The following is a 57,131-nucleotide window of genomic DNA, read 5'->3' as shown; positions in this document are numbered from 1 at the left end:
GCGCCCTATCTTCCCGAAAGTGCCGAATTCGCAGTCTCCGCGCGCCTGCTTCACGCCCAGACCCAGAAAACACGTCACCCGTCCCCGAGGGACTGCATCGTCGACAGCGGTCGCCTGCCTTTCGACGACCTTTCGATGGACGTGGTGCTTGTGGTTCATGGCCTCGAATTCACACGTGTCGCGCCGGATTTCCTGCGCGCCATCTGGCGCACCCTCACCGATGACGGCGTCCTGATCCTGATCGTGCCCAACCGTTCAGGCTACTGGGCGCATACCGATGCCACCCCTTTCGGCCACGGCATTCCCTATAGCAGCCGCCAGTTGACCCGCCTGCTCGACCAGACCCTTTTCCGGATCGACCATCACTCAGGGGCGCTGATGGCGCCCCCCGCCGCTCTTTCCGCCACACATGGACGCCTCGTGGAGCGGATCGGGCACGGGCTGCGCCTGCCCTGTGGCGGCGTTCACCTCGTCACGGCCCGCAAGAATGCCTATGCCGGAACACCCCTGATCGACGACAAACTGGCCGCCCCGCTCCTCCAACAGGTCGCCAGACCCGCCTGAAGCAGAAAACCTGCCCGAAAAACGCCTTCTTTGTGGCGAATTCTTGACCCTCCCGCCGTGTGCCGTAAGAGTGCGTTCCATGTCGCTGATCCAGTCCTTCAAGCTTGTCCTGTCGCCGCCGCACCGCGCCGCGACTCCCTTCCTCCTCGCCGGTTCGTTCGTCGGGCTGCTCGGACGGGCCACGCCCTGGCGCGCCACGCGCCTGCTGGGCAATGCAGGTATCGCCTTCACGGCGTTCTGCCTGTACTTCTTCCGCGATCCCAAACGCACCCCGCCGCCGCGCGCCGATCTGGTGCTGGCATCCGCCGATGGCCGCGTCACATCCGTCGCCCTCGTCACGCCGCCGCCCGCGCTGGAAATGGGCCACACGCCGGTCTGGCGCGTCTCGACGTTCCTCTCGGTGCTGAACGTCCATATCAACCGGATGCCCGCCGCCGGTGAAGTGACAAAGATCGCCTATCACGCTGGCAAATTCCTCAATGCCAGCCTCGACAAGGCGTCGGAACACAACGAACGCAACGAACTGCGCCTGACGCTGCCGGATGGCCGCAATATCGGCGTCGTCCAGATTGCTGGCCTGATCGCACGCCGCATCCTGTGTTTCGTCGAAGAAGGGGACCGCATGGAAGCGGGCGAGCGCTTCGGCCTGATCCGCTTCGGCTCCCGCACCGACGTCTATCTGCCGCCTGGCGTCGAGCCTCTGGTTGTGGAGGGGCAGACAATGGTTGGCGGCGAAACCGTCCTGGCGACGCTCTGAGCCAGACGCCATACATGACCACGCCTCCGACGGTTGACCCCACCCGCGAACCCGCCCAGTCCGTTAGCGCCTCTGGCCGAAAGCGTCGCATCCGGCGCAGACTCCGCCGCATGGGGCGCAGCCCCCGCACGCGGGTGCGCGGGCCGTCGTTCAACCGCCTCATCCCCAACATCATGACGATGCTCGGCCTCTGCGCCGGGCTCAGCGGCATGCGGTTCGCGCTCGAACACCAGTTCGAACCCGCGGCCGTAGCACTCCTGATCGCCGCCTGCATCGACGGACTCGACGGACGCATCGCGCGCCTCCTCAAAGGCGCCACCCGCTTCGGCGCGGAATTCGACAGCCTGTCGGACTTCGTCTGCTTCGGCGTCGCGCCGTCCTTCGTCCTGCTGATGTGGTCCCTCGAACATGCCGGACGCTATTCTTTCGTCCCGTGCATCCTGTTCACGGTCTGCATGGCACTGCGTCTGGCCCGCTTCAACGCGAGCCTCGATGACGACGACAAGCCGGAATATTCCTACAGCTTCTTCACGGGTGTCCCGGCCCCTGCGGGCGCCGGGCTGGTACTGTTCCCGGTCTTCCTCGGCCTCGAAGCCGACCGCCTCCATGCCGAAGGTCTGGCCGCGTTCGCCCGCCTGCCTCTCGTCTCGGCCGTCTGCCTGATCGTCACGGGGCTGCTGCTGGTCTCGACGCTTCCGGTCTGGTCGTTCAAGAACTTCAAGGTCCCGGCGCGCTACGTCCTGCCCCTGATGCTCGGGACCGGCCTGTATGCCGCCCTTCTGGTCGCGGACCCCTGGGGCGCCCTCGCAGGTGCGGGGCTGCTCTATATCGCGATCCTGCCCTTCTCCCGCCGCTCCTACCACCGCCTGAAACTGGCGGCGGAAGAGATGTCGGAAACGGTGGAAGAAGAACCTGCCTGAGAGCAGGAAATACCAACAAAAAAGGCCGCCCGGATATCCGGGCGGCCTTTTTCATGTCCGATACGCGACAGGCTTATTCCGTCACGTCCCACAGCCATGCCGCACCACGCACACCAGAGCTGTCACCATGCTTGTTCCGCACGATCGGCGTTGTGCAGACCGGCGTAATGACATGCTTGGCCAGAAGCGGCGGCACGCGCTCATACAGCGTGTGAAGGTTGGAGACGCCACCACCGAGGACGATCACATCCGGATCAAGGAAGTTGATGACCATGGCACAGGCCCGGGCAAAACGCTCAGTATAACGACCGAGCGCTGCAATCGCCGCCTGATCACCATTGGCCGCAGCCTCTTCGATCCCGGCCGTATTGCGATGGCCCGGTCCTTTCCAGTCCGCCGCAAGTGCCGGGCCCGAAAGGTAGCGCTCCATGCAGCCCTTGTTCCCACAGAAGCACTCGCGCGCCGGCGCATCTTCTTCCGTCGGCCAGGGCAGAGGCAGATGCCCCCATTCACCAGCAATATGATGACGGCCCTCCAGAACGCGGCCGTTATTGACGATGCCCGCGCCCATGCCCGTTCCGATGATGACACCGAAAACGGTCAGCATGCCCTTGGCCGCACCATCGGCGGCCTCAGACAGCGCAAAGCAGTTGGCGTCGTTTTCCGTCCGGACCGGACGTGCCAGCGCGGCCTCCAGATCGTGCCCGAAAGGCTGGTTGTTCAGCCAGGTTGCATTGGCATTCTTGATCAGCCCGCTCTCTGGCGAGATTGATCCCGGAATCCCGATGCCCAGAGTGGAGGTGTGCTGCCCCGCCGAGACGCGGTGGCTCGGCACCGCACCCAGACGGTGATCCACATCCGCAACCAGATCCCGGATCGCCAGAACGGCCTCGTTATAAATACCGGGATTGGCAATCCGTTCCCGCAGGACGAGATCGCCCGAACGATTCAGAACCGCGATTTCGATCTTCGTGCCACCAAGATCAATTCCAAGGCGATAATCAGCCATCTCAAGCCCTGTGCTCTGTGCGGCGACCTGAACGACAGGCGGCCGGACCTCATGGAAAACGCATCCAGTGCGCCCGTCTGCTTTAACGCGAAACCGTGTCACGACAAGCCGTCCGAAGACAAAACTTCGTTGTTTCAGGCAATTTCCAGTTTCAGAATATCGCGATCAGACCCGCGCCAGCTCCTGAAGGGCCTGCAGGATCTCCTGCGGCGCGGGAGGACAGCCCGGAATCGCACGCCGCACCGGCGTCAGGGCCTGCAAGCCGCCCAGCGTCGCATAACTGGCCGGAAACGGCCCTCCATCGACCGCACAGGCCCCCACCGCAATCAGGCTTCGGCCCGGTGGCATTGCCCGCCACACCCGGTCCACCATCTCGGCACAGACGCGCGTCACCGCGCCAGTCAGCAGCAGCCAGTCCGCATCCGCCGGATCGCTCACACAAACAAAACCCGCCTGCTCCAGAGCGAAAGCACTGCCTTTCAGGGACTCGATCTCCATGAAGCAGCCCTCGCATCCCCCCGTCTCCAGCACATACAACCCGATCGGACGCTCACGCCCCACAGACACCCCCTCTGTGGAGGGACGCCAGCGCCGCGCATCCATGAAGGCGTAAAGCAGGCTCAGAGGGCCCGTCCGTCGCAGAGCGTTCACAACGCGATCCCCGCTGGAGAGAGTCCGATCGAGCCCAGAGCTGCGGGTACCCGCTCGATGGGACAACCCCGCAGCATCGCCCCCAGAACCGGTAGAACCGATACACCCGGATCGCGGACATGCAGGTTCTCGATCCGGCCGTTTTTCAGCCGTACCCAGTACCACACATCTCCGCGTGCCCCCTCGGCCACGCCAATGCCCTCATCCGTACGATCCGGCGCGGGCTCGTCATCCTCCAGACCGATGCTCCCCAGAATCCGTTCCATCAGCTTCAGCGAATCTCTGATTTCCGCAAGCCGCAATCCGTCACGCGCCCGGGCATCGCCCCGGCTCGATCCCGTCGCCCGCAGTGCCTCCAGCCGCATTCCGGCTTCCCGCCGCCGCATATCCATGCTGCGGCCGCTCGCACGCCCCGTCACGCCTCCAACGGCAAAACGCTCGGCCAGCCGCACATCCAGAACCGCAAACCCGTTCAGACGGGACGCAAAGACCCGGTGAAGCTCCTCCAGCGCCGCAAGACGTGGCTGCATCGCCGCATGAACCGCCTGCGCCAGCGGGACGATCTCCAGCCCCTCGCGAAAACCACCACAACTCACCGTATCCATCAGACGACGCGACACGCCCTGCTCCGAACAGGCCTGCGCAATGGCTTCACGCGCATGATCGCAATGTGTCGCCAGAAGCTCCGCATCCACACCCCGCGCCGTCCGGGCCATGTCAAACAGATGGAGCGACATCCGCTCGATCTCCAGCAGGATCATCCACACATCCCGAATTCCCGGCCCCGGAACCTGCCCCCGCGCCTGCGCCACAGCGCGCGCAAAGGCAAGAGGATACGCCACAAACGCACCCGCCGTCATCCGCGCCACGAGGAACATGGCCTCTTCCGGTGTCTTCCCCAAAAGACGGGACACCACCCCCCGATGCGCCCCGCCCGCGCAGACATCCACAGTCCGGACTTTCCCTTTCAGAACTTCGAAAGACAGGTCCAGAGGGCCACTCAGCCCCGTCTGCTCCGGACGCAGAAAATGACTCCCCGCGAGCGGACGCAGACCACCCGACGCCGGTCCCGGCCGGGACGACAACGGCCATGTAGACGTCCATCCGCCTTCATCCAGCGCCGGCGTTCCGTTGCCACACGCATCCATGGCCTCGACGCCATACAGATCATACGAGACGCGCTCCCCCCATTCCGCCCCGGCAAACCGCGATGAAGGCGCCAGATACCGGCGCTCTTCCACAATCGTGCTCGCCAGAAGCGGACAGTCCCCCTCCAGCAGCAGGACATAGGCGCGGGAATCATTCGCCCAGCATGAGATCAGTGGCAGCGTCGCGCCCGGAGCACAGAGCATGTCGCTCCACTGCGCAGGATCGAGATGATAATGCGACAGCGCCACACGCTCTCCACTACGGATGATCCGCCCCATGCTTTTCATGGCCGCCACCCCGTCACCGGATGCCACGCCAGCAATAGCGGACCACACAGCCCGCCCAGCAGCAGCACAGCCTGCATCACTGCGACAATCCCCCGTTCTGGCCGCCCGAACGCTGGCAGCAGGGTCATAGGACGTACGGACCACAAAGCAGGCAGCAGACACAACACCAGCAGAACAAGCTGTGCGGTTTCAAGCGACCGCCCGATCCCGACCAGCGCACAGAACACCGGCCATGGTGCGGCTCCTGCCCCGATGACCTCCGCCTCCTCGGCCTCGTGCAGATCCAGAACGGCCAGTCCGAGCGCGGACAGAAGCAGCAGGACGAGCGCCGGACCTTCGCCGGTCGCGGCCGCAACAGCACCCAGCGCCGACAGTATCGGCAGGGAAATCGTCCGTCCCGTCGAACGTGACAACACCAGCATGAGGAGGGTTCCAAAGCCCGCAACCAGCATGAGCAGATGGACCAGCGGATAGGCACTCAGGCGCAACATCAGCATCAGTGCCGCAAACCGCAGCCCCGTATCCAGAAGCGCCGCCTCCGGAGCAGGCGCGGGTGACGGTCCCAGACCCGCCACCATGCACAGCCCGACCGTCAGCAGAACCGCTCCCAGAGACGACTGCTGCATCGGCAGAAGCGACGCGCCCAGAAGCCCCAGAACCACGCCCCCGAGCCGGCTGCGCGCGATGTCCCACACAATCGCGGCCTGACGGGGGCCACGCCCCTCGCGCCACGCCAGAAGAACCGTTCCCGCGCCACACAGGATCGTCACCGCGAACGCCGAATGGACATTCAGCGCCAGCAGCGCGCATCCCGTCACCAGAAACGGCAAAATCCGTCCGGTCCGGTCCCGGGCCTGCGGGAGAAGAAGCGGAATGGCCGTCACGATGCAGGAACACGCAGCGGCCAGCGCATCCGTGCCCGGCATCAGCCACACGGCCAGCGGCGTGATGACAAGTCCGGCCACGGCAAATGTCCGACTGCTGGCGGACTGCCGGTTTTCAGGCGTCAGACACAGCAGAAACGCTGCCAGAAGCGGCCAGACGGTAACGGCAAACAGCGTACCGACGGGTGCGAGCGGATGCATCAGACGTCCTCCACCCGCCGCCATGCCAGACGCGGCAGCAGCGTAATGCCCAGTGCGGCCAGAACACCCCACAGACTCAGAGCAACGGCAAAAAGCGGCCATGAATTCAGAACGCAGGCGACAACAACCAGTCCGTCCGCAGCGCGGAGTAGTCCCGTGAACTGAACCAGCGGCGTTCCCCAGGCCGCGCCACACAATCCTGCCAGAACCGCGCCCGCACCCAGAACCGGAGCAAGTCCCAGACCCGCCCCTGACAGACCAAGCGCCAGAAGCAGGACAAGCGTGCCCACAACCGGCAGAACAGCGGCCCGATCCGGCGCTTCCGGCGCAAAGCGCCTCAGCCAGATCCACGCCAGGACGTTCAGTCCGATCAGCGCCACGGATGTCAGCAGCGCCATCAGTCCCGAGCAGACCGTCGCCCCGGCAAATGCGCAGACTGCCCCGTAAAGCGGCAGCCCCCGCCCGTCTTTTCCCAGACCCGCAAAAGCCAGCAGAAGGAGAAGTCCGAACCCAACGATCATGTGCCAAACCTCCCCGCCAGAGCCAGAAGAAGCGCCACGCCCGCAAACAGCGCCGTCAAACGTGCGCTCCGCTCCTGCGCCATCAGTCTCAACCCGACCGCCACGCCCACAGCCAGCGCCAGCCGTGCGACAAGCGCAACCAGCCCGAGCCACCAGCCCTGAACGCCTCCCTGCGCGAGCCCCACGCTCACCGGCCATGCCAGATCAGCCAGCAGCAGCAGCCATGCACAATTCAGCACATCGGCGATGCAGCGCGCCGCCTCGCGCTCCTGCCGGTCCTGCAGTCCAGACAGCATATCAGTCACGTCCTCGGAACGCAGCGGAGGACACGCAATCCCCAGAGCCAGCGCACAGGCGGCAAGCGCTCCCTCCAGACCGGGTTCGGGCTCGATATGCAACATCGCACACAGCCCCCCAAGGCCATCCGTCCCCGGAGCAGCCAGCGCGATCAGAGCCTCCGTCAGACAGAGCAGCAGAACCGCCGGCCCCAGCCGCGACGCCTCTCCCGACAGAACGCCCGCCCCCAGAAATCCACGTCCCATCAACAGCATCAGGCCCATGACGAGCGGGTCCGCAAACGGGGACAAGACTGATCCCGTAGTCACCGCAGGCAGACAGACGAGCGCCAGAACCCCCACGGTCAGCGCGGGCGCAGAACGCCCCCCCAACGGGCTGCGAAGCACGGCTTTCCAGAAACGCCCTGCACCAAAAAGGCGAAACCGCACCGCGCCCCCCGACCGGCCAGCCAGCCAGAATGGCAGACTGTCCAGACACCATCCCAGCACAGGTGCCAGAACAAGCAGCAGCCCTACCTGAAACAGGGCTTCCAGCACTGACAGCGCGATCAGTCCGGCTTCATGCGCCATCACGTCATCACTCCCAGAACCGCGAGGACGAGCCCGAGAAGAACAAGCCAGAGGCCCACCGCCCCCTGTCGCAGATCGTGCAAAACGGGCGCTTTCATCCCTTTCAGCGCCCTGAAACGAACCCGCCCCGACACGATAAAGCGCCGCAGGCTCCAGCCCAGAGATGGCGCCTCTTCAAACAGGGCATCGCCTGACGAGAGCAGCCTTGCCAGCGCCGGAGCAAGTGTGGAGGCCGCCTGAACGATCCCGCCAATACTCCGCCAAGGACGCACAAGAACGATCCAGATTACGGCTCCGACCATCACGAAGGCCATCAGCCGGAAATGGGAGCCGTCGCCCGCACCGATACTCCAGATGGGCCAGACCCATTCTCCTCCCACAACGTGCAACGCAGGGCTTGTCATCCCGAACACCAGAGCCGGCAGCAGCAGGCTTCCAGCCCCCAGCAGCAACACGGAAACCCCGGATACGGCCACCTGCACCGCAGACATCTGCCGTCCCACGGCGAGCAGATCGGACAGCGCCAGAACGCCGAGAAGCAGCGCCACCGCCACGCCAAGCACGCTCCAGCCCTCGACACCCGCGGCCAGGCCCAGCGCGGCATGAATTCCGAGCCACAGCACAACCAGTCCGGGCAGAGGCGGAAACGGCAGGCGCAATACGGCCAGCATCGGAAACCGGAGCCCCAGTGATGCCGTCAGAGCCAGCGTGACAAGATCAAGAAGCGTGGCTTCCAGCGCAATCCGGGCACAGACCGCCAGACCCTCGCCCTGCGCCGCCACCACCAGAACCATCAGCAGAACGGGACGCAAAAGCCCCAGATTTCCAGCCCGATGCGCTCCCAGAACGGACCATCCGATCAACCCGAGCATACACAGGCCCAGACCCGCAACCAGCTCGGCCGACACGACGTCTGAAGCATGCCACACCAGCGACACCCCCAGAATGCTCATAACGGCAGAACAGCCCCCGTCCCTGCGACGCACAAGCGCAGGCCAGAACAGAACAGGCAGCAGCCCCAGCAGAACAGGCGTCTGGGCAGGGAACAACACGCTCAGCAGCAGAACCGGAACGCTCCACACCGCCGGACAGGCATCCCGCTCCTGCGCCGCAATCACACCCAATGCAACGGCCAGAACAGCTGGCGAAAGCGCCAGTACTGCAGCCAGGGCCGCCAGACAGACGGTTACGGCCTGCCCGAACCGCCCCGGCTGAAGCGCCAACACACAGGCAGGCACAACCAGAACCGCGAGGCAAAGGGAAACCGGATCAGTATGGAACAGGGACGTGAAAATATGCAGGGCGCGGTCCGCAGGTTAGGGAGAACGGACCGCAACCATCACGACCGTCAGATCATGGCGAGAGATAGCTTGCGTTTCGGAGAAGGGAAAGCGCCGTCAAGCGTTTTGAGATCCGCATCCGTCAGGCTGATCTCCAGACTGGCAAGATTTCCCGCCACATGCTCCGGAGATGCGGCCTTCGGAATGGCCAGAACATTCGGCCGACGCAGCACCCAGGCCAGAGCAATCTGCGCCGGATCGGCAGGCCCGAGCGACGTCTCGTGCCGTGATGCCACCTCTCTCAGGGCCGGATGCTCCAGAAGCTCCCCACCTTGCCCGAGCGGCGAATAGGCCATCGTCACCGTTCCGGATTTCAGATCATGCTCCAGAAGATCGAACTCCGTCCCTCGGTGCTCCAGATTATACAGAACCTGATTGACCAGACAGTTCCCGGAGAGGTTTTCGACCTCTTCCATGTCATCGACATCGAAGTTCGATACGCCCCAGCCCCGGATCAGACCATCGTCCTTCAGATCCTCAAAGGCCTGGATTGTCTCGTCAAGCGGCGTCCCCCCATGCCAGTGCAGCAGATACAGATCCAGCCAGTCCGTATCCAGATGCTTCAGGGAACGCCGGCACGCCTCATGGACTCCGTCATAAGACGCATTGGACGGCACGACCTTGCTGACGAGATAAACCTCGTCGCGCACATCCGCGATGGCTTCCCCGACCAGATCTTCCGAGCGGCCGTTGCCATACATCTCGGCCGTATCCACAACCCGCAGACCAGCTTCAAGCCCTTTTCGCAGGCTCTCTATTTCGCTGCTGCGCCGTGAAGCGCTGTCGCCGATATTCCAGGTTCCCAACCCCAGTGCCGGAACCGTAACACCATTCCTGAGCGTGACTGTTTTCATGACCGTCTCCTGTCCGTATCCCCAGACCCATGTCTCTAGACAACGACAGGATCAGCCGTCTGTTCCCTCACAATTCCACTGACCTTCAGAAGGTCGCGCAGCTTTCGCACGATGGGGAAAACCTCGACGTTGTGATCCCCCCCCAGATCCCGCCAGGCACTCTGCTCCAGTTCCATGATCTCCCGGTCTTCTTCAAAGATCCGGTTCGTGAAAACGCCCAGCGCGGGCCAGATCACATCAATCAGGAATGGCGTTTTGGGGCGCAGCACCGATAGCAGACCAAACGTCTGCGTGCTCATGCCATCTGCACTGTCCGGAACATAAACACTGAACAGCTCCATGATCAGGTCGCCATCCTTGTCATGGATTTTCAGGCTCTGATACGGATAGGTCGTGCGGATACTGACGATTTCCTCAACCGGCTGCTCCCGGCCCGGATCATCGTGGTGCTTGCCGAAAATCAGCCGCTCCGCCAGAGGCTGCTGGGTGCCGCTGCGTGCGAAACTATAGCGCGCCTCAATGAAGCCCTCGCCCGCATCCTGCCCCAGAAAACGCGCCTTGATCTGCCCCATCTGGCGGCGGTGCAAGAACTGATGGTTCATGTCCATCAGGTTTTCATGCATGAACGTGTAATGGCATTTCACGACAGGGCTGAAATGCCGCGTCTTGAATGCCGGATTGTCCACCTGCGCCAGTGCCGGCAGGGGAACGCTTTCCGCTTTCGCCGCATCACCGGGAAAAATGAAAATCATGCCGCCCGCTTCACGGCAGGGATAGGTCCTCACACCGTTCGGAAGCTTGCCCTTGCCCAGATACGGCACGTCGATGCAGCGGCCCGAACGGCCATACGCCCAGCCGTGATAACAGCACTGAACAGCCTCACCGCTGACCTTGCCCAGACTGAGCGGAACCTGCCGGTGCGCGCACCGGTCTTCCAGCGCAAACACGCTGCCTTCCGAAGGCCGTACCAGCGCAATGGGATGACGTCCGAACCGACGCCCGATCGTCTTCCCGCGTTTGAGATCCTTCGACCACGCCAGCGGATACCAGAAATCAGGATTGATATCGACGCGACGCAAATCGGTTTTCAGAGGATCAGGGGAAGAATTCGTGGGGTCCGGCACAGTCAGGCGTCCTCTCCAGTGACATGAAAGACGCCCCAGATCAGACGGCCCCTTCCATCAATGGGTTCAGACACAGTTTGAAACCTTACCCTGCCTTTTTCCAGCCTCGCTCTTCCTGTTTCCAGTACACGAGACTGTGACCAGAGGATTTCATCGCAATCCAGCGGTCTCTTGCCCGCTGCACGGATTGCAGATTGCCACCATCAAACAGATCGAAAATCCGGGTGAAGGGCGCGAAATCATTCTCCCCCGCCCCATCGACCCGAAACAGGAAGCGCGCCCCATTCGGCACGTCTTCGCCTTCCGTCAGCCAGATCGGCTGCCGGGCCGCATGACCGTTCTTTGCAGTCCCATGCGGAAGCCATACCGGGTCCCGACACGCCCAGAGCGCCGTATCCAGCGCCATGACCGCCGCCGCATCCGGACAACGCACGAGCGCGCGCTCTCCCGCCTCCAGCGTCCGGCCCAGAAGGGCCGGAAGCGCCTCTTCAAGCGGCGTACGCGTCAGATGATAGAACCCGACATCCACAGCGTGATCCCGATCCTCAGGCGCTGGCTTCATGCGCCTTCACAAAACGGTCCAGCAGCCGCACGCCAAAGCCTGTCGCGCCCTTCGGTGCAATGGCGGACGCCTTGGTCTTCCAGGCCGTCCCGGCGATATCGAGATGCGCCCAGTCCGTGTCACCCACAAAGCGCTTGAGGAATTCCGCCGCAAGGATCGCGCTGCCCGGACGCCCGCCGATATTCTTCATGTCGGCAATATCGGAATCGATTTCGCGGTTATAGGCCTCGCCCATCGGCATCCGCCACAGACCTTCACCCACCTGCGTTCCGGCTTCCGAAAGCCCCTTGGCCAGCGCATCGCTGTTGCTGAACAGACCGGCATTTTCATAGCCAAGGCTGACCACGATCGCGCCCGTCAGCGTGGCGAGATTGACCATGAGCTTCGGGTTGAACCGCTTGCGCGTGTAAGACAGCACATCCGCCAGAACGAGACGCCCTTCCGCATCGGTATTGAGGACTTCGATCGTCTGCCCGTCATAGGCCCGCACGATATCGCCCGGACGCTGCGCCCCGCCGGACACCATGTTCTCAACCAGCCCGACCACACCGATCGCATTGACCGGCGCCTTGCGACGGGCCAGCGCACTCATGAGGCCAATTACGGTCGCAGCGCCGCCCATATCGGTCTTCATCTCGTCCATACCGGCCGCGGGCTTGATGGAAATGCCACCACTGTCGAACGTCACACCCTTGCCGATGAACGCCAGAGGCGCCTCGCTGCCACCGCCATTGTGACGGACAATCACCGTCCGCGGCTTGTGAACACTGCCCTGCGCCACACCCAGAAGCGCACCGAAACCAAGCTCCGTCATGGCGCTTTCGTCCAGAACCTCAACCGTCAGGCCAAGCTCACGCAGGTCTTCAATCCGCTGCGTAAAGCTCTGAGGATAAAGCACATTCGGCGGCTCGCTCACGAGATTGCGCGTCAGGATCACACCCTGCGACACCGCATCCAGAGCCGTCCAGCGTGCCTTGGCTACCACCACGTCCGACACCGCGACGGTCAGCGCCTTCAGGACCGGACGCCCCCCGGGTTTCTTGGTGCGATACAGGTCGAAATCATAGGACGCCAGACGCGCGCCCAGCCCCGCTTCCGGAGCAAACTGTTCCAGCGCCCCGGACACGACCAGGACCGCGCTTTCAACGCCATCCAGCAGCCGCACCGCCCGACCCGCAGCGTTCTCGACCGCCACGGCATCCACAGCGGCGCCACCCTTCGGCATCACCCCGGCGAGAACGATCTGCGACAGCCCCTCAGCCGGAGCCGGCAGCACCACGCTCTGTCCGGCTTCCCCCTTGAAACCTTTGAGGGCAACGGCGCGCGACACCGCACCGGCCGTCGCCTTGTCCAGCGCCGAGAACGTCTCGCCACCGACAGTCTCGCACAGCAACACAACCGCATGGGGCGCATCTGCTGAAAAAGCAGGAAGGGAATCGAAAATCACTGAAAGCATGATGGCCCTGTCGTCTGGAACATGAAATCGTCAGCTCCGTTATCGGAAACACCGCCCCGGCATACAAGCCCTCCCCCGAGAAAGACCTTCCATGCGCCGCACCGCCCTGAAGATCCTGCTCTGCTCCGCCGTCGCGCTCGGCCTCCCGAAAGGACATGCCGCTCCCACAGCGCCCCGGATCACCGAAATTACGCCCATCCTGATCGGCAAAAGCCCGGTAACCCTGCACCCGAAGGGCTTTCCCGCCATAACAGTCACGCCGTTCTGGCGCGAAAACGGAAACGCATGGGGCTATCATCTCTATGCCGTCACCACCCCCGATGCCGAACAACCCGATCAGGCCGACCTCGTGGACAGACAGGACGCGGCCCCTAACGCTCCGCTCGCCGACATGCTTGCGGACAGTCCCCATACCGGCGAAGACGCAATCCAGACCGTCCATTTCGCCACGGCCCGGGTGAACGGAAAATCCAGCCTTCTGCTGTTCATTGCAACGCGCGATATGGGCGGCCATCCCGTCCCGCAGCCCAGCCCGGCGCATGTCCGGATCTATCAGCTGACACGCGAAGACGGCGAACCCGGCACCACGGCGTTCACTTTCAGGCCCCTGTCCACAATCGCATCCCCGGTCACGACCTGCCATGCGGACATCGCCCTCCGCGCCGCGACAAAAATCCCGTTCGCAACATGGAACGGCCCTCATGAACCTGTGCCGACCTGTCCGCAGTAAAACCGCCTGTATCAGCACATGACGCAAAAGCCTTCTTGGAGTAGTCTGGACGAATGACTTCCGCTTCCCTCATTACCGTCCCCGCGAACGATGACCGCGCCCTTCTGGATCTGGCATTCCGGCTCGCCTCCGAAGCCTCGGACATCATCAACGCTATCCGCGCACGCGGTTTTCGCACGGACATCAAGGACGACGCCTCCCCCGTCACGGAAGCGGACCACGCATCCGAACATCATATCCTCTCCGGCCTGCGCGCGGCCTGTCCGTCCATTCCCGCCATCGGCGAGGAAGAAATGTCGGCCGGGATCCGCGTCATCGCAGGAGACGCCTACTGGCTGGTCGATCCGCTGGACGGCACTCGGGGTTTTGCATCGGGTGGCAGGGATTTCACGGTCAATATCGGCCTCGTCCGCCATGACCGCCCGGTTCTGGGCGTTGTGGCGCTTCCCGGTTACGGACTGATCTACAGCGGCGGTCAGGGCCTTGGCGCTCACCGGTGGGACGGCACCCACAACACCCCGATCCGGACCGCAACACCGTCTGCCGAGGGCCTGCGCGTGCTGGCCTCCAGCCATCATGGCGACCCGGAACTGCTGGAACGCTGGCTGGCGGGACGAAAAGTCGCGTCCATCGACAAACTGTCCTCTTCGGTCAAATTCATGCGCGTCGCGGAAGGATCGGCGGATTTCTATCCCCGCTTCGGCCCCACCATGGAATGGGACACCGCCGCTCCACAGGCCATTCTCGAAGCCGCAGGCGGCGCCCTTCTGGATGCGGACAGCCAGCCCCTGCGCTATGGAAAGCCGGGCCGACTGAATTCATCCTTTTACTGCACGGGAGGTGCATCTTGAGCGACACGCCGCATACCGAACGCCTGACAGCCACGCCCGAAGGTATCCGCCGCGCGGCGGAGCTTCTGAAAGCCGGAAAGCTTGTCGCCTTCGGTACCGAGACCGTCTACGGCCTTGGGGCCATCGCCTCATCCGACACCGCTGTCGCCCGAATTTTCGCCGCCAAGGGGCGCCCGCGCTTCAACCCGCTCATCAGCCACCTGCCCGATGCCGAAAGCGCCTTCGCACAGGCGTCGCTCAGCGGCAGGATGAAGGAAATCGCCCATACACTGGCCGAGCGGTTCTGGCCCGGCCCGCTGACGATGGTGCTGCCCCGCTCCCCGAACTCGACCGTCTCGGACCTCGCCGCCGCCGGGCTCTCCACCCTCGCCCTGCGTGTGCCGCGTGGAAAAACGGCACTGGCGCTCCTGCGCGAAGTGGGCGCGCCAGTTGCAGCACCATCCGCCAACGTCTCGGGCACCGTCAGCCCGTCCGACGCGTTCCACGTCCTGCGTTCGCTTGACGGCCGGATCGACGCGGTTCTGGATTCCGGCCCCTGTTCCATCGGCGTGGAAAGCACTGTGCTGGACCTGACCCGGAACGTGCCGGTTCTTCTGCGTCCGGGCGGAGTCACGCTCGAGGAACTGAACGATCTGTGCGGCCCGATCCGCCATCCGGACGATTTCGCCGAAATCGCACCCGCCTCTCCCGGCAGACTGGCTTCGCATTATGCTCCCAGCCTACCCGTCAGGCTGGACGTGACCTCCATTGCGCCCGACGAGGCCCAGCTTGCTTTCGGTCGCCCGTTTCCTGGCGCGGGCCTGACATGGAACCTGAGCGAAAGCGGCAATCTTGAAGAAGCAGCGGCCCGTCTTTTCGCCGGACTGCGTTTTCTGGATGCAGAAGGCAGCCGACGCGGCCTGAAAACCATTGCTGCACAGACGATACCCCGTCACGGGCTGGGCCTCGCGATCCGTGACCGTCTGCGCCGCGCGGCCGAACCCCGCACCGATACCCACGCAGACACCATGGCACCGTCCTGAGCATGGCCCGTGCGCCGGATCCCAAAGACATCGACCCGAGGGAAATCAAAATCCTCTCCGATATTCTGGCGCTGGTGCTGGACGAGCAGCCCGGCCATGCCGCCACGGCGCTGGAACGGATCCGCCAGATGGCCCGCCGCGACGGCGTCACGGGCGGCGCACTGAAAAACCTGTTCATCACGCGTATCGGCACCATCGCCCAGCGAGACACCGCAACGCGGGAAAGAGGCCTGCGCGAGCGCGTTCAGGATCTGGAACACCGCCTCAGCCAGAGCGAAACCGATACCCGCGCTGCCCAGCTTCGGCTCGGGCGCTGCCAGATGGACATGGGACTGCTCCAGGTGGAAGTGGCCACCTTCCGGATGCAGAAACCCTGGCGTTATATCGCCCTCGCCTTCGCGGCGGGTGCTGGCCTTCTGGTCGGTATTGCCGGAACACAACTCTATCACAGCCTGTCGGCCACAAGGGTGCCCATCGACCGGGCCGCCTATCTGCGATAGAAACTGTTTCGTTTTTTCGCCTTCCTCCCGCCACGCGCTAGGGATAGATGAAGGGCCATGGCCTCATCCTCCGGTACTTCCGGGCGGCAGATCCTGCCTCTGCTCGACCGCTACATTCTCCGTCAGCTCCTCATCGCCCTGCTGGCGCTGACCGGAGGTGCAACAGCCCTGATCTGGCTGACCCAGTCGCTGCATTTCGTCTCGATGGTGGTCCAGCACGGCCTGTCACTGCGCGTGTTCATCCAGCTCACCTCGCTGATGCTCCCGACCTTCATCGCCGTCATCCTTCCGATCACGACCTTTCTCGTGGTGCTGTTCACCTATCAGCGAATGGTCGGGGACCGGGAACTCACGGTCATGCGCGCCGCCGGGCGCTCCCCGCTGGAACTGGCCAGACCGGGACTGCTCTGCGCATTTTTCTCAGTGGCGCTGTGCTATACCCTGACCCTGTGGCTCGCCCCCGTGTCCTACCATGCGTTTCACCGCTACGAATTCCAAATCCGCAACCGCATGGCGGCCTTCCTGCTTCAAGACGGCGTCTTCACCAGCCTTTCCGGAGACATGACCGTCTATGTGCGTGGGCGGACGAGTGACGGACAGCTTCACGGCGTCTTGGTCGAAGACGACCGCAATCTCGATTCCCACACCACGATCCTCGCGGAGCGCGGCACCATGGTCGTGGTAAACGACCAGCCCCGCGTCGTCCTCTATGACGGCTCGCGTGAGGAAATCGACCGCCATACCGGACGACTGAACGTCCTGACCTTCGGACGCAACACCATCGACCTGACCTCAGGGCGCCGGAACAGTCACGAAGACAGGGACCCGGACGAGATGTCACTCCACGAACTGTTTCATCCCGACCCTCACGAAGTCTCCGAACGCGATCGCGGCAAAAACATCGTCGTGGGCTGGCGACGGCTTACCTCTCCCCTGACTGCCTTGTCCTTTGCGATGATCGGTCTGGTCACAGTGCTGCGTGGCGCGTTCTCCCGGCATGGCAATATCACCCGCCCCCTGACCGCCATCCTCACGGTCGTCGGTCTGCTGGCCCTGTCGCTCATGCTCCAGAACCTCGCCGGACGACATCTTGCGCTGGTGCCGCTCATCTGGCTTGAAGCCCTCCTGCCCGCAGTCGTCTGCGCCGTCCTGCTGTTCCTCGAACAGTGGACCGGAAGCGTGAAGCAGCCTGTCCCCCTGACTCCTTCGCCGGAGGCCTCCCGATGAGAAGCATCGCCTCTCCGCGTCTGGGCCCGTGGCTGACATCGCTGTTTCAGGTATTCAGCACCCGCGACGACCACGCCGGCTTTTCCACGACCCTGGCTATCTATATCGCCCGACAGTTCATGCTCAGCACCCTGTCCATGGTGCTCGCCCTGACCGGACTGGTCTCGCTGTTCGATTTCATTGACCTGCTGCGCCGTGCGGCCACGCGCCCCAATGTTCCGGCCAGCCTCGTCGTCAAGATCGCGGCGCTGCATGTGCCTTACTACATCATCTATGTCCTACCCTTCGGCATCCTGCTGGGCGGGATCGTCTGCTTTTCGCGCCTGACGCGCTCGTCCGAACTCATCGTCGCTCGCGCTGCCGGCATTTCTGCCTGGCAGTTCCTCGCCAGCCCGCTGGCCTGCGCGCTTCTGACAGGCCTGCTGACCACAACCGGTATTTCCGCCCTGTCGTCGAACATGTTCCGCAGCGCCGAGATGCTGGATCAGACCTATCTTCGCACCGGCGGAGGCCCCCTGACGCTGAACGGTGGCGCCCTGTGGCTCAGACAGTCCGATGACGGGCTGGTTCCTCACGGCGTTGCGATCCTGCACGCGCAAGACGTCCATCTCGTCAACGGCGCATTGAACGTTTCCGGTGTTTCAATCTTCCGCCTCGACGACCGGGACCGCCTGATCCTGCGCGTCGAATCTCCCAATGGCGCTCTGGGCGACCACCAGTGGCTGCTGCACGATACCTCCGTACTGCACCCCGATCACCTGCCCCAGAAGATCGGTGACATGACCCTCCCCTCCGACCTGACAGTCGGTCGTGTACAGGAAAGTTTCGCCTCCCCCGACACGCTTTCGGTCTTCGCGCTTCCGGGGTTCATCAACCTTCTGGAACGCTCGGGATTCCCCTCGATCCGGCACAGACTTCATTTCCAGTCGCTGCTGGCCCTTCCCATTCTGGCCGGGACCATGGCATTGGTATCTGCAGGCTTCTCGATGCGTCCGACACGGCGCGGCGGCGTAGCCCGGATGCTGGGATCGGGAATTGCCGCAGGCTTTGCGCTGTTCACCATCTCGAAAGTGGCCGAACAGTTTGGTGAATCCGGTGCGTTGCCACCGGTTCTTGCGGCATGGGCGCCGACAGGTGCGGGGCTCTGCCTCGCCGTGGCGCTTTTGCTGCACATGGAGGATGGTTGATGACGGTGCCCCTGTGGCTCCCAGCACGCGCTCGCAGACGCGCTTCGTTCGTCGGTGCCACACTGATGGCTGGAACCGCGCTCGTGGCGCCGCAGAAAATGTCTGCCAACACGATGCAGCGTGACAACTCCCATATCATCGTCGTCGGAAAACCCACCTCCCAGACTGATCCACTGACCTATCTCGCCGATAGCGAAAGCTATGCGAAGAACGGTCTGATCACATGGGACGGCAATGTGCGCGTCTGGCAGGGCGACCACGCCATGCGCGCGGACCGCGTGACCTATGACCGCAGCACCGGCATCCTTTCGGCAAAGGGTCATGTCGCGGTCGTGGAACCCGACGGCAGCACGACCTATGCCGATTATGTTGAGTTCAGCCACGGCATGCATGACGGCATCGGCAGTGGCATCTATATCCGCATGGAAGACAACGCCAAACTGGCCGGCAACGGTATGCGCCGTACGAACGGAATGCTCAATGACCTGACGCACGCCGTCTATACGGCCTGCAAAATCTGCGAGAAGAACCCCGATCTGCCGCCGTTCTGGCAGTTCCAAGCCTACGACGCGACGCAGGACGTACAACACAAGCGGCTCGAATTCGATCACGCCTGGCTCAAGATGCTCGGCCTGCCGGTCTTCTATTTCCCGTTCTTCTCCATGACCGACCCGTCCGTGAAACGCCAGAGCGGCTTCCTGATGCCGGGAATCAGCCCGCATGACCGCTATCTCGGCACCTATTTTACACTCCCCTATTTCTGGGCGATAGATGAACAGCAGGATCTGACGGTCAGGGGCCTCGTTTCCACCAAAACCGGCCCGGAACTGACCGCGCAGTACCGCAACCGTCTCAACTTCGGCTCCATCGATGTGACCGGCGGCGTCGCCTACGACACCCATGACGAAAACCGCTACACGAACACCTTCGGCAACAATGTCGGTTCGTCCAACGAATACGGCATTCAGGGTTATGTATTCGGTCGGGGCAATTTTGCCCTCAATCGCAACTGGCAGCTCGGCGCCAACATCAACGTCGCCAGTTCCGCCAACTACATGCGTGACTACCGCGTTCCCGGCTACGGTCAGGAAATGCTGAACTCCAACCTGTTCCTTGAAGGATACGGCGTCGGCTCCTACCTGCGCTTCGATGGACAGGCCTATCAGGGCCTGAACCAGGGCGTCATCCGCAACTCGGATCTGCCCTGGGCTCTGCCGCGACTGACCTATGCATTTCAGGGGCAGCCTGACATGTTCGGAGGTCGACTCAGCGTACAGACGACCGATTTCAACCTGTACCGAAAAAACGGCATCAACGATCAGCGTGGCCAGGCCGCCATCCAGTGGGACCGTCCGTTCCATAACAAATTCGGCCAGCAGTTCCTGCTGACGGCGCGGATCGATTCGATGGTCTATCACGCCACGCAGGCCTACCAGCAGCCAACCTACTACATGAATGCCGGCGGCAACCATCTCGTGGGACAGGTCCAGCCGACCATCGCCCTGCGCATGAACTGGCCGTTCCTCCGCAGCTTCGCAAAGGGACACGGCTCCCAGATTCTGGAACCCATTGCCCAGATCATCGCCGCCCCCAACACCGGCAACTCGCAGAACCGCCACCTGCCCAACGAAGACAGTCTGTCCTACGAGTTCACAGACACGACGCTGTTTTCCCTCAACCGCTATCTTGGAACCGACCGTCTTGACGGTGGCCTGCGCGCCAATGTCGGCATCCACCAGAACTGGTCTTGGAACGGCCATGCGATCGATATGCTCGTCGGCGAAAGCTTCCAGCAGCATATCGACCATAACCGCCTGCCCTATTCCGGCCTCGACCATCACCTGTCTGACCCGGTGGCCCGCCTACGTGTCAGCCCGAACCAGTATGTGGATGTGACGGCGCGAGGCCGCTTCAATCCCTGGACCCACCAGTTCGATTACGGCGAAGGCCTGATCAGCACAGGCGTTCCGATGTTCCGCCTGACGGGCGGCTACGTCTATGCTCCTGTGACACCGTACTATTATTATGCAACGAACTTTCGCGAATACGGCCCGAACGCGCCGTACATGGTCAAAACCAGCGAAGTGACAGGCGGGTTCTCAACCCACTGGCGCAATTATCATGCATCGGGTTTCTTCCGCCGCAGCCTGTCCCGGAAACAGTTCGTCGCCAACGGCGGCACAATCGGCTATTCCAATGACTGTTTCGGGCTGGATATCATGTATATCAAACAATACACCCGTATCGGCGGCGAACAGCGTAACGAGACCATCCTCTTCAACTTCACGTTCAAGACGATCGGCACCTTCGGAATCAACGGTTGAGCATGTCCAAGACCCATTGCACCGCATCCACGGCCCTGGCTGTCCTTCTGGCTTTCTCGGCCACTCTCCCGGCTATGGCCGCTCCGCACCACAAGGCGGCCACGAAACCTGCCGCCACCAAAGAGGCCGCGGCCCCGGTCAGGCCCCCGGAAGACCAGATCCTTGCCGTCATCAACGGCCAAGTTCTCACGCAGCGTGACGTGGATAACCGCGCAAAGCTCTTCGTGCTTTCAACCGGCCTGCCCATCAGCCCGGAAATCATGGGACGCATGCGCGGCCAGATCATCCATCAGCTGATCGACGAACGCCTGAAAACACAGGAAATCCTCAAGCGCCACATCAATGTGGAGCCTGATCAGATTGCAGCCGCGATCGCCAATATCGAGCAGCGCAACGGGATGCCCAAGAACGCCCTGCGCAACCGTCTTGCTTCGGACGGCGTCTCGCTTACGACACTGATTGACCAGATCCGCGTTCAGATCGGCTGGATGCAGGTGCTGCGCGAAAAGCTCGGCGAAGAAGGTCGGATTACGGCAACCCAGATCAGCCAGCGCGAACAGGCGCTCCAGGCCGAACAGGGACGTGCCCAGTATTTCATGAGTGAAATTTTCGTCCCCGTCGCCGATCCCCGCCATGACGACGCCGAACTCGCCTTCACCAAAACCATCATCTCCCAGCTCCGCGAAGGCGCACCGTTCCCGATCGTGGCGGCCCAGTTTTCGCAGGCCCAGTCTGCCCTTGATGGCGGCTCCATGGGCTGGGTGCAGGAAGACAACCTCGACCCGCAGGTCGTCAACATCGTGCGCCAGATGCCGATCGGCGCCATCTCCAATCCCATTCAGGTCGCGGGCGGCTTCGTAATCGCCACCGTTCAGGCCAAGCGCGTGGTCGGCAAGCAGATGGGCACCCAGCTTGACCTGAGACAGGCATTTTTCCCGTTCGATGCCCCTCTGAACCCGCAGAACCCAACCGAACAGCAGCGCGCAGCCCTGCAGAAAGCAACCTCTGCAGTCCAGACGGTTCATAGTTGTGACGCCATGGAAGCGCTCAACAAGTCTCTGGGTGAAAAGCGCCCCGGAAATCCCGGTTCGCAGATTCTGGAGCGTCTTATGCCCCAGATGAAGTCGGTTCTCGAATCGCTGCCTCCCAACAAGGTCAGCCGCCCGCTGGTCTCTATGGACGGTATCGCCCTGCTCATGGTCTGCAACCGGCAGGAAAAGAACCTGGCGCAGCAAAGCCCCAGCGAAATCGCAGATCAGCTTATGAACGAACATGTCGAGCAGGCCTCACGCCAGCTTCAGCGTGACCTCCAGCGCCGCGCCATCATCGAGATGCGCCCTGCCGCCAAGGCCACCAACTGACGTGTCTCTCCCCCCACTGCGCGACACCATCCAGATCCATGGTCTGGATGCCAAGAAATCCCTCGGCCAGCACTTCCTCCTTGATCCGGGCATCTGCGCCCGGATTGCAGGCCTCGGCGGCGACCTGACCGGACGCAGCGTCATTGAAATTGGCCCCGGCCCCGGCGGCCTGACCCGTGCCTTGCTGGACACGCCCGCCACCCGCGTCGATGTCGTGGAAATCGACGAACGCGCCTGGCCCCTTCTGGACGAACTGGCGACCTACTATCCGGGCCGCCTGCACGTCGTCCGCGAAGACGCCCTGAAGCTGGACGCCTCCACCCTCGCCCCCGCCCCACGCCAGATCATCGCCAACCTGCCCTATAACGTCGCAACGCCTCTCTTGGTCGGATGGCTGCGACAGGCCGTACAATGGGAACGGCTGTCGCTGATGTTTCAGCTCGAAGTCGCCGAGCGGATCTGCGCGGAACCGGGTAGCTCGGCTTACGGACGCCTCGCGGTGCTGGCCCAGTGGTGCGCCACATGCTCGGTCGCCCTGCGCATCCCGCCCGGAGCGTTCTCCCCCCCCCCAAAAGTCCACTCCGCAGTGGCCGTCATCATCCCACACGCCGAGCAGCCGTCCCCGCAATTGTTCCGCGCCATGGAACAGGTCACGGCCGCAGCTTTCGGACAACGCCGAAAGATGCTGCGCTCGTCGCTGAAATCCATTGGCGGCGAACGCCTTCTGGAAAAAGCTGGGATCGAGCCGACCCGCCGCGCCGAAACCCTCTCGGTCGCCGAATTCGCACGGCTGGCTGAACTCAATCTCGCCAGCCGCTGAGAACTCTTACCGGTTCGCGCTCTCCCGTTCACGCTCGAACATATAGTCCCGCGTGAACGGCACAGCGTCGATGGATCGCGTCAGCTGAAGCTGGAAGTTCATGTGCCCCTGCACCCGGAACGACAGTTCTGCCCCCACCAGATAGAACTCGAACATCCGGACAAACCGCTCGTCATACAGCGCCCGGATTTTTTCACGGTTGGCATCAAAGCGCTTGCGCCATTCCGCCAGCGTGCGCGCATAATGCAGACGCAGCACCTCACAGTCCGTCATCCACAGCCCCGACCGCTCAATCGCTGCCAACGTCTCGCTCAGGGCCGGTGAATACCCGCCCGGAAAAATGTATTTCTGGATCCAGGGATTGGTCGTGCCTGGCCCGTCCATCCGTCCAATGGAGTGGATCAGCGCCACGCCGTCCGGCTTCAGACAGGCCTTCACTTTCTGGAAAAAAGCCTCGAACTGCGGCGGCCCCACATGTTCGAACATGCCCACCGAAACAATCCGGTCAAACTGCTGATGCAGATTGCGGTAATCAATCAGTTCAAACCGGACCTGCCCGTCAAGCCCTGCCTCCTTCGCACGCTGCCGCGCCACACCAAGCTGCTCGCGTGACAGCGTGATACCCAGAACCCGCGCGCCGTAATCCTTCGCCAGCGTCAGAGCCATTCCGCCCCAGCCACACCCGATATCCAGCACATCAAGCCCCGGCCGATCCAGATTGAGCTTGGACGCGATATGCCGCTTCTTGGCAGCCTGCGCCTCCTCCAGCGTCATGTCCTCACGCTCGAAATATGCACAGGAATACTGCCGGTCCTCGTCCAGAAACAGATCGTACAGCGTACCGTTCAGATCATAGTGATGCGCCACATTGCTTCGGGATGTCTTCAGGGAATTCAGCGTCTTCCAGGCCCGGGTAACATAACGCAGACGATCCTCGATTTCTTCGAAGACATGACCATGACTGTTGATGTTTTCCATCAGAACCGTCAGCAGCGTTTCAAGCGTACATCCGTCGGGTACGATGCTGCCCGCCATGTACTCCTCACCGAAAGCAAGACCGGAATTGACGATCAGGGCGCGTTCGGCCTGCTTTGTCCGAAGATGCAGGCCAGCCTCAAGTCCCGGCTTTGATCCGCGATAGGTGCGGACAATACCATCGCTAAATACGACTCGCAGGCTTCCCGTCTGAATGAATTTCCGCAAGACAAAATCCAGAATCCGCTTCATTCCGATCTCCTGTTTCCAATACCGGGAAAAAGCCTCAGCGGGCCTGTAGTTGTATCCTGCCAGTCAAATGGACATAAAAAAACCCGGCTCGGGAATATTCCCGGCCGGGTTCTTCAGAACGAGATCAGCGGTAAAAGCCTCAGGCTTCTTCCGATGCCTCGCCAGCTTCGGCAGCAGCCTCTTCGGCAGCATTCTCAGCCTGCAGGTCACCAAGGATGTTTTCATCCTCATCCTGCACGCCGATTGCTTCGCCACGAGCCTGACGCTCTGCTTCTTCAGCGGAACGGGCAACGTTAACCGTCAGCGGAATGGAAACTTCCGGATGCAGCACAACGCGTGCTTCCGTCAGGCCAAGCTGCTTGATCGGGTACGCCAGAACAACCTGCTGACGCGAAATCGTCAGGCCGGCATCCGTAGCGGCAACCGCGATGTCGCGGGTGCTGACAGAACCATACAGGCTGCCACTGTCGCCAGCCTGACGGATGACAACAACGGACAGCTCGTGCATGCGCTCGGCAAGACGCTCGGCCTCTTCACGCTTCTTGAGGTTCTGGGCCTCAAGCTGGGCGCGCTCGGTCTCGAAACGCTTCTTGTTGGCAACCGTGGCGCGCATGGCCTTGGCCTGGGGCAGCAGGAAGTTACGGGCATAGCCCGGCTTCACGTGCACCAGGTCACCCATCTGGCCGAGATGCTCGACCCGCTGCAGCAGGATCAGTGCGGTCTGGGACATGATGCTCTCCTCAGTTCACAACGTAGGGGAGCAGGGCGAGGAAACGGGCGCGCTTGATCGCCTGCGCCAGCTCACGCTGCTTCTTGGCCGAAACGGCCGTGATGCGGCTCGGCACGATCTTGCCGCGCTCCGAAAGGAAGCGGCTCAGCAGACGCACGTCCTTGTAGTCGATCTTCGGGGCATTGGCACCGGAGAACGGGCAGGACTTGCGACGACGGTAGAACGGACGACGTGCGCCAACTGCCGTGCGACGGGCAGCGGGGTTCACTTCGTTTACGTCGGGAGTGATGGTGTCAGACATGATTCTTACTCCGCTCCAGCCGTCTCGCGAACATCGTCATGCTCGCCACGTGCACGATATTCCTCACGATCTTCGCTGCTGCGACGTGGACCGCCACGGCCGCTCTCGAAACGACCAGCCGGCTTGGAGCCGCCACGGAAGTTACCGCGATCGCCACGATCGTCGCTCTTGCGAGCCAGAACCGGAGAGGGGTTCTCGTCGATCTCGTCAACGCGCAGCGTGAGAACGCGCAGCACGTCTTCGTTCAGGCCGAGCTGACGCTCTACTTCGCGCAGCGTGTCGGGGGTGCAGTCAAGGCCCAGCAGGACGTAATGGCCCTTGCGGTTCTTCTTGATGCGGTATGCGAGGGAACGCAGGCCCCAGAACTCACGCTTCTGGATGGAACCGCCGTTGTCCTTGAGCAGGGTTTCGATGGTCTCGACCAGGGTTTCCACCTGAGCCTGCGACACATCATTACGTGCGATGAGCACGCTTTCATACAATGGCATGAAGACTCCCTTCGGATTGGGTCAACCCGCGACTGGTCCCGGCCCATGCCGGAAACAGGGCCCATGTTTCAGGGCACGGGTATAGCCGGTGCGATGCCACATCGCCCGGCAGGGAAAGGCGGCATTAATCACGCACAGCCCCCAAAAGCAAGCCTTAACTCAGAGTCGCTTCAGCCTTTCCGGCACATATTCGTCTGGAACGTCCCATGTTTCAGACACGATATGCCGGACGGAAAATCCCGCCCGACGATAATTCGGCAGTGCATTGGGATGGTCCAGCGTGCAGGTATTGACCCTCAGCCTCCAGCTCCCTGCCCCGAACGCCCGCGCAACGGCATGGTCCAGAAGCACCCTTCCGAGCCCGCGCCCCATCGCCTGCGGCAGAAGACCGAAATAGGCCAGATTGGCATCCCCGCCCTGCCTCAGATCCAGCTCATAGAAACCCGCCGGTTCGCCGCGGCTGTCACGTAGAACCATGAAATGAACGGCTGGATCGTGGAGGATTTCTCCCAGTTCCGCATCCGGCATCGACCGGCGCATCCACCAGCAGTAATCCTGCCCGACTGTCAGATACAGAAAGCGGTAGAGCGCGACTACCTCATCCCCCGTCATACGGGAGAGAGAAAACCCCTCCGGCAGAACCGGAGACGGCCGGGACGAACACACCTCCAGAAAAGTGACATCCACCGCAAGACGGGTGGATGCCCCTTTCGGCCTGAGCCAGTCCGGCAACACCGCCGCGCGCTCTCAGGCGGCTCAGTTGTCGTCGAGGAAGGAGCGCAGCTTGCGCGAACGGCTCGGATGCTTGAGCTTGCGCAAAGCCTTCGCTTCGATCTGACGGATACGCTCACGCGTGACGTTGAACTGCTGGCCCACTTCCTCAAGGGTGTGGTCCGTGTTCATGCCAATGCCGAAGCGCATCCGCAACACGCGCTCTTCACGCGGCGTCAGGGACGCCAGAACGCGTGTCGTGGCTTCACGCAGATTCGTCTGGATCGCAGCATCCAGCGGAATAACGGCCGTCTTGTCCTCGATGAAATCACCGAGATGGCTGTCTTCCTCGTCACCAATCGGCGTCTCAAGCGAGATCGGCTCCTTGGCGATCTTCAGCACCTTGCGGACCTTTTCAAGCGGCATGCCCAGCTTCTCGGCCAGCTCTTCCGGAGCCGGCTCGCGCCCGATTTCATGCAGCATCTGACGCGACGTGCGGACCAGCTTGTTGATCGTCTCGATCATATGGACCGGAATACGGATCGTCTTGGCCTGATCCGCGATGGAACGCGTGATCGCCTGACGGATCCACCAGGTCGCATAGGTCGAGAACTTGTAACCGCGACGGTACTCGAACTTGTCCACGGCCTTCATCAGGCCGATATTGCCTTCCTGGATCAGATCCAGGAACTGTAGACCACGGTTCGTGTATTTCTTAGCGATCGAGATCACCAGACGCAGGTTCGCCTCGATCATTTCCTTCTTGGCACGCGTGGAATCACGCTCGCCACGGGAAACGGTCGCATAGACGCGGCGGAACTCGCCAACCGGCAGGCCCGTCTCATGCGACAGCGCCGCAATCTCGCCACGTAGATTGCGCAGCTGGTCCATGTGCTTGGTCGTCAGGTTCTTCCAGCCCTTGCCTGGCAGCGCGGAAATGCTGTCCAGCCAGGTCGGATCCAGTTCGCGGCTGCGATACTTGATGAGGAAGTCATCGCGCGAAATCTTGCAGTTCTCGGCCAGACGCATCATCCGGCCTTCAACGCCGTTCAGCTTCTGGACCTGCATCTTGATCTGCGCGACCAGTTCCTCGATCCGGTTGTTGTGCAGATGCACCTGCTCAACCAGACTGACCAGCTCATGACGCAGCTTTTCATAGGTCTGCTCAGACTTGTCCGAGTGATCCTCGCCGCCCGTCAGGGCTTCAATACGCTTGATCTGGATCTTGCGCAGCTTGTGATACAGCGGCTCGATGGCTTCAAAACGGGCCAGGATTTCCGGCTTCAGCTTTTCTTCCAGCGCCGACAGGGACAGGCCACTGCCCTCCTGCTGCTCGCCGTCGCCCTCTTCGCTCTCGTCCTCGGCCTTGTCGTCCTCTTCGGACGCCTCATCACCCTCTTCACCCTCGACCGCATCCGGGTCGGGACCACCCCCCTGACTGGCCTCGAGATCCACGATGTCACGCAGGAGCATCTCGCCGTCCTTGAGGCGCTCATGCCAGGAAATGATGGCGCGAATCGTCAACGGGCTCTCGCACAGGCCGCCGATCATCTCATCGCGACCCGCCTCGATCCGCTTGGCGATCGCAATTTCGCCTTCGCGCGACAGCAGCTCGACCGAACCCATCTCACGCAGATACATCCGGACCGGATCATCCGTGCGGCTGGCAGCCTCGGCATCGACGTTGCCCCCCTGAGGGCCTTCGGCTTCCTCGGTCTCAGCTTCGGCTTCCTTTTCAGCAGGGCCCTCGGCTTCGTCCTGTTCCTCGTTCTCGATGACCTGAATGCCCATTTCCGACAGGGCCGCCATAATGTCCTCGATCTGCTCCGAAGACATCTGGTCCTGCGGCAGGACCGCATTCAGTTCATCAAAAGTGATATGCCCGCGTTCACGCCCTTTGGCGATCAGCCGCTTGACGGCAGCGGACTGCGTATCAAGGAGAGTGGTATCCCCCTCCTGTTCCTGCGCGTTCCGATCCGTTCCAGAGGCTGTTTTCGTCGCCATTCGTCTCTCCGTCAACTCCGCCGCGAGTTAGCAATCCGGCAGCGTGCAGGTGGTCGATCCTTCGCCCGAAGTCAAGATTGCGGCTCCAAAGAATGCAACCTTTCGGGAATAAAAGTCGTTCCGATTCCATTTCTTTACAACAAGCCCTGCCGCTACATCAGTCCAGTCACTCTCCGACTCTCTCTCCGCTTTTCAAAGCGTCGCGCACACGCAGCCGGGTCATAAGCGCACTGGGGAAGCGCAGTCCGCTCTGGCCATTCTCGTCCACAAAAGACTCCATGTCACCATTCACCACGGCTTTGGTCACATCTTCTTCAAGAGTGCGCTCGAAGGTCTGAAAATTGACCAAGGCATAAAAATGCCACCAACTTTCAATGACATCCACCGTCAAAACCTCGTCTCGGACCTTCCCGTCTCCCACACTTCGTGGCAACGGCCCGCTTTTCAGCGCCTCGGCCAGATCCGTCAGTCCATGTCCCTCAAGCCACGCCATGCAGCTCTCTTCCGTCAGGGCATCGCGCGCCTCTTCCTGACAGGACCAGTCCAGAAGAGCCGAGCGCAAACGATCCAGATCGGACGGAAGAGAAAGCCCCGCATAGGCCTGTTCCACTTCCGGAAGGATATCGGGATGCCGCAGCAGCATCGCCGTCATGATGTTGAGCCGCTCCACATTCCCCGACTCCACATCGCGCATCGCGCCGGGGGCCTGCGTGGACAGCTTCAGACTTTCGCCACCCTTGCGCTGGAAAGTCTTTTTTCGCCTGAAACGCTCGAAGAACATGTCCAGCAGCGTGCTGCGATATTCCGAAGCCAACGCCCTGTCCGGGATCAGCTTCGACAGCGTCACCAGCTTTTCCCGCAGCGCCGCCCGCTGATCCGGCCCCGGATCGACCAGCCCTGCAGTCAGAAGCCCGAACAGCTCCTCCGCCATGGACGTCGCCCCTGACAAGGCCTCCTGCATGGCCCGCGGTCCACGGCTGCGGATCAGACTGTCCGGATCGTCCTGCGCATCCAGCCGGCAGAAGCGGATCGTCCGCTCCGGTGAAAGCAGCGGCAGCGAAACTTCACACACACGAAGCGCCGCCCGAGCCCCTGCCGCATCGCCGTCCAGACACAGGATCGGCGACGGCGACATGCGCCACAGCAGTTCAAGCTGCTCCTCCCCCATCGCGGTGCCCAGAGGGGCGACTGCCCCCCCAAACCCGGCCTGATCCAAGGCGATCACGTCCATATACCCCTCGACCACCACGAGATCCGCTCCGCGATGCACACCCTCCCGCGCCAGATCGAGATTGAACAATGTCCGCCGCTTGGAGAACAGCGCCGTCTCCGGACCATTGAGATATTTGGGCTGCCCGTCTCCCAGCGTCCGCGCACCGAAGGACATCATCCGCCCCCGCCGGTCCCGGATCGGGAACGTCACACGGTTGAAGAACAGCTCCCCCTTCGGCGCCCCCTGCTCGTCCACCCGCATGACACCCGCACGGATCAGCATTTCGACGCTCACGCCATGCGGCCGCAGTTCGTCCAGCAGCTGCCGCCCGTCCCCTGACCAACCCAGACCAAACCGCTCGATCGTCTGATCCGTCAGGCCCCGTCCACGCAGGTAGGCCAGCCCTTCGCGTCCCTCCGGACGATACAGACGGCGGCGGTAACTTTCCTGCACCAGATTCAGAACATCGCCCAGAGACTGCGCTTCGCGCGCACGCGCCTCGGTTCGCGGATCCGCTTTCGGGACTTCAAGCCCGGCTTCCGAGGCAAGCTGTTCGACCGCTTCGGGAAAACTGCGCCCCTCGCTCTGCATCACATAAGAGATCGCATCTCCATGCACACCGCAGCCAAAGCAATGGAAATGATCGTCATAAATGTAGAAGGACGGCGTTTTTTCGCCGTGAAACGGGCAGCAGGTTTTCCAGTTCCGCCCAGACCTCACCAGCTTGTTGCGGCGCCCGATCAGCGACGGAAGCGGCGTCCTGTTCCGTAATTCATCCAGAAAGGCCGCATCAATTGCCATGGGCAGAAAGAGCCTTTCATGCACGTCAGAGAGAAGAACCATGAGCGCATACAGCGCCAGCGCTCATGTTTAAAGGAAACTTTCTTCCAGAATCCACATCCGTCACACCCCGTTTCAGATTCCTGCCCCTGCCCGGCCTGTTGTTCCGGATGCAGGGTTAAGGCATGCTTAAAGCCCTCTCTCTGCTGCCGGGTGCTCCGGCAGTTTTGAACAACAGGAAGCATTCATGAAAAAGTACCTGATGCTTGCAGCCGCAACCGGCCTGCTGGCGACGTCGCTTACGACAGCGCAGGCAGAACCGGGCGGATGCCTCAAATACGGTGCCGCCGGCGCCGTCGGCGGGCACGTCGCCAACCATCATGGCGTTCTGGGTGCCATGGGCGGCTGCGTGACCGGCATGTATGTGCGTCACCGCTACCGCAAGGAAGCCCGCGCCAAGGCAGCCCTGTACGATCAGGAGCACCCGGGCGCCAAGGGTTCTTACGAAGAAAAGGCAACGGCTTATGACGTGGAACACTCCACAAAGCCCGGCCAGATGACCGGCACGACACCTGCAACCACCGCGCCTGCCGCAACGGCTCCGGCGCAGCCCCAGTAAGCACACCACACCGGGCTTTCTTCAACGGAAGCCCGGTTAGCCCGCTTCAGATCGGAACTGGCACACCATCCCTGTGGTCCTGTGCTTCGACATACATCCGCATGACCGACGGATACCGCGCCCGCGTCACCCGCTCCAGCGCAGAAACCCCCTGCTCGACCTGCCCCGCTGTCAACGTATCCTCCCAGTCCAGCGACAGCAGAACGATGATGCTCCCCGGTCCCCGCGTTTCGGTCACGACCTCGTTCACCCCGACCACACCCGGCAGTCTCATCGCCTCTTTGCGCACATAGGCGTCAATTTCCGGATTGCTCTCCCCGACCAGCAGAGAGCGCGTCTCGTTCGTCAGCAGCACCGCCACGATCACCAGAACCACCCCGATCAGCAGCGACGCAACGCCATCCAGAACATGCCATCCCGTCACAACGGACAAAACCGTAAAGAGCAGCGCGATCATCAGACTGACCAGCGCCGCGCCGTCCTCGAACAGCACGACAAACAGCCCCGGATCGGTACTGCGCCGGATCATGGTCCACAGCGATCCCTTGCCCGATGGCATGGACTTCATGGCCGCCAGAAAACCATATCCCTCCATGCTGCCCGAAATCCCGAGAATGGCCACGTTCAGCCACCAGCCGGGCAGGACATGTTCCAGAATATGGACAGACTCCATCGCCGACGGATGCCAGACCTTTTCCCAGCCCTCATGCAGGGATGCGACGCCACCGCCGACAAACAGCGCCCCCGCCACAACCAGCGTCCAGAAATAAAGCTCCCGGTGATGTCCCAGCGGATGCTCTTTCGTCGCCGGAGCCGCCGCCCGCTTCATCCCCACCAGCAGCAGGATCTGGTTGCCGCAGTCGACAAACGAATGAACCGTCTCCGCCAGCATGGCCGCCGAACCGGTCAGGAGCGCAGCAGCCCCCTTCACGCAGGCAATCCCGAAATTCACCCCCAGGGCAATGAAAACGACCTTCGCTGAACCACCTGCGGACATTCTGGCCTCATTCGTAAAATCCGAACATCAGAGTGATGACCTCCACGCTCCGCTGTCAAACGCCCGTCCCAACAAAAAAGCCGCCCCCGAAGGAGCGGCTTTCTGCATCATGACCTTCTGAACGGTCGATCAGGCCGAGAGATGCGCCTTCACCAGCGCGCTGGCCTTCGCCGGGTCCAGATCCGCGCCGAAGCGCTCCTTCAGAGCCGCCATGACCTTGCCCATGTCCTTCATGCCCGCCGCTTCGGTCTTCTGCACCGCTTCGGCGATCCCGGCCTTCAGCGCGGACTCATCGAGTTCCGGCGGCAGGTAGGACTTGATCGTGGCGATCTCGCCCTCTTCCTTTTCCGCCAGTTCCGGACGGCCACCCTCACGATACATCGTAGCGGATTCCGTGCGGGACTTGATCATGGAGCGCAGGGCGGAAATGATGTCCGTATCCGTCACCTCGGCGCTCTTGGCACGGGCAGCGACATCCAGATCCTTGATCTTGGCCGTGATCCCGCGGATCTGCGCCACCGTCTCGGACTGACCGGCCTTCATCGCCGTCTTGAGGTCATCCATGATCTGCTTGCGAAGCGACATAGCCGTTCTCCTTCATCGGACAGCCCGCAGGAAACTCCCTTGGCGAACTGTCCCTCATTTCTTGAATCGCGGCAAAATCGCACAAAAGCCGGATTGCAACAATCCAGCCTCCGCCGATGCAGCCCGAACACACCATTTGCTGAGCCATTCGGAAAAAACTTCCCACCCCCTCCCGGCATGCAGAACGCACAGTGGGAAAAAACTTCCCATTCCGTTTCCGATCCCTTATTCAGAGGCTCCAGAGTACATCCGGCAGTCAGCAACGGGGCGACCATGGACATCGACAGAATCATCGAAAAAGCCGGAGGCGCGGACGAAATCGCCGCTCTCGCCGGCGTTGGGCTGGAAGCCGTGCGCAAATGGCGCCAGTCCCGCATGGTCCCCACCAAACACTGGCCGGCCCTGCTGCGCGTGCCGGGAATCGCCCTTCAGGATCTGACAGCGGATCTCACCGCACCTCAAACCCCACAAGAACAAGAAAGAGAGACGGACGTGTCCAATCCCTGCCCTCCCGGCGCCAACGCCGCCCTTGTCCTTGCAGACGGGACAGTCCTGTGGGGCCGCGGCTTCGGCGCCCATACGGAAGGCGCCGTCGGAGAACTCTGCTTCTCCACCGGCATGACCGGCTATCAGGAAACCCTGACAGACCCGTCCTTCGCCGGACAGATCGTGACCTTCACCTTCCCGCATATCGGCAATGTCGGCACGAACGCCGATGACAACGAGGCCCCGAAAATGGCTGCCCTCGGTGCCGTCGTGAAGGAGGACATCACGGCCCCCGCAAGCTGGCGCTCCAACGAGCCCCTCGCCGCCTGGCTGAAGCAGCACGGCCGTGCGGGCATCAGCGGCGTCGATACCCGCGCCATCACCCGCACCCTGCGCGACAGCGGCCCACAGACCGCCATCCTCGCCTTCCCGGAAAACGGCCGCATCGACACGGACAGCCTGCTGAACCGCGGCCGCCAGTGGCCCGGCCTCGAAGGCATGGACCTCGCCAAAGAGGTGACTCAGCCCAAGCGGGTCTGGACCGAAGGCGTCTGGGAAACCACCCGCCCGGCCCGGACCGAAAACCGCCGCCGCGTGGTCGCCATGGACTACGGCGCCAAGGACAACATCCTGCGCTGCCTCGTGACCGCCGGATGTGACGTCACCGTCCTGCCCGCCACGGCCACGGCTGAAGAGATCCTGGAACTCAAGCCCGAAGGCGTGTTCCTCTCCAACGGCCCCGGCGATCCGGCCGCGACCGGCACCTATGCCGTCCCCGCCATCCGCACGGTGCTGGACGCAAACGTCCCCGTCTTCGGCATCTGCCTCGGCCATCAGCTCCTCGCACAGGCGCTGGGCGGCAAGACCTACAAGCTGGAGCGCGGCCATCGCGGTGCGAACCAGCCGGTCAAGGACGTCGAGACCGGCCGCGTGGAAATCACCAGCCAGAACCACGGCTTCGCCGTGGACGAAAAGTCTCTGCCTGCGGACGTGAAGGTGACGCATGTGAGCCTGTTCGACGGCTCCAACGAAGGCATCGCCTCCACCACGAAAGACGCCTTCTCCGTCCAGTACCATCCCGAGGCGAGCCCCGGCCCGTCCGACAGTTTCTATCTTTTCGAGCGTTTCGTCGCGGTCATGGACCGTCGCGCTAAAGCAGGAGCCTGAGCCATGCCAAAACGGACAGACATCAAGTCCATCCTGATCATCGGCGCTGGCCCGATCGTCATCGGACAGGCCTGCGAATTCGACTATTCCGGCGCACAGGCCTGCAAGGCCCTGCGCGAGGAAGGCTATCGCGTCATCCTGATCAACTCGAACCCCGCCACCATCATGACCGATCCCGGTCTGGCGGATGCGACCTATATCGAGCCGATCACCCCGGAATTCGTCGAGCGCATCATCCTCAAGGAAAAGCCCGACGCCGTCCTGCCGACAATGGGTGGCCAGACAGCCCTGAACGCTGCCATGGCGCTCGACAAGTCCGGCTTCCTCAAAAAGCACAATGTGGAACTGATTGGCGCGGACGCAGAGGTCATCGACCGCGCGGAAGACCGCCAGAAATTCCGCGAAGCCATGGACGAGATCGGGATCGAAAGCCCCCGCAGCACCATCGCCCACACGCTTGAAGAAGCCCGCGCGGCCCTGGCCGATGTCGGTCTGCCCGCCATCATCCGCCCGTCCTTCACCATGGGCGGCGCGGGTGGCGGCATCGCCTATAACCGTGAGGAGTTCGACCAGATCGTCACGGGCGGCCTCGATGCTTCCCCTACGACCGAAGTCCTGATCGAAGAATCCGTCCTCGGCTGGAAAGAATACGAGATGGAAGTGGTCCGCGACACCGCGGATAACTGCATCATCATCTGCTCCATCGAGAACATCGACCCGATGGGCGTCCATACCGGTGACTCCATCACCGTTGCCCCCGCCCTGACGCTGACCGACAAGGAATACCAGCGCATGCGGGACGCTTCGATCGCGTGCCTGCGCAAGATCGGCGTCGAGACCGGCGGCTCCAACGTGCAGTTCGGCGTCAACCCGGCCGATGGCCGTCTGGTCGTCATCGAGATGAACCCGCGCGTGTCGCGTTCCTCCGCACTTGCCTCGAAGGCCACCGGCTTCCCGATCGCCAAGATCGCCGCCAAGCTGGCCGTCGGCTACACGCTGGACGAACTCAAGAACGACATCACGAAAACGACCCCGGCCTCCTTCGAGCCAACGATCGACTATGTCGTCGCCAAGATCCCCCGCTTCACCTTCGAGAAGTTCCCCGGCTCCCCGGCGCTGCTCTCGACGTCCATGAAGTCGGTCGGTGAAGCCATGTCGGTTGGCCGGTCCTTCGCCGAAGCCATCCAGAAGGGCCTGCGCTCGATGGAAACGGGCCTCACCGGCCTCGACCCAGTCGAAGCCCCCGGCGACGGTTCGCACAACGCCTATCTCGCCGCCCTGGCCGAGCCGCGCCCCGAGCGCATCCTGATGGCCGCACAGGCCCTGCGCGCCGGGCTGTCGGTCGAGCAGATCAACGAAGCCTGCAAGTTCGAGCCCTGGTTCCTCCGCCAGCTCGAAGATATCGTCGCCTCCGAGCGCGAGATCGAAAAGAGCGGCCTGCCCACGGACGCCTATAACCTGCGCCGTCTCAAGGCCCAGGGCTTCTCGGACGTCCAGCTCGCACGCCTCTCCGGCCAGAGCGTCACAGATGTCGCAGAACTGCGCGAAAAACTGGCTGTCACACCGGTCTATCGCCGCATCGACACCTGTGCCGCCGAATTCGCGTCCGACACGCCCTATCTGTACTCGACCTATGAAGGCGGGTTCGGCACGCCGGAATGCGAAAGCCGCCCGACGAACCGCGACAAGATCATCATTCTCGGTGGCGGCCCGAACCGCATCGGTCAGGGCATCGAGTTCGACTATTGCTGCGTCCACGCCGCCTACGCCCTACGCGAAGCCGGTTTCGAGACGGTCATGGTCAACTGCAACCCCGAGACGGTCTCGACCGACTACGACACCTCGGACCGCCTGTATTTCGAACCCCTGACCGCCGAGGACGTGATCGCCCTGATCCGCACCGAAGCAAAGGGCGGCAAGGTTCTGGGCTGCATCGTGCAGTATGGCGGCCAGACCCCGCTCAAGCTGTCCCGCGCCCTTGAAGACGCCGGCATCCCTCTGCTCGGCACGCCTGCGGACGCGATCGACCGCGCCGAAGACCGTGAGCGCTTCCAGACCATGCTCCGCAAGCTCGGCCTGCGCCAGCCCCGCAACGGCATCGCCCGCAGCCCGGCGGAAGCCGAGAAAATCGCGGAAGAGGTCGGCTACCCGGTCGTCGCCCGCCCGTCCTACGTTCTGGGCGGACGGGCGATGGAAATCGTCTATGACAAACCGGGCCTCAAGCGCTACCTCAACGAAGTCCTGCGCGCCGCCGGTCCGGAAGTCTCGACCGGTCCCGTCCTGCTCGACCACTACCTCAACGACGCCATCGAAGCGGACGTGGACTGCATCTGCGACGGCGAGAACGTCTATGTCGCAGGCGTCATGGAACATATCGAGGAAGCCGGCATCCATTCCGGTGACTCCGCCTGCTCCCTGCCGCCCTATACGCTCTCCCCGGCACTGGTGACGGAACTGCGCTCCCAGACCGAAGCCATGGCCCGTGAACTGGGCATCCGCGGCCTGATGAACGTCCAGTACGCCATCAAGGATCAGGAAGTCTTCGTTCTCGAAGTGAACCCCCGCGCATCCCGGACCGTGCCATTCGTCGCCAAGGCCACCGGCGTTCCGGTTGCCAAGATCGGCGCACGCGTCATGGCGGGCGCGAAACTCACCGAGTTCAAGCTTGATGGTGGTGCGGTCTCTCCGCATGTCGCGGTCAAGGAAGCGGTGTTCCCGTTCCACCGCTTCGCCAATGCCGACACGATCCTCGGCCCGGAAATGCGCTCCACGGGTGAAGTCATGGGGCTGGATTCCAGCTTCGAGCGCGCCTTTGCGAAATCGCAGCTTGCCGCCGGTGTGACGCTGCCGCTTGCGGGCACGGTGTTCCTGTCCGTTCGTGACAGCGACAAGGCGCATGTCCAGCCTCTCGCCCGCAAGCTGGTCGCCATGGGCTTCACGATCCTTGCCACCAGCGGCACGGCGTCCCGTCTGGAAGCCGCCGACATTCCCGTAAAGCGCGTGAACAAGGTGATGCAGGGCCGTCCGAACTGCGTGGACTCCATCCGCTCGGGCGACGTGCAGATGGTCATCAACACCTCACAGGGTGGGCAGGCCGCACAGGACAGCTACGAGATCCGTCGCAGCGCCCTGACGATGGGCATCCCGCATTACACCACGATCGCAGGCGCCCGTGCGGCGACCTATGCGATCGCGGTCCTGAAGGAAGACGATCTGGGCGTCGCCCCGCTCCAGTCTTACTTCAAGGGTGAGTTCTGACCCCTTCCTGACCTTGAAAAACCCCGCCAGAGCAATCTGGCGGGGTTTTTCATTTTCAGTCGCCTGAATATCGAAGAAGATCGCCCGGCTGGCAGTTGAGAACCCGACACAAGGCCTCAAGGGTCGAAAAACGGATCGCCTTTGCTTTGCCTGTCTTGAGAATGGAGAGATTGGCCAGCGTCAGCCCCACTTTCTCCGACAGTTCCGTCAAAGACATACCCCGCGCCTTCAGCAACTCATCCAGATTGACCTGCACCGGCATCAGATGACCTCATCAATTTCGGACTGAAGCTGAACGCCTACCCCGAAAAGCAAAGCAATAAGATAAACCAGTCCCAGACAGAGCAGGGAATCAACAAGATCCGAAAAACAGTTGATCCACAGGAATGGGCCGAATTTTACAGGATCAAGAAGGCTCGAAAATATTCCCCCGAAAAAGCCAATTCCGAAAAAATAAACGATCCTTCTGAAAATAACCCACATGATTTCCGCATTATTTTGAGCAAAAATTTTTTCGGAAATGGAATTATCAACAATCTTAATTGAACCACTTAAAACATTCATCAGTATGTACATGTCGACAACAGCAAGCATGAGACCAAATATCTCGCCTGCATCTTTCCATATCAAATGCGATGCCTTGTCCCAGAAGACGTAGAGCACTGGCGCGAGCAAAAGGCTGCCTACCAACAGCATCAATCCGCTCCAGAAAAGCACCGATGAGATACCGGTGAGAACACGCAGAACCTGACGAATGCGGCACAAACTATCAACTGTCTTCATAATGGCTTCTCCTTATCGAAAAACGATAAGCATACTCACCCCTTACCCAACAAGAATTTTATCGCTTTTCGATAAATAAAAATACGCCATCTTGCAAAAAACTCCCTGAAATCCTATATTGTCAGGCTGTTTATCAAGTTTCAGTCACGCTTTTTCGAGGATTTCAGAGTGCAGAAGATCCCCATGACCGCGAAGGGACAGCAGCGTCTCGAAGACGAACTGCGGACCCTCAAGAGCGTCGACCGTCCGGCCGTCATCCGCGCCATCGCAGAAGCCCGCGAACATGGGGACCTGTCCGAAAACGCTGAATACCACGCCGCCCGTGACCGCCAGTCCTTCATCGAAGGCCGGGTCCTGGAGCTGGAAAGCATCGTCTCCAACGCCGAAGTGATCGACCCTTCGACGCTGACCGGAACGCGCGTCCGTTTCGGCGCGCATATCCAGCTTGTCGATGAAGAAACCGACAAGGAAGCCCTGTACCAGATCGTGGGCGTCCATGAAGCCGACATCAAGCAGGGCCTGATCTCGATTTCCTCACCGCTGGCCAAGGCGCTGATCGGCAAGGATGTCGGTGATACCGTGTCTGTGCCCGCGCCCGGCGGAGACCGGACTTACGAAATCCTCAAGGTCGCATATCGCTGATGTCTGACGTCCTGACGTCCACCACCCCTGTCGTGACCATTGCGGACATCGAAAGCGCCCATGAGCGCATCGCGTCCACCGTGGTTCGCACGCCAACAATTTCTTGCCCTGCCCTGTCCAAACTGACAGGCGCGGACATTACGCTCAAGCTTGAGAACCTTCAGGCGATCGGCTCCTTCAAGGAGCGCGGAGCGGCCAACAAAATGGCCCTCCTGACGCCGGAAGAGCGGGCCCGTGGCGTCATTACCGTCTCGGCAGGCAATCACGCACAGGGTGTGGCCCGTCAGGCCAGTCTTCTCGGCATTGATGCCACCATCGTCATGCCGCGCTTCACGCCCGCTACCAAGGTCGCGGCAACGCAGGCCTGGGGCGCGAACGTGGTGCTCGCAGGTGACGATTTCGCGCAGGCCAGCGAAACAGCCGCCGAGCTTCAGAAGCAGGACGGGCGCGTTCTCGTTCACCCGTTCAATGATCCGGCCGTCATCGCCGGTCAGGGCACGGCCGCGCTCGAGCTTCTGCAGGACGCACCGGATATCGACACAGTCGTCGTGCCGGTCGGTGGCGGTGGACTGATCGGTGGGTTTGCCACCGTCATGGCGACCCTGCGCCCGGATGTTGAAGTGATCGGCGTCCAGGTCGAGGCCTATGCCTCGCTGTCCAGCTATCCGAAGGAAGACGGCCCGACACTGGGTGGATCGACCATTGCGGAAGGCATCGCTGTTACCAGACTCGGTGATCACTGCCTGAGCGCATTCCGCAACAAGATCTCGAAAATCCTTGTCGTGAGCGAACTTCAGGTCGAAAGCGCCGTCACGACACTGGCCGAAAAGGCCAAGCAGGTCTGCGAAGGCGCGGGCGCGACGGGTCTCGCCGCCGTCCTCGCCTATCCGGAGCTGTTCAGAGGTCGCCGCGTCGCCCTGCCGCTTTCGGGCGGGAACATCAACGCGCGCATCCTCGCCAACACGATCCTGCGCTCCCTTCTTCGGGATGGGCGGATCCTGCGGCTGATCTTCCAGATCCCCGACCGGCCGGGCACGCTGGCAGATATCTCCACCCGCATCGGCAATTACGGCGGAAACATCATCGAAGTTTCCCATCACCGCCTGTTCGCCTCTCCGTCCGTTCAGACGGCGGAACTTCTGGTGATGGTGGAAGCCCGCGATACCGAACACGCGCACCAGATCGAAACCGATCTGGCACGGCATTACATCGTCCGGCGGGACTGATCCTCAGATCCCGTCGACGATTACGACGTTATAGGTCGCGGCCTTCCAGCGGTGCTCGGCAGCCTTCTGGTAGGCCGGGCTTTCATACCAGGCGCGGGCCGAGGCCGCGTCCGGAAACTCGATGATCACCACGCCATCAGGCTCTGTGCCTTCGAGTTTTTCCTGCTTGCCGTAGGCAGCAAGGATTTTGGCCGGGAAACCCTTGAAGGTTTCACCAACCACTTCCGAATATTTTTTAAATTCAGTCGGATCAGCCAGTTTGTCACGAATAAACAGGGCATAGGCAGGCATGGAACGCTCTCCTCAGAATGAGCCTCCATACCCGCCACAAAACGCCTGACATTTCAGCACACAAGAGCGTGTGCCCGTGCTTTAGCGCGTGCCGAACAGACGATCGCCCGCGTCTCCGAGGCCCGGAACAATATAGCCATGCTCGTCCAGATGGCTGTCGATCGAACAGGTCACGATCTGCACGTCAGGGTGCAGTTCTGCCATATGGGCAATGCCCTCCGGGACAGCCAGCAGGCAGGCAAAGATCGGGTTTGTCGCCCCGGCAGCCTTCACGCGGGTCAGCGCAGCCGCAGCGGAGTGTCCCGTCGCGAGCATAGGGTCCAAAACGATGCAGGTCCGGCCCGGAACATCACTCGGCATATTGAAATAATATTCGCTGACTTCCAGCGTCTCGTGGTCCCGACGCAGCCCGATATGACCTACGCGCGCGGACGGCACCAGATCCAGCATTCCATCCAGCAGACCGTTGCCAGCCCGCAAGATGGAGACGAAGCAAAGCTTCTTGCCATCCAGTTCTTCACCTTCCATCGGGCCGCTTGGCGCTTCGATATGGCGCGGTGCCAGCGAGAGGTTCCGCGTGGCTTCATAAGCCAGCAGCAGGCTGAGTTCGCGCGTCAGGCGCCGGAAACCGGCCGTGGACGTATTGTGGTCACGCAGACGGGTCAGCTTGTGGCGCACCAGCGGATGGTCGAGAACGATAGGCGGCAGCGCCTGACTCATGCTTTTTCTCCTTCGGCCGGGCGAAAATCGAGCGCCAGCCCATTCATACAATAACGCAGCCCCGTGGGCGGCGGCCCATCAGGGAACACATGCCCCAGGTGCCCCTTGCAGTTCGCACAGTGAACTTCCGTGCGGACCATGCCATAGCGGCTGTCCTGCGTCGTCTCGACGCCCCCTTGGAGGGGCTGGAAGAATGACGGCCAGCCACTGCCGCTGTCATATTTCGCATCCGAGGAGAACAGCGGACGTCCGCAGGCCGCACAGGCATAGGTTCCCGCCCGTTTTTCATCATTGAGCGGGCTGGATCCGGGACGTTCCGTGCCATGTTCGTGAAGGATGCGCCGCTGCTCCGGTGTCAGGCCGACGCCGCAACCACTGCCGTTCTGCCCGGTCGGGCCGCAACTCTGGGTCATGCTGGTTCTCCGGAAACTCTGAGGGACGTCTTCTGGGAATGGATCTTTGGGGATGTATGAAAGCGCGGCCGTATTTTGTCACGCATCTTAAACTGTCAGGACGCAACCCGGCACGATGAAACCCGTTAAGATCCGTACAACATCAAGACGGAAGGATCCGGTCATGAGTTCCATCGAAGACAAGATCAAAGGCGTCGCCAATCAGGTGACGGGCAAGATCAAGGAAGAGGTCGGCCACGTGACGAACGATGAGAAGCTTGAGGCTGAGGGTATCGCCCAGAACCTCAAGGGCAAGGTCCAGAAGGGCGTCGGTGACGCCAAGGATACTGTCAAAAGCGGTATCGACAAGCTCTGAGCCCCACCTGCGATCACAATGCAGCGCCCGCCTTCATGGCGGGCGTTCGCATTTGCGGGGAATGGTGGCATGATGGACGGCAGTTCCCTCCTTCTTTCCCTTCAGGAGACTGTCATGTCTGCATCCTCAACACCCCGTCCCGTCATGCTGGTCATCCTCGACGGCTTCGGCTGGCGTGAGGATGAATCCGACAATGCGGTCCGCCTCGCCCACACTCCGACATTCGACACGCTCTGGGCCACAAGCCCCCACGCGTTTCTGAAAACCTCCGGCGAGGACGTAGGCCTTCCGGACGGGCAGATGGGCAATTCTGAAGTCGGCCATCTGAACATCGGTGCCGGTCGCGTCGTCATGCAGGAGCTCCCCCGCATTTCCCGCAGTGCCCGAGACGGCTCACTGGCTCAGAATCCTGTCCTTCTGGACCATATCGCGGCGCTGAAAGCCTCGGGCGGAACCTGCCACCTCATGGGCCTGATTTCGCCCGGCGGCGTGCATGCCCATCAGGATCATGTCGTTGCACTCGCCAAAATCGTCAGCGCAGCAGGCGTTCCCGTTGCCGTTCATATCTTCAGCGATGGCCGCGACACCGCGCCGCGCTCAGGCGAGCAGTTCATCGGAAAATTCCTCACGGACCTGCCAGACAGTGTAAAAGTCGCCACACTCAGCGGCCGCTACTATGCCATGGACCGCGATCGCCGATGGGAGCGTGTTGACCTGGCCGTCGCGGCCATCCGCGATGCGAAGGGGCCTCACGCCCCGGATGCACTTTCCGCCCTCCAGACCAGTTACGACAGCGACAAGGGCGATGAATTCGTTCTTCCCACCGTTCTGGGCGATTACGCCGGCATGAAGGACGGAGACGGCATCCTGTCCTGCAATTTCCGTGCGGACCGCATCCGCCAGCTTCTGGACGTTCTGGTTCTTCCGGATTTTGCGGAATACGACAGCGGGCGGAAGATAAAGTTCGCGTCCGTCTGCGGCATGTCCCGCTACTCCGACCATCTGGCCCCTTATATGAGCGTTCTCTTCTCCAAGGTGCCGCTCGACGATCTACTGGGAGACGTGGTGGCCAAAGCGGGCAGAACGCAGCTCCGCATGGCTGAGACGGAAAAATATCCGCACGTCACCTACTTCCTCAACGGGGGCCGCGAAGTCCAGTTTGAAGGCGAGGACCGCATTCTTGTCCCCTCTCCCAAGGTCGCGACCTACGATCTTCAGCCCGAAATGTCCGCCCCTGAACTGACGGACAAGGCCGTTGCCGCCATTGAAAGCGGCAAATTTGACATGGTCGTCCTGAACTTCGCCAATCCTGACATGGTCGGTCACACAGGCTCCCTGCCCGCCGCCATCAAGGCCTGCGAAACGGTCGATCAGGGGCTGGGACGCATCAATGACGCCATTGTCAAAGCCGGTGGCGCTCTGCTCGTGACGGCAGATCACGGCAACTGCGAAACCATGCGCGACCCCGTGACGGGTGGCGCCCATACGTCCCACACACTCAATGTCGTGCCGGTCATTCTCGCCCATGCAGACGGCAAGACCATCCATGATGGTCGCCTGGCCGATCTCGCCCCAACCATGCTGGCGCTCATGGGCATCAGCCAGCCTGACGCGATGACGGGTGTCTCCCTGCTTGAAAGCGCCTGATCCACGACATATCCTGCCGCTTGCTCTGATCCTGTCGCCCCACTGGGCGACAGCACATCATGCGCCACACCATCATGTCGCGAAATCAACGCTGACAGCGCCGAGCGCGGAACAAAGTGCGGGGCAGAAAGCCCTCGCCCGCGCACAGGCCGCACGCCGCGCGCTGGAACAGCAACAGGCCGCAGAAGCCGCCGCCCTGCGGGCCAAACAGATCGCGTCGGCACAGGCAGAAGCAAAAGCCCGGCAGGACACGGCCCGGACACTCGCTTACACCGCCCAGACCCATACGGCCCAATCCGCCATGGACAGCACCCAGAGCCGCATCCAGACCCTGCAGGCCAGTATCGCGGAGCTGAAAAACAGACAGGCCGCAGTTCAGGCTGACATCCGCCAGCAGAATACCGCCCTGCAACCCCTGCTCCCCGTCGCCGCCCGCCTGTCCATCGCCCCCGACGCGGCATTGCTGGCCTCCCCCGAAACGGCGTCCGAGAGCGTAACCGCCCTGTCCATTCTCGGCGGGTTTTCCCAGTTGACCCGACAGCGCGCCCGAACCCTTCAGTCCCGCGAAGATGAACTCCGCGCCATCGGCAACGATCTGGAACAGCAACAGAAAGAGCTTTCGGATCTGCTGACACAGCAGACCCATGACCGAAACACCGCCGCCGCCCGGACCCGGGTTGCAGCGCATCAGGAAGCCATCGCAGATCAGGGCGCGCAGAGAGCCCGCAAGGCCGTTGCCGACGCCATGCAGGCCGCAGCGGATCTGTCTGCGGAAATCAGCAGTCTGGTGCAGCAGGAAGCACAGGCCCGTGCCGAACTGGAAAAAGAAGCCGCAGCCCTTGCCCGCCAGCATGAGTTCGAACGCGCCCGCCACGCCCGCTCGCAGGCCCAGTCCCTCTCTTCCGCCGGACAGGGCGTTTCCAGCACCGGCGGTCACGCCCCGGTCCCAGGCCATGTTGCAATCCGATGGGGACAGGCAACGGAAGCCGGACCGGCAACCGGCATCACCTACGCCGCCCTCTCCTCCGCCGCCGTCCAGGCTCCGTGTACCGGCCGAGTCGAATTTGCCGGTCCTTTCCGCTCTTTTGGGCAGATGCTGATCCTCGATTGCGGACGCAACTATCGTTTCGTACTGTCCGGACTGGGGCAGCTGAGCGTTTCGGGTGGCCAAAGCATCAGGAAAGCTGCCACACTCGGCCAGATGCCTGCGGCCGAAGGAATGCTGTTCGTCCAGCTCCGCCACGGCGCACAGGTCGTCAGTCCGGCGCCTTTCCTCTGAGCCGGTTTGCCGAGCGCGTCTGACCTTGTAGGATCGTATCTTAGTAATTTGGCAACCTGAACCGGCCTAGTCTCCCTGCGGAGCACCGTAGGCCAGCAGGTTCCTTCGTGCCCGAGGATGGAGATCACATGAAGTTTCGCAGTGGCCTGTTGCTGGGCACCGCCTTTCTGGCCGGACTGGCTGTTGGACCGGGCGCCCTGCGTCTTGCTGGCTCCGGCGACTTTCCGGGCGCAGCCTTCGCCCGTGAGATTTCCCATGACAACAGCGCGGAAACCGTCCGCCTGCTGACGCTGCTGGGAACGGTGATGGACGTGGTGAAGGCGGAATACGTCCACCCCGTGTCTGACAAGGACCTCATCAACAACGCACTGGATGGAATGGTCGGCAATCTCGACCCCCACTCCTCCTACATGACCGCAGCCCAGTTCCACGACATGCAGACCGAGATTTCGGGCAAGTTTGGCGGTCTGGGTCTTCAGGTTCAGGGTGAATCCGGCCATGTCCGTGTCGTCTCCCCGATCGACGGCACTCCGGCCGCGCGCGCTGGTATCCAGCCAGGCGATTTCATCACGATGGTCGACCACAAGAGCATCGACGATCTGACGCTCGATCAGGCCGTCCGCAAGATGCGCGGCGATCCGGGCACCAAAATCAGCCTGACAGTCGTGCGCCCCAAAACCGGAAAGACCCTGACTTTCGACATGACGCGCGAAATCGTCCATGTCCAGATCGTAAAATCCGCCCTCTATGGCAGCACGGGCTATATCCGTCTGACCGAGTTCGATGACGATCTCGAAGGCGCCATGCATGCCGCGTTCGACAAGCTCAAGGCAGAAGCCGCCAAAACTCCCGGTGGCAAGCTGACCGGAATCATTCTCGACCTGCGCTCCAATCCGGGTGGCAAGCTCGACCAGGCCATCGCAGTCGCGGACGACTTCATCAAGGATGGTGAAATCGTCTCCATTCGCGGTCGCCATGCGGAAAACAACCAACGCTGGGACGCGAAGGGTACGGATATCACCAATGGTTTGCCGATTGTCGTCCTGACGAATGGTGGCTCTGCCTCGGCCAGTGAAATCGTGGCTGGCGCACTGAAGGACCATCACCGCGCCATCATCCTTGGTGAAAAGACTTTCGGAAAAGGTTCGGTCCAAACCCTGATTCCGATTGGCGATCAAGGCGCAGTCCGTCTAACGACAGCCCGCTACTACACGCCGTCCGGCCGTTCCATTCAGGGCCTTGGCATCACACCCGATATCCCTGTATCCGAAACAAAGGATGACGATGCCTATGGCTACCGCGAGGCGGATCTGTCTCACATCCTGACGAACATCGGCGGAAACCGTACGACCGAGACGCCGCGCACCGATATTCCGCCAATTGCGAAATCCATTCCCAAAATGCCGGATGCAAGTTGGCCCGCGTTTGACGCTACAAAGCCTGCGACAGATTTCCAGCTTCAGCAGGCCATCAAGGTCATCAATGCCATGGCAGGCATTTCAAACCCCGCCCCTGCGACCGCACCAGCGACCGAGGTCAAGGCCTCTGCTCCCGCAGTACCCAAGCCGCCCGAAGCACATCACTGACAAGGACATCCCGGATCGTGCAGAACCGTCCCGCCTCCAGCCGTGCAGGGCTCTGGCAACGACTTCCCGTTATCGGACGCCTTCTGATCGCGTTCTGGGCAGTCCTTCTGGCCGGAGGGGCCGGAGCGGCGGCATTCCTGTTCCATCAGCATAAGCCCGTCGTTCTGGCAAAGGTCACGTCCCCAGCCCGACCGGAAGTTCCGCCTGCGCACAGCAGTTCCTCGATCGTCTCCACACCGATGCCAAGAGAGGCGATCCGGCCTGTCAGTGCGCCTGAGACGCAGACGCCAGCGCCTCCCGAAACAGCAGAAGTCATTTCCGCCAAAGCCGTTCCGCCCACAGTCACAGCACCTTCAACCGCAGTGACACAACAGGCACTTCCATCGGTGACGCCCTCTATGCCCACCGATTCAGCAGCCGCCGTAAGGCCGCCGCTGGCGGCTATCCCGGCGGACAAAACCGCCATTGCAATCGTGCTCCAGGGCTTTGGTTATTCTGACGCCCTCACCTACGACGTCCTTGCGCGCATTCCAGCTCCGGTCGCCGTTGGGATTTCGCCGTATGTCAGCAATATCGGCGACATTATCGCCCGAGCCCACGCCAGCCATCGTGAAGTCTATGTCACACTTCCGATGCAGAGCGCACATCCCGAGCGCGTTGATGAAGGCCCGCACGCGCTGGGATATGGCAATTCCGCGGCTGATGACCAGCGTGAACTGGAATGGTGTCTGTCCCGCGCCACAGGCGCAGAAGGGCTGACGGACGCTTCTGAAAACGGAGACGATCAACCGGGCGGCGGTTATGCGACCTCGCCGGATTTTGCTCCGATCGCCAGCGTCATCAGCAGTAAAGGTCTTCTTTATCTGGCAGGCTCCGCACAGGATGGTCGCCACACACGCGGCATGACTGCGACGGCCTGGATTGATGGCGACACGGACGCAGCCACTCTGGACAGCCGTCTTGCCGCGCTGCTGCCCCAGAAGGGAAAGCCCACGAAAATTCTGCTGATGGTTGGTCCTGTCACCCCCGTCATGATCGACCGTCTTGCAAACTGGCTCAAAGGCCCGGCGGCCGCCAGCTTCGTCCTGGTACCTCCCTCAAGTTTCGTCGATAGCGGTATCGGGAACGAGCAGGCCGCCAATTTATCTTCCGACAGCCCGGTTGCCCCTCTATGAGCGATCCCATGACCCTTCCCTACCGCCCGAATGTCGGAATTGCCCTCTTCAACCGGGAAGGCAAGCTGTTCATCGCCTGTCGGACAGATCTTCCGGGCCGGATCTGGCAGTGTCCACAAGGTGGCATCGACGAGGGGGAGACTCCCGAAACAGCCGCCATGCGAGAGATGGGCGAAGAAATCGGAACACAGAACGCGCGTATCCTCGCCCAACGCCAGGAATGGCTATCCTACGACCTGCCCGCTGCCCTGATCGGAAAGGCTTTAGGGGGTCGTTTCCGTGGGCAGACCCAGAAGTGGTTCGTGATGGGATATGAAGGACGCGATTCCGAGATCCGTCTGGACCTTCATGAGCCAGCGGAATTCGACTGCTGGGAATGGGTTGAGCCGGGCGAGGTGCTAGCACGCGATCTTGGCTTCAAAAAAGACCTTTACGCCGCTCTGATCCCGGAACTGACGGCCCTGTTTCAGGCCGCCGCCAAAGACTGGGTCCGCACCAGTCTCGCGTAAAGACCGTCTTTCCGGAGCAGTTCCGCATGCGTCCCCGCTTCGACGACGGCTCCGTGATCCATGACGACGATGAGATCCGCCGCCTGCACCGTTGAGAGGCGGTGTGCCACGATCACAGTCGTACGGCCCGAGCGCAGATTGGCCAAAGCTTTCTGAACCCGCGCTTCGCTCTCGGAATCCAGTGCGCTCGTCGCTTCATCCAGCAGAAGTATCCGCGGGTTGCGCAGGAGTGCACGGGCCAGTGCCACACGCTGACGCTGGCCGCCCGACAGTCGACGTCCGCCCGGCCCCACCCGCGTTTCCAGTCCTGCTGGCAGATTATCGAGAAAATCGACTGCCGCCATGGCGCATGCCTTTTCGACCTCATCCCGCGACGCTGACGGTCGCCCGATCCAGATATTCTCGATCAGAGACATGTCGAACAGGGTTGTGTCCTGGCTGACATAGGCGATGGCATCGCGAAGGGATGACAGCGTCAGATCGCGCAGATCCACGCCTTCCAGTTGAATGCTCCCTTCACTCACATCATGCAGACGCGGGATCAGGGACAGAGCCGTGGATTTTCCGGCCCCGCTGGGACCGACAAGCGCCACGGTTTTTCCGGGCTGCACATCGAAAGTCAGACCTCGCAACGCAACCCGGCCGTCTTCATAACGATAACCGGCCTGCTCAAACACCAAGTGTCCCTTGCCTGCTGGAAGGGGCTTTGCACCCACCCGCTCCATCACAGCAGGGGGTTCGTCAATCACGGCGAAAACACGCGACAATCCGGCCAGCCCTTCCTGAAGAGCCGTGTTGAGCGAGCCCAGCGCGCGGATAGGGCGGGATGCGGTGAGAAGGGCTGCGATGAACGCAGTAAAATCTCCGAGCGTCGCGCCGCCCTGAGCAGCCCGCCAGCCCGCGAACCCCAGCACGGCAGCCACGGCTGCACCACCCAGAACCTCAAGCACCGGATCGACGCGGGCACGGCCTTTGGCAATACGCAAAAATGCGGAATGCAGCAGATCGAGGGAGTGATCGACCCGCGTGCTTTCCCGGTCTTCCATGCGATAGATACGGATCTGCCGGGCCAGAGCGAAACTTTCGTTCAACAGCGCCGAGGTTTCGCCAATCTGCTCCTGCATGCCGCCCGAAGCACGGCGCACTTTTTTGCCCAGCTTCTGGATGGGGACAGCCGCAACCGGATACAGCACGAGTGCGATCAGACTCAGTTCCCAGTCCGTCACGATCATGGAAATCACCAGCCCCACCACCGTCACAGCGTCTCCGAGTGCATTGACCACGCGGATCATCGCCTCGCGGATCGAAATGGCGTCCGTGGTGAAGCGGGCGGCCCATTTGGCAGGCGCGTCTTTTTCAATCGTCGAGACATCCGCCTGGAGCGAATGAGCAAACATGCGGGACTGCAATCCCCGGATCACCGCCAGAACCAGCCCCTGCACGGCAATCGTCTGCCCATACTGAGACGCGGCCTTGAGTCCGGTCACAAGCACGACAAGAGCCGGGACCTGATACAGGATCCGGGAATCATGCGCCGCAAACATGTCCACGGCCCGCTTGATGACGGCGGGATAAAGCGCGGTCAGCGCGGCCATCAGAACGGTCAGAACAACGACGGAAATGATCCGTCCTACATGCTGGCGCATTTCCTCGCGCCAGATGCGTTTCATCAGGACGCGGCTGTCCGTATCAAGGGCTGTGGTTTTCGTCATGTCCGGGGGTGTAGCAAACCTTGCGAAAAGGACGAAACCGCGATCTCACGGATATCCGGCAAGATAGGCCAGACACTGCGTCCGATCCGGCAGACATCCCTGCGTCATCCACCAGTCCCGGCCTTTTTTCAGCCACTGTCCCATTCCCGGCCCCGGCAGGATCCCCTGAGCAAGAGCATCCCTGCCCGATAGCGGGAAATGAGGCTGGGGAAGAGCCTGCAATCCGGAACGAAACCGGTCCCATGTGCTGTCGGGCGTACCCACAAGACGGGCCTGATACAGCCAACTCCGTTCCACAAGCTGATCCAGATCCTGCTCTGCGCGAAGACGCCGCAGATCATCGTCAGACATGCCCGGCGACAAGACTGGTCTGTCTGAGGCCCAGACTTCAATTCTTGCCGCATCTGCATTGGAAAGTTTCAGCCGCCCAGGCAGCTCCCGACTGTTCTCATGGCAAAGAGCAAATAACCTGAGCAGGGGATTTGCCGGAGCATCGCAGTTCAGCATACGATTCAAAGCGGCCAGATCCGGGTCAGGCAGAATAACCTGCAACAGCCCGACCGCCGCCATTGCTGTGATCGTTTCGGCAACGCGTGGACCCGACAGAATTCTCAAAAGTTCGGACGCGACCCGTTCGGCAGAGAGCGTCTCAATCAGCTTCAGATGTTCCGAAACGGCTTTACAGGCCGCCGGATCAGGGATGCCGTTTCCATAACGCGCGTCGAACCGGAAGAAACGCAATGCCCGCAGGGCGTCTTCCGCAATCCGGCACGGTGCGTCCCCGACGAAGCGGACCTGACGCTTTCTCAGATCCTCCTGCCCCCCGAAATAATCATGGAGCCGGTCATGACGGTCCAGCGACATGGCATTGATCGTAAAATCACGCCGGGCTGCGTCTTCCGCCCAGTCCTGCGTCCAGACCACAACCGCGTGACGCCCATCCGTTTCCGCGTCACGACGCAGCGTCGTAATCTCGTACGGAACTCCATCCAGCACCGCCGTCACCGTTCCATGAGACAGACCGGTCGGGATCACCCGGATTCCCGCATCTTCCAGTCGGCGCTGGACCTCTTCGGGAGGCTCCGGAGTCGCAAGGTCCAGATCATGGACAGGAACGTCTGCGAGCAGATCGCGGACGGAACCGCCGACAAGACGGGCCGCAGGCAGGACGCCCCAGATCCGATCCAGACCCTTCCTGTCCGGCAGACGGTCCAGCAGGCCGGTGCGCTGCGTCATGCAGGGCGTGAAAGCGGGAAAAAGCAGTCCTGGCTCCAGACACCGAGACAGGGTTTTCCCTTCACATGTCCAGGAACAGCAAGAGCTGCGAGTTCATAATGGACAGGGCGCGTCACCCGCGCCTGAATGGGAAAGGCGCCTTCGCCATCCCGGACATGGACGTAAGGCACGCCCGCACACTCTTCCGAAGGCCGATCCCAGTCACACGATAGCGGATGTTCGGGGCCGATACAGATCAGTTCGTCCATATTGGTGCGGAAACACAGATTCTGCTGCCGGCCGCAGGTGCCGCGGAAATCCAGTTCGACCGCCAGAAAGGGGGCATCCTCGACCTGGATGATCCCCTGCTCCATTGGGGTTTTCAGCCAGTAGATGCCTTCGGGGTCCCGCGTCAGCATGGACGAGAACATGCACAGCATGGCTTTGCGCTTTACCGCGGAGCCCCGATACAGCCATGTGCCGTCGCGCTGGATCAGAAAGGGCAGCTTTCGAGGGCCCGTGGAAGAGCAGCCGGAAAAGGGAGACGGTGCCACCAGCGGATCTGGAGCCGCGAAGACGTCAGGCCGGGCCGCCTGCCGGAACTGATGATCGCTCAATTTTCCCTCCAACTGCATAAAAACTCTCTTCTCACACCAACTTGGGTGCAATCGAGCCTTGATGAAACCCCCACACCTGTCAGACTGGCGTTATGAGCGAGCAGCAATATTCTTCCGGCGTCTCCGCCGGCACCCTGCGGGGCGAGGCGGACGTGGCTGAAGCCGATCGTCTGGCTCCGGTTCTCCATCATGTCCGTCAGGCCATCGGCAGCATTGTTCTGGGCCAGGACAGCGTCATCGAACAGGTTCTTGTCACGATCCTGTCCGGTGGTCACGCACTTCTGATGGGCGCGCCCGGTCTGGGCAAGACCCTCCTGGTCAACACGGCGTCACAGGTTCTGGGTCTGGAGGCAACGCGCATCCAGTTCACGCCCGACCTGATGCCGTCGGACATCACAGGGGCGGAAATTCTCGATCAGGATGCTGACGGACGACGCGCCTTCCGCTTCCTGCCCGGCCCGATCTTTGGCCAGCTTGTGCTTGCCGACGAAATCAACCGCGCCAGCCCCCGCACCCAGTCCGCCCTGTTGCAGGCCATGGCGGAACGTCGGGTCACGCAGGGGGGAAAGGACTATGCCCTGCCGCGCCCCTTCCATGTTCTCGCGACCCAGAATCCGATCGAGCAGGAAGGCACCTACCCCCTGCCCGAAGCCCAGCTCGACCGCTTCATGCTCCAGATCAGCCTCGGCTTTCCGAACCGGGACGCGGAACGGCAGATGCTGCTTCAGACGACAGGCGCCACGACGCCGACTGTCTCGGCTCTGATGAATGCCGAAAGTCTGCTCGCCGCCCAGAACCTTGTCCGGCGTCTGCCGGTCGGCGATCAGATCGTGGATGCCATCCTGAGCCTGACGCGTTCGCTGCGTCCGGAAGATCCATCCGCCTCGCCGGACGTGCGGGAGGCCGTGTCTTACGGCCCCGGTCCGCGTGCGGCCCAGGCGCTGATGATCGCCACCCGTGCCCGTGCCCTGCTGGATGGCCGTCTGGCACCGAGCCTTGATGACGTCGTGGCCCTTGCAAGCCCGGTCCTGTCCCATCGTATCGGGCTGGGCTTTGGCGCCCGTGCCGCCGGGACGGACAGCGAAGCCCTGATCCGCAAGCAGGCTCAGGCTCTCCTCTGATCGCCGTGAGAAGTCCGTCCGATACCCTGCGCAGTCTGTTTCGCCGCAACCGGGGTGCCAGTTCCGGCGCACCGACCGCGCAGGCGGAAAGCCTGCCCCTGCCCGCGCTCGTTCTTGAAGCCGAAAAGATTGCCGCAAGCCTGCAAAGCGGCGTTCACGGCCGCAGACGTTCGGGGCCGGGCGAGGATTTCTGGCAGTTCCGGCCCTATCATGCCGGCGAGCCAGCAACGTCCATCGACTGGCGTCAGTCTGCCCGCTCGCCGGTCGAAGACACGTTCTGGGTCCGGGAACGCGAGCGCGAGAACGCCCAGTCACTGATGCTGTGGTGTGACCCCTCGCCCTCCATGCAGTGGCGGTCTTCCGATACCCTACCGACCAAGGCGGAGCGCGCGCAGCTTTGCACGCTGGCGCTGGCGTCCGCGTCCCTGCGCGGCGGCGAACGCGCAGGTCTGCTGACCGGAATCGAGGCCGGACGCGCCCTCGCCGGACGTCAGGTTCTCCCGCGACTGGCGGCATCCCTTCTGCGTCAGGACGCGGATGAGCCCGAATTTCCTCGCATGTCTCTGGTTCCTCCACGGTCCGATCTGGTGGTGATCAGCGATTTTCTGTGGGACGAAGACCGGATCGACACGTTTCTCAAAACCTGCGCCAGCCGTCCCGTGCGGACCCATCTCCTCTGTATTCTCGACCCGGCGGAACGGGCGCTGAAACGTGCAGGACGAATCCGGTTCGAAGGTCTTGAAGGGGGCATTCTGACCCTTCCCGCCATGGAAAGCCTCGGTCCGGCCTATGAGCAGGCGATGAACGCGCATCTCGCGGCCCTCAAACAGAGTGCGGCGTCGCTCCATGCCGACTGCATCGTGCATGACACGTCGCAGAACCCGCTTCCGGCTCTACTGGCGTTGCACATGGCGCTCGGAGGCGGCCGATGATCCTTCTTGCTCCGTTCCTGCTGCTTGGTCTGCTCACACTGCCTGCGCTGTGGTGGCTGGTGCGCGCGACGCCGCCCGCTCCGCAGGAACAGTCCTTTCCGTCCCTGCTCATCCTGAACCGGCTGACGGCACGGCGGGAAGACGCCGCCCGTTCCCCGCTCTGGCTTCTGATTCTGCGCATGGTGGCGGTGGCCCTCGTCATTTTCGGGCTGGCGCGCCCTGTCCTGACGCCGCATCAGACCGAAACCGGCAATGGACCGCTGACCCTCATTCTCGATGATGGCTGGGCCGCCATTACGCACTGGACCGACCGCATTTCCGCAGCACTCGCGCTGGGCGAAACCGCGATCCGCAACGGGCAGGACGTCACGTTCCTGCATGCTGCGCGTGCGCCCGATGGCGCGATGCCCGAAGCGTTCACAACGCATGACCCCCACGCCCTGTCCGAACATCTCTCGCGCCTGCGTCCGCAGCCCTGGCCGACGGACCGTCAGGCTCTGGCTGCCCTGCTCGGGGGCCGGGATCTGTCGGGCCAGCGCGTGATGGTTCTATCGGACGGTCTGGCCGCGAAGGGAGACGACGCGCTGCGGGGCGCGCTCGCAAAGGCGCGGTCCGTTCAGGACATGCGCTGGAACGGCTGTGACATCCTGCGCCTTGACGCCGCGACAGGTCAGGACGGCGCGCTTCATGCGAGAGTCGACACGCTGCCCTGCCCGACCCGGACCGTGACGCTGCATGCTGTCAACGCCAATGGCGGCACGCTTGCGGCCTATCCCCTCACGACGGGGAAAGACCAGACGCTCTCCCTCCCGGCCCTGCTGCGGAACCAGCTCGATCGTCTGACACTTGAAGGCGCGACCGGCCCTGCCGCTGTGCATCTGATGGGACAGGCCGATCACCGCCGCCCGGTCGGTATTCTCCAGACGCCCGGCGACGCCACACCTCTTGTCGGATCGGCGTTCTTCCTCAATCGCGCCCTGCAACCCATTGCGGACCTGCATAGCGGCGACGCCACGGCCCTGCTGGGCGCACCACTGTCGGTTCTGATCGCAACGGATGGGGCGCTTTCGGGTGAGCAGACGCGCCATCGCGTTCTGGACTGGGTGCGGCATGGCGGAATGCTCGTCCGCTTCGCAGGCCCGGGTCTCGCCGCCGATCAGACAGCCACGTCCGACGCGACCTCCGATGCGCTCCTTCCCGTCCATCTCATGAGCGGGATGCGTCAGCTGGGCGGCCCGATGTCGTGGGGGAAACCCCAGACGCTGGCGCCCTTCCCCGAAACTTCGCCGTTTTCGGACCTGACGATTCCGCCCGATGTCACCGTCTCGCGACAGGTTCTGGCCAAGCCCGAGACCGGATTGACGGATCATGTCTGGGCGGCCCTGAGCGACGGCACCCCGCTCGTGACCGCGCGCGCCGAAGGCAATGGCGAGATCGTGCTGTTCCATGTCACGCCCTCGCCCGACTGGTCCAATGTGCCGCTTTCCGGGCTGTTTCCCGACATGCTGGAGCGTCTGATCGAACGCTCCGCAGGCGTGGCGGGCGGCGGTCCGGCAGAACTGGCGCCCTGGCGTATTGTCGGGAGCGATGGCGGGCTCGTCATGCCGCCACAGGCTGCGCGCTCCATCCGCGCTGCGGATCTGGCGCATACGGATGTTTCCGTCACGCATCCTGCCGGGCTTTATGGTCCGGCCCGTGGAACACGCGCGCTCAATCTCGGTGACGCTGCTTCCCCGATGATGGAGGAGCCTTTGCTCGGGACGCGGATTTTGCCTGATGGTGCGCATGCGGATCGGCCGATCGGCCCCGCGCTGATGGCGGCGGGTCTGCTGCTGCTGCTGCTGGATCTGCTCCTGTCCCTGCGGCGGCGCGGTCTGCTCGGCGCTCTGGCGGTTGCTGGTCTGCTGCTTCTGCCGATCGCCCACGCCCACGCCCAGACGCAGAATCAGACGCCAGTGCAGACAACCGCTCCCCTTCCGGGAGCCGTGCCGCAGGCTGCGCTCGAAACGCGGCTGGGCTATGTCCTCACGGGGCATGACGATATCGACGCCGTCTCCCGCGAAGGGCTTCAGGGCCTTTCCGATTATACGACAGCCCGCAGCTCCGCCACGCTCGGTCATCCCGACGGCGTCGTTCCCGGCAAGGACGATCTGGCGTTCTATCCGCTCCTGTACTGGCCGATCACACCGGATATGCAGCCCGATCCCGAACGCACGAAAGCGCTCAATACCTTCATGGAACACGGCGGGATCCTGCTGATCGACGAACAGGGCGCTGGTACCGACACCGATTCCGGCACCAGCGGCGCCGCCCGGGCCGCGCTGCAGCGCGTGACCGATGGTCTAGTCGTGCCACCACTCGCGAAACTGACGGACAAGCACGTTCTGGCCCACACCTTCTATCTGCTGCACAGCGGCTTTCCCGGTCGCGTTGCCGGACAGCCGGTTTATGTCGCGCGCAACGGGGACGAGGCGAATGATGACGTCAGCCCCGTCATCATCGGCAACGGCGACTGGGCCCATGCCTGGGCCGTGGACGGGTCGGGCAACCATCCCTTCGCCGTCATTCCCGGGGGCGAAGACCAGCGCACGCAGGCCTATCGCTTCGGCGTGAACATGGTGCTCTACGCCCTGACCGGAAACTACAAGAACGATCAGGCCCAGTATCCTGAAATGCTCCGCCGCCTCGGCAGCCCGGATGCAGCACCCGCCACAACCAGTCCCGACACCGCCGACGAGGAGGACGCACCATGATGTTCGATCTTTCTCCGATGCTGCCCGTCTGGCTGCTGGCGACGCTGGCCGCACTCAGTATTGCAAGCGCGCTTTACGGTGCCCTGCGTGGCGCGCGCGGAATGCTCTGGCGGGCGCTGGCCGTTCTGGCCCTGCTGGGATGGCTGTCCGGGCCGCGCGCACTTCATCCGGTGCTTCGTCCGGTGCCGCAGGATGCGCTGCTGGTTGTGGATCGTTCGGCCTCGATGCAGGTCGGCCCCCGCACGGCCATCGCGGATCAGACCGCACGGCAGATCATGCAGGACGCGGCGCGTCTTCCGGGCCTGACGCTCCATCGCGTCGATGTTCCGGGTGGCACGGGCCACGGCACCCGTCTGTTCGAGGCGCTGGATCATGCCGATCTGCCGCAGGGCAGGTTTGCAGGTGCCATCGTCATAACGGAC

Annotated in this window: 55 protein-coding genes (2 of these 55 running past the window's edge); 27 read left to right on the top strand and 28 right to left on the bottom strand. The window is 62.3% G+C overall.

All coding sequences use genetic code 11. From position 1 onward, the window contains the following. The 3 genes from GAL01_RS04825 to GAL01_RS04815 form a co-directional block, all read left to right on the top strand. Window positions 1-564 carry the 3' portion of a class I SAM-dependent methyltransferase gene (locus GAL01_RS04825; protein WP_062033096.1) on the top strand. The gene continues 153 nt to the left of window position 1, outside the view, so only the last 564 of its 717 coding nucleotides appear in the window; the start codon falls outside the window, past its left edge; the stop codon is at window positions 562-564. 79 nt (window positions 565-643) lie between these two features. After that, entirely contained in the window at window positions 644-1,321 is a 678-nt protein-coding gene (locus GAL01_RS04820) for a phosphatidylserine decarboxylase (RefSeq protein WP_062033099.1), read from the top strand. Window positions 1,322-1,335: 14 nt separating this feature from the next. Then, complete coding sequence (locus GAL01_RS04815) at window positions 1,336-2,241, top strand: CDP-alcohol phosphatidyltransferase family protein (protein WP_062033103.1); 906 nt, start codon at window positions 1,336-1,338, stop codon at window positions 2,239-2,241. A gap of 73 nt (window positions 2,242-2,314) precedes the next feature. Here the strand turns inward: GAL01_RS04815 and GAL01_RS04810 are convergent, their stop codons facing one another. The 11 genes from GAL01_RS04810 to GAL01_RS04760 form a co-directional block, all read right to left on the bottom strand. Beyond that, entirely contained in the window at window positions 2,315-3,250 is a 936-nt protein-coding gene (locus GAL01_RS04810) for an ROK family protein (RefSeq protein ID WP_062033107.1), read from the bottom strand. 165 nt (window positions 3,251-3,415) lie between these two features. Beyond that, entirely contained in the window at window positions 3,416-3,901 is a 486-nt protein-coding gene (locus GAL01_RS04805) for an NADH-quinone oxidoreductase subunit B family protein (RefSeq protein WP_174694440.1), read from the bottom strand. Next, entirely contained in the window at window positions 3,898-5,385 is a 1,488-nt protein-coding gene (locus tag GAL01_RS04800) for an NADH-quinone oxidoreductase subunit D-related protein (protein ID WP_231865431.1), read from the bottom strand. Before GAL01_RS04800 ends, GAL01_RS04805 begins: the two co-directional genes overlap by 4 nt. Further along, the gene (locus tag GAL01_RS04795; protein ID WP_062033115.1) at window positions 5,334-6,422 is read right to left on the bottom strand and encodes a hypothetical protein; all 1,089 of its coding nucleotides are present in this window, start codon (window positions 6,420-6,422) and stop codon (window positions 5,334-5,336) included. The genes GAL01_RS04800 and GAL01_RS04795 overlap by 52 nt, the downstream gene beginning before the upstream one ends. Then, window positions 6,422-6,943 (bottom strand): hypothetical protein, encoded by a 522-nt coding sequence (locus GAL01_RS04790; RefSeq protein ID WP_062033118.1) that lies wholly within the window; start codon window positions 6,941-6,943, stop codon window positions 6,422-6,424. The genes GAL01_RS04795 and GAL01_RS04790 overlap by 1 nt, the downstream gene beginning before the upstream one ends. Continuing rightward, on the bottom strand, window positions 6,940-7,809 hold the full coding sequence (locus GAL01_RS04785) for a hypothetical protein (protein ID WP_062033122.1): 870 nt from the start codon (window positions 7,807-7,809) through the stop codon (window positions 6,940-6,942). The genes GAL01_RS04790 and GAL01_RS04785 overlap by 4 nt, the downstream gene beginning before the upstream one ends. Further along, entirely contained in the window at window positions 7,809-9,047 is a 1,239-nt protein-coding gene (locus tag GAL01_RS04780) for a hypothetical protein (protein ID WP_231865432.1), read from the bottom strand. The genes GAL01_RS04785 and GAL01_RS04780 overlap by 1 nt, the downstream gene beginning before the upstream one ends. Window positions 9,048-9,157: 110 nt before the next feature. Next, window positions 9,158-10,003: an aldo/keto reductase gene (locus GAL01_RS04775; RefSeq protein WP_062033130.1), complete on the bottom strand. Its 846-nt coding sequence runs from the start codon at window positions 10,001-10,003 to the stop codon at window positions 9,158-9,160. A 35-nt stretch (window positions 10,004-10,038) separates the two neighbouring features. Further along, a complete protein-coding gene (locus GAL01_RS04770) occupies window positions 10,039-11,127 on the bottom strand; it encodes an aromatic ring-hydroxylating oxygenase subunit alpha (RefSeq protein WP_062033135.1) in 1,089 nt (362 codons plus the stop codon). Window positions 11,128-11,212: 85 nt separating this feature from the next. Further along, complete coding sequence (locus GAL01_RS04765; protein ID WP_062033139.1) at window positions 11,213-11,689, bottom strand: DNA polymerase III subunit chi; 477 nt, start codon at window positions 11,687-11,689, stop codon at window positions 11,213-11,215. Then, the gene (locus GAL01_RS04760) at window positions 11,673-13,145 is read right to left on the bottom strand and encodes a leucyl aminopeptidase (RefSeq protein ID WP_062033143.1); all 1,473 of its coding nucleotides are present in this window, start codon (window positions 13,143-13,145) and stop codon (window positions 11,673-11,675) included. Before GAL01_RS04760 ends, GAL01_RS04765 begins: the two co-directional genes overlap by 17 nt. Before the next feature lie 91 nt (window positions 13,146-13,236). Between GAL01_RS04760 and GAL01_RS04755 the strand changes: the two genes are divergently transcribed. Genes GAL01_RS04755 through rsmA form a run of 9 tightly spaced genes read left to right on the top strand, consistent with a single transcriptional unit; the run spans window position 13,237 to window position 23,167 of the window. Beyond that, entirely contained in the window at window positions 13,237-13,875 is a 639-nt protein-coding gene (locus GAL01_RS04755; RefSeq protein ID WP_062033148.1) for a hypothetical protein, read from the top strand. 53 nt (window positions 13,876-13,928) lie between these two features. Next, window positions 13,929-14,726, top strand: coding sequence for a 3'(2'),5'-bisphosphate nucleotidase CysQ family protein (locus tag GAL01_RS04750; protein WP_062033152.1), 798 nt, complete (start codon window positions 13,929-13,931; stop codon window positions 14,724-14,726). Continuing rightward, the gene (locus GAL01_RS04745) at window positions 14,723-15,748 is read left to right on the top strand and encodes an L-threonylcarbamoyladenylate synthase (RefSeq protein WP_062033157.1); all 1,026 of its coding nucleotides are present in this window, start codon (window positions 14,723-14,725) and stop codon (window positions 15,746-15,748) included. The genes GAL01_RS04750 and GAL01_RS04745 overlap by 4 nt, the downstream gene beginning before the upstream one ends. Before the next feature lie 2 nt (window positions 15,749-15,750). After that, on the top strand, window positions 15,751-16,248 hold the full coding sequence (locus GAL01_RS04740) for a hypothetical protein (RefSeq protein WP_062033161.1): 498 nt from the start codon (window positions 15,751-15,753) through the stop codon (window positions 16,246-16,248). A gap of 57 nt (window positions 16,249-16,305) precedes the next feature. Continuing rightward, the gene (gene lptF / locus GAL01_RS04735; RefSeq protein ID WP_062033165.1) at window positions 16,306-17,475 is read left to right on the top strand and encodes an LPS export ABC transporter permease LptF; all 1,170 of its coding nucleotides are present in this window, start codon (window positions 16,306-16,308) and stop codon (window positions 17,473-17,475) included. After that, window positions 17,472-18,662, top strand: a complete 1,191-nt coding sequence (lptG, locus tag GAL01_RS04730; RefSeq protein WP_082780218.1) for an LPS export ABC transporter permease LptG — start codon at window positions 17,472-17,474, stop codon at window positions 18,660-18,662. Before lptF ends, lptG begins: the two co-directional genes overlap by 4 nt. Further along, entirely contained in the window at window positions 18,662-20,986 is a 2,325-nt protein-coding gene (locus GAL01_RS04725; protein WP_062033168.1) for an LPS-assembly protein LptD, read from the top strand. Before lptG ends, GAL01_RS04725 begins: the two co-directional genes overlap by 1 nt. A gap of 2 nt (window positions 20,987-20,988) precedes the next feature. After that, window positions 20,989-22,347, top strand: coding sequence for a peptidylprolyl isomerase (locus GAL01_RS04720; protein ID WP_062033172.1), 1,359 nt, complete (start codon window positions 20,989-20,991; stop codon window positions 22,345-22,347). Window position 22,348: 1 nt separating this feature from the next. Next, window positions 22,349-23,167, top strand: a complete 819-nt coding sequence (gene rsmA / locus GAL01_RS04715) for a 16S rRNA (adenine(1518)-N(6)/adenine(1519)-N(6))-dimethyltransferase RsmA (protein ID WP_062033175.1) — start codon at window positions 22,349-22,351, stop codon at window positions 23,165-23,167. Between the two features lie 6 nt (window positions 23,168-23,173). Here the strand turns inward: rsmA and GAL01_RS04710 are convergent, their stop codons facing one another. The 7 genes from GAL01_RS04710 to dnaG form a co-directional block, all read right to left on the bottom strand. Further along, window positions 23,174-24,394 carry an SAM-dependent methyltransferase gene (locus GAL01_RS04710; protein ID WP_062033179.1) on the bottom strand — a complete coding sequence of 407 codons (1,221 nt, stop codon included), beginning with the start codon at window positions 24,392-24,394 and terminating at the stop codon, window positions 23,174-23,176. Between the two features lie 139 nt (window positions 24,395-24,533). Then, window positions 24,534-25,124, bottom strand: coding sequence for a 50S ribosomal protein L9 (rplI, locus tag GAL01_RS04705; protein ID WP_062033184.1), 591 nt, complete (start codon window positions 25,122-25,124; stop codon window positions 24,534-24,536). 10 nt (window positions 25,125-25,134) lie between these two features. Continuing rightward, window positions 25,135-25,425 carry a 30S ribosomal protein S18 gene (gene rpsR / locus GAL01_RS04700; protein ID WP_062033187.1) on the bottom strand — a complete coding sequence of 97 codons (291 nt, stop codon included), beginning with the start codon at window positions 25,423-25,425 and terminating at the stop codon, window positions 25,135-25,137. A gap of 5 nt (window positions 25,426-25,430) precedes the next feature. Beyond that, window positions 25,431-25,913, bottom strand: coding sequence for a 30S ribosomal protein S6 (gene rpsF, locus GAL01_RS04695; protein WP_062033192.1), 483 nt, complete (start codon window positions 25,911-25,913; stop codon window positions 25,431-25,433). Window positions 25,914-26,072: 159 nt separating this feature from the next. Then, on the bottom strand, window positions 26,073-26,648 hold the full coding sequence (locus GAL01_RS04690; RefSeq protein WP_062033196.1) for a GNAT family N-acetyltransferase: 576 nt from the start codon (window positions 26,646-26,648) through the stop codon (window positions 26,073-26,075). 21 nt (window positions 26,649-26,669) lie between these two features. Beyond that, window positions 26,670-28,628: an RNA polymerase sigma factor RpoD gene (rpoD, locus tag GAL01_RS04685; RefSeq protein WP_062033200.1), complete on the bottom strand. Its 1,959-nt coding sequence runs from the start codon at window positions 28,626-28,628 to the stop codon at window positions 26,670-26,672. 166 nt (window positions 28,629-28,794) lie between these two features. Further along, the gene (gene dnaG / locus GAL01_RS04680) at window positions 28,795-30,642 is read right to left on the bottom strand and encodes a DNA primase (protein WP_062033301.1); all 1,848 of its coding nucleotides are present in this window, start codon (window positions 30,640-30,642) and stop codon (window positions 28,795-28,797) included. 226 nt (window positions 30,643-30,868) lie between these two features. Here dnaG and GAL01_RS04675 point away from each other — a divergent pair, with 226 nt between their 5' ends. Further along, the gene (locus GAL01_RS04675) at window positions 30,869-31,240 is read left to right on the top strand and encodes a hypothetical protein (RefSeq protein WP_062033204.1); all 372 of its coding nucleotides are present in this window, start codon (window positions 30,869-30,871) and stop codon (window positions 31,238-31,240) included. A 46-nt stretch (window positions 31,241-31,286) separates the two neighbouring features. On the opposite strand, the gene GAL01_RS04670 is transcribed toward GAL01_RS04675, so the two are convergent. Next, window positions 31,287-32,237: a cation diffusion facilitator family transporter gene (locus GAL01_RS04670; RefSeq protein ID WP_062033207.1), complete on the bottom strand. Its 951-nt coding sequence runs from the start codon at window positions 32,235-32,237 to the stop codon at window positions 31,287-31,289. Between the two features lie 129 nt (window positions 32,238-32,366). Beyond that, window positions 32,367-32,822, bottom strand: coding sequence for a GatB/YqeY domain-containing protein (locus GAL01_RS04665; protein WP_062033210.1), 456 nt, complete (start codon window positions 32,820-32,822; stop codon window positions 32,367-32,369). Window positions 32,823-33,095: 273 nt separating this feature from the next. Between GAL01_RS04665 and carA the strand changes: the two genes are divergently transcribed. Beyond that, window positions 33,096-34,475: a glutamine-hydrolyzing carbamoyl-phosphate synthase small subunit gene (gene carA, locus GAL01_RS04660; protein ID WP_062033213.1), complete on the top strand. Its 1,380-nt coding sequence runs from the start codon at window positions 33,096-33,098 to the stop codon at window positions 34,473-34,475. Between the two features lie 3 nt (window positions 34,476-34,478). Further along, entirely contained in the window at window positions 34,479-37,733 is a 3,255-nt protein-coding gene (carB, locus tag GAL01_RS04655; protein WP_062033216.1) for a carbamoyl-phosphate synthase large subunit, read from the top strand. A 55-nt stretch (window positions 37,734-37,788) separates the two neighbouring features. Here the strand turns inward: carB and GAL01_RS04650 are convergent, their stop codons facing one another. Together GAL01_RS04650 and GAL01_RS04645 are read right to left on the bottom strand one after the other, a co-directional pair. Beyond that, window positions 37,789-37,995 (bottom strand): helix-turn-helix domain-containing protein, encoded by a 207-nt coding sequence (locus GAL01_RS04650; protein ID WP_062033219.1) that lies wholly within the window; start codon window positions 37,993-37,995, stop codon window positions 37,789-37,791. Continuing rightward, window positions 37,995-38,516 carry a hypothetical protein gene (locus GAL01_RS04645; protein WP_062033222.1) on the bottom strand — a complete coding sequence of 174 codons (522 nt, stop codon included), beginning with the start codon at window positions 38,514-38,516 and terminating at the stop codon, window positions 37,995-37,997. The genes GAL01_RS04650 and GAL01_RS04645 overlap by 1 nt, the downstream gene beginning before the upstream one ends. Before the next feature lie 168 nt (window positions 38,517-38,684). On the opposite strand from GAL01_RS04645, the gene greA reads away from it, so the two are divergent. Together greA and GAL01_RS04635 are read left to right on the top strand one after the other, a co-directional pair. Continuing rightward, window positions 38,685-39,158, top strand: coding sequence for a transcription elongation factor GreA (greA, locus tag GAL01_RS04640; RefSeq protein WP_062033225.1), 474 nt, complete (start codon window positions 38,685-38,687; stop codon window positions 39,156-39,158). Continuing rightward, window positions 39,158-40,384, top strand: coding sequence for a threonine ammonia-lyase (locus tag GAL01_RS04635; protein WP_062033229.1), 1,227 nt, complete (start codon window positions 39,158-39,160; stop codon window positions 40,382-40,384). Before greA ends, GAL01_RS04635 begins: the two co-directional genes overlap by 1 nt. Before the next feature lie 3 nt (window positions 40,385-40,387). Here GAL01_RS04635 and GAL01_RS04630 read toward each other — a convergent pair whose 3' ends face one another. From GAL01_RS04630 to msrB, 3 genes are all read right to left on the bottom strand, one after another. Next, the gene (locus GAL01_RS04630; RefSeq protein ID WP_062033232.1) at window positions 40,388-40,675 is read right to left on the bottom strand and encodes a DUF1330 domain-containing protein; all 288 of its coding nucleotides are present in this window, start codon (window positions 40,673-40,675) and stop codon (window positions 40,388-40,390) included. An 81-nt stretch (window positions 40,676-40,756) separates the two neighbouring features. Then, window positions 40,757-41,395, bottom strand: coding sequence for a uracil phosphoribosyltransferase (upp, locus tag GAL01_RS04625; RefSeq protein WP_011251913.1), 639 nt, complete (start codon window positions 41,393-41,395; stop codon window positions 40,757-40,759). Continuing rightward, window positions 41,392-41,808: a peptide-methionine (R)-S-oxide reductase MsrB gene (gene msrB, locus GAL01_RS04620; protein WP_062033235.1), complete on the bottom strand. Its 417-nt coding sequence runs from the start codon at window positions 41,806-41,808 to the stop codon at window positions 41,392-41,394. Before msrB ends, upp begins: the two co-directional genes overlap by 4 nt. A gap of 163 nt (window positions 41,809-41,971) precedes the next feature. On the opposite strand from msrB, the gene GAL01_RS04615 reads away from it, so the two are divergent. The 6 genes from GAL01_RS04615 (at window position 41,972) to GAL01_RS04590 (ending at window position 48,359) form a co-directional block, all read left to right on the top strand. Continuing rightward, window positions 41,972-42,163 (top strand): CsbD family protein, encoded by a 192-nt coding sequence (locus tag GAL01_RS04615; RefSeq protein ID WP_062033238.1) that lies wholly within the window; start codon window positions 41,972-41,974, stop codon window positions 42,161-42,163. Between the two features lie 114 nt (window positions 42,164-42,277). Continuing rightward, a complete protein-coding gene (gpmI, locus tag GAL01_RS04610) occupies window positions 42,278-43,810 on the top strand; it encodes a 2,3-bisphosphoglycerate-independent phosphoglycerate mutase (protein ID WP_062033304.1) in 1,533 nt (510 codons plus the stop codon). Continuing rightward, complete coding sequence (locus tag GAL01_RS04605) at window positions 43,797-45,089, top strand: murein hydrolase activator EnvC family protein (protein ID WP_062033240.1); 1,293 nt, start codon at window positions 43,797-43,799, stop codon at window positions 45,087-45,089. The genes gpmI and GAL01_RS04605 overlap by 14 nt, the downstream gene beginning before the upstream one ends. A gap of 128 nt (window positions 45,090-45,217) precedes the next feature. Next, window positions 45,218-46,675: a S41 family peptidase gene (locus GAL01_RS04600; protein ID WP_062033242.1), complete on the top strand. Its 1,458-nt coding sequence runs from the start codon at window positions 45,218-45,220 to the stop codon at window positions 46,673-46,675. Between the two features lie 17 nt (window positions 46,676-46,692). Then, window positions 46,693-47,850: a divergent polysaccharide deacetylase family protein gene (locus GAL01_RS04595; RefSeq protein ID WP_062033244.1), complete on the top strand. Its 1,158-nt coding sequence runs from the start codon at window positions 46,693-46,695 to the stop codon at window positions 47,848-47,850. Beyond that, the gene (locus GAL01_RS04590; RefSeq protein WP_062033246.1) at window positions 47,847-48,359 is read left to right on the top strand and encodes an RNA pyrophosphohydrolase; all 513 of its coding nucleotides are present in this window, start codon (window positions 47,847-47,849) and stop codon (window positions 48,357-48,359) included. Before GAL01_RS04595 ends, GAL01_RS04590 begins: the two co-directional genes overlap by 4 nt. Here GAL01_RS04590 and GAL01_RS04585 read toward each other — a convergent pair. The 3 genes from GAL01_RS04585 to GAL01_RS04575 are packed head-to-tail and all read right to left on the bottom strand — an operon-like array spanning window position 48,317 to window position 51,843. Continuing rightward, complete coding sequence (locus tag GAL01_RS04585) at window positions 48,317-50,071, bottom strand: ABC transporter ATP-binding protein (protein WP_062033249.1); 1,755 nt, start codon at window positions 50,069-50,071, stop codon at window positions 48,317-48,319. The genes GAL01_RS04590 and GAL01_RS04585 overlap by 43 nt on opposite strands. Window positions 50,072-50,116: 45 nt before the next feature. After that, complete coding sequence (locus GAL01_RS04580; RefSeq protein WP_062033252.1) at window positions 50,117-51,307, bottom strand: CCA tRNA nucleotidyltransferase; 1,191 nt, start codon at window positions 51,305-51,307, stop codon at window positions 50,117-50,119. Continuing rightward, complete coding sequence (locus GAL01_RS04575) at window positions 51,304-51,843, bottom strand: DUF1285 domain-containing protein (protein WP_231865434.1); 540 nt, start codon at window positions 51,841-51,843, stop codon at window positions 51,304-51,306. Before GAL01_RS04575 ends, GAL01_RS04580 begins: the two co-directional genes overlap by 4 nt. Before the next feature lie 152 nt (window positions 51,844-51,995). Here GAL01_RS04575 and GAL01_RS04570 point away from each other — a divergent pair, with 152 nt between their 5' ends. The 4 genes in view from GAL01_RS04570 to GAL01_RS04555 are tightly spaced (at most 5 nt apart) and all read left to right on the top strand, a layout consistent with a single transcriptional unit that may run on beyond the window. Next, window positions 51,996-53,024: an AAA family ATPase gene (locus GAL01_RS04570; RefSeq protein ID WP_062033256.1), complete on the top strand. Its 1,029-nt coding sequence runs from the start codon at window positions 51,996-51,998 to the stop codon at window positions 53,022-53,024. A gap of 5 nt (window positions 53,025-53,029) precedes the next feature. Next, complete coding sequence (locus GAL01_RS04565) at window positions 53,030-53,956, top strand: DUF58 domain-containing protein (RefSeq protein ID WP_062033260.1); 927 nt, start codon at window positions 53,030-53,032, stop codon at window positions 53,954-53,956. Then, the gene (locus GAL01_RS04560; RefSeq protein ID WP_062033263.1) at window positions 53,953-56,709 is read left to right on the top strand and encodes a DUF4159 domain-containing protein; all 2,757 of its coding nucleotides are present in this window, start codon (window positions 53,953-53,955) and stop codon (window positions 56,707-56,709) included. Before GAL01_RS04565 ends, GAL01_RS04560 begins: the two co-directional genes overlap by 4 nt. Next, window positions 56,706-57,131, top strand: partial view of a glutamine amidotransferase gene (locus GAL01_RS04555; protein ID WP_062033267.1) — the start only. It continues 1,614 nt past the right edge of the window; 426 of the gene's 2,040 nt are visible here — the first part of the coding sequence; its start codon is at window positions 56,706-56,708; its stop codon lies beyond the right edge, outside the window. The genes GAL01_RS04560 and GAL01_RS04555 overlap by 4 nt, the downstream gene beginning before the upstream one ends.

Origin of the sequence: Gluconobacter albidus, assembly GCF_002723915.1 — a bacterium.
In the GTDB taxonomy this organism is placed as follows: domain Bacteria; phylum Pseudomonadota; class Alphaproteobacteria; order Acetobacterales; family Acetobacteraceae; genus Gluconobacter; species Gluconobacter albidus.
This window is presented reverse-complemented; position numbering and strand designations above follow the sequence as displayed.

Excerpts from the sequence above, each read along its gene's own strand:
- carA (WP_062033213.1), top strand. The coding sequence starts at position 33,096 with ATGGACATCGACAGAATCATCGAAAAAGCCGGAGGCGCGGACGAAATC.
- rpsF (WP_062033192.1), bottom strand. The coding sequence starts at position 25,913 with ATGCCATTGTATGAAAGCGTGCTCATCGCACGTAATGATGTGTCGCAG.
- GAL01_RS04570 (WP_062033256.1), top strand. The coding sequence starts at position 51,996 with ATGAGCGAGCAGCAATATTCTTCCGGCGTCTCCGCCGGCACCCTGCGG.
- rpsR (WP_062033187.1), bottom strand. The coding sequence starts at position 25,425 with ATGTCTGACACCATCACTCCCGACGTAAACGAAGTGAACCCCGCTGCC.
- rpoD (WP_062033200.1), bottom strand. The coding sequence starts at position 28,628 with ATGGCGACGAAAACAGCCTCTGGAACGGATCGGAACGCGCAGGAACAG.
- GAL01_RS04645 (WP_062033222.1), bottom strand. The coding sequence starts at position 38,516 with ATGAAGACAGTTGATAGTTTGTGCCGCATTCGTCAGGTTCTGCGTGTT.
- GAL01_RS04710 (WP_062033179.1), bottom strand. The coding sequence starts at position 24,394 with ATGAAGCGGATTCTGGATTTTGTCTTGCGGAAATTCATTCAGACGGGA.
- GAL01_RS04650 (WP_062033219.1), bottom strand. The coding sequence starts at position 37,995 with ATGCCGGTGCAGGTCAATCTGGATGAGTTGCTGAAGGCGCGGGGTATG.
- GAL01_RS04615 (WP_062033238.1), top strand. The coding sequence starts at position 41,972 with ATGAGTTCCATCGAAGACAAGATCAAAGGCGTCGCCAATCAGGTGACG.
- GAL01_RS04725 (WP_062033168.1), top strand. The coding sequence starts at position 18,662 with ATGACGGTGCCCCTGTGGCTCCCAGCACGCGCTCGCAGACGCGCTTCG.
- lptF (WP_062033165.1), top strand. The coding sequence starts at position 16,306 with ATGGCCTCATCCTCCGGTACTTCCGGGCGGCAGATCCTGCCTCTGCTC.
- GAL01_RS04630 (WP_062033232.1), bottom strand. The coding sequence starts at position 40,675 with ATGCCTGCCTATGCCCTGTTTATTCGTGACAAACTGGCTGATCCGACT.
- GAL01_RS04810 (WP_062033107.1), bottom strand. The coding sequence starts at position 3,250 with ATGGCTGATTATCGCCTTGGAATTGATCTTGGTGGCACGAAGATCGAA.
- GAL01_RS04820 (WP_062033099.1), top strand. The coding sequence starts at position 644 with ATGTCGCTGATCCAGTCCTTCAAGCTTGTCCTGTCGCCGCCGCACCGC.
- GAL01_RS04755 (WP_062033148.1), top strand. The coding sequence starts at position 13,237 with ATGCGCCGCACCGCCCTGAAGATCCTGCTCTGCTCCGCCGTCGCGCTC.
- GAL01_RS04635 (WP_062033229.1), top strand. The coding sequence starts at position 39,158 with ATGTCTGACGTCCTGACGTCCACCACCCCTGTCGTGACCATTGCGGAC.
- carB (WP_062033216.1), top strand. The coding sequence starts at position 34,479 with ATGCCAAAACGGACAGACATCAAGTCCATCCTGATCATCGGCGCTGGC.
- GAL01_RS04750 (WP_062033152.1), top strand. The coding sequence starts at position 13,929 with ATGACTTCCGCTTCCCTCATTACCGTCCCCGCGAACGATGACCGCGCC.
- GAL01_RS04815 (WP_062033103.1), top strand. The coding sequence starts at position 1,336 with ATGACCACGCCTCCGACGGTTGACCCCACCCGCGAACCCGCCCAGTCC.
- GAL01_RS04720 (WP_062033172.1), top strand. The coding sequence starts at position 20,989 with ATGTCCAAGACCCATTGCACCGCATCCACGGCCCTGGCTGTCCTTCTG.
- GAL01_RS04600 (WP_062033242.1), top strand. The coding sequence starts at position 45,218 with ATGAAGTTTCGCAGTGGCCTGTTGCTGGGCACCGCCTTTCTGGCCGGA.
- GAL01_RS04665 (WP_062033210.1), bottom strand. The coding sequence starts at position 32,822 with ATGTCGCTTCGCAAGCAGATCATGGATGACCTCAAGACGGCGATGAAG.
- lptG (WP_082780218.1), top strand. The coding sequence starts at position 17,472 with ATGAGAAGCATCGCCTCTCCGCGTCTGGGCCCGTGGCTGACATCGCTG.
- GAL01_RS04585 (WP_062033249.1), bottom strand. The coding sequence starts at position 50,071 with ATGACGAAAACCACAGCCCTTGATACGGACAGCCGCGTCCTGATGAAA.
- GAL01_RS04775 (WP_062033130.1), bottom strand. The coding sequence starts at position 10,003 with ATGAAAACAGTCACGCTCAGGAATGGTGTTACGGTTCCGGCACTGGGG.
- dnaG (WP_062033301.1), bottom strand. The coding sequence starts at position 30,642 with ATGGCAATTGATGCGGCCTTTCTGGATGAATTACGGAACAGGACGCCG.
- upp (WP_011251913.1), bottom strand. The coding sequence starts at position 41,395 with ATGAGTCAGGCGCTGCCGCCTATCGTTCTCGACCATCCGCTGGTGCGC.
- GAL01_RS04675 (WP_062033204.1), top strand. The coding sequence starts at position 30,869 with ATGAAAAAGTACCTGATGCTTGCAGCCGCAACCGGCCTGCTGGCGACG.
- msrB (WP_062033235.1), bottom strand. The coding sequence starts at position 41,808 with ATGACCCAGAGTTGCGGCCCGACCGGGCAGAACGGCAGTGGTTGCGGC.
- GAL01_RS04590 (WP_062033246.1), top strand. The coding sequence starts at position 47,847 with ATGAGCGATCCCATGACCCTTCCCTACCGCCCGAATGTCGGAATTGCC.
- gpmI (WP_062033304.1), top strand. The coding sequence starts at position 42,278 with ATGTCTGCATCCTCAACACCCCGTCCCGTCATGCTGGTCATCCTCGAC.
- GAL01_RS04740 (WP_062033161.1), top strand. The coding sequence starts at position 15,751 with ATGGCCCGTGCGCCGGATCCCAAAGACATCGACCCGAGGGAAATCAAA.
- GAL01_RS04765 (WP_062033139.1), bottom strand. The coding sequence starts at position 11,689 with ATGAAGCCAGCGCCTGAGGATCGGGATCACGCTGTGGATGTCGGGTTC.
- rplI (WP_062033184.1), bottom strand. The coding sequence starts at position 25,124 with ATGTCCCAGACCGCACTGATCCTGCTGCAGCGGGTCGAGCATCTCGGC.
- GAL01_RS04670 (WP_062033207.1), bottom strand. The coding sequence starts at position 32,237 with ATGTCCGCAGGTGGTTCAGCGAAGGTCGTTTTCATTGCCCTGGGGGTG.
- GAL01_RS04785 (WP_062033122.1), bottom strand. The coding sequence starts at position 7,809 with ATGGCGCATGAAGCCGGACTGATCGCGCTGTCAGTGCTGGAAGCCCTG.
- GAL01_RS04760 (WP_062033143.1), bottom strand. The coding sequence starts at position 13,145 with ATGCTTTCAGTGATTTTCGATTCCCTTCCTGCTTTTTCAGCAGATGCG.
- GAL01_RS04790 (WP_062033118.1), bottom strand. The coding sequence starts at position 6,943 with ATGATCGTTGGGTTCGGACTTCTCCTTCTGCTGGCTTTTGCGGGTCTG.
- GAL01_RS04580 (WP_062033252.1), bottom strand. The coding sequence starts at position 51,307 with ATGACGCAGCGCACCGGCCTGCTGGACCGTCTGCCGGACAGGAAGGGT.
- GAL01_RS04560 (WP_062033263.1), top strand. The coding sequence starts at position 53,953 with ATGATCCTTCTTGCTCCGTTCCTGCTGCTTGGTCTGCTCACACTGCCT.
- GAL01_RS04795 (WP_062033115.1), bottom strand. The coding sequence starts at position 6,422 with ATGCATCCGCTCGCACCCGTCGGTACGCTGTTTGCCGTTACCGTCTGG.